Origin of the sequence: Lacicoccus qingdaonensis (assembly GCF_900101075.1) — a bacterium.
Classification (GTDB): Bacteria; Bacillota; Bacilli; order Staphylococcales; family Salinicoccaceae; genus Lacicoccus; species Lacicoccus qingdaonensis.
The window spans coordinates 11,181-68,851 of record NZ_FNFY01000008.1; the positions used below are offsets into that span (position 1 = coordinate 11,181).

Below are 57,671 nucleotides of genomic sequence, written 5' to 3' on the forward strand. Positions count from 1 at the left end.
TAACGGACCGTCCCGAGAGGCGGGATGAGCCGTTAGGATTCTAGAACACTCCCATCACGCGCCGCAAACTCAGGGATGCGCCCGCCCGTACACAAAAAAACCGGCAGCCGCTCGAAAACGAGTGCGCTGCCGGTCTTTATTTTCATATAAATAAGATTATGCTGTAATGTTTGCGCCGGAGTCACAGTGGATGATTTCGCCTGTGATGCCGGAAGCGAGGTCGCTGAGCAGGAATGCCACCGTGTTGCCGACTTCAAGCTGGTCGACGTTGCGCTTAAGCGGTGCGCGTTCTTCGATTTCTTTCAGGATCGACTTGAATTCGCCGACTGCTGATGAGCTCAGTGTACGGATCGGGCCTGCGGAAACTGCGTTCACGCGGTAGCCGTCTGCACCGAGATCGAGTGCCAGGTAACGCACGCTGGAGTCAAGTGCCGCTTTAGCCACACCCATGACGTTGTAGTTCGGCATTGCACGTTCGCCGCCGAGGTAAGTCATCGTGACCAGGCTCGCACCTTCGTTGAATGCAGTCTTCGCGTGTTTCGCAACGATTGCAAGCGAGTATGCACTGACATCCAGCGCAAGCGCGAAGCCTTCTCTTGAAGTCTCGCTGTAGCCGCCTTTAAGCTCGTCCTTGTTCGCATATGCGATCGCATGGAGGACACCGTCGATGCCGCCGGTCTTCTCTTTGATTTCAGTGAATGCACGCTCGACCTCTTCGTCTTTGGACACGTCACACTCAACGATCACATCATGGTCGCCTTCAAGGTCGACGAGAAGTTTATCCAGCTCTTTGCGGAAACGCTCGTTTAAAATCGTGAACACAAGGTTTGCACCCATCGCGTCCAGCGCACGCGCCGCGCCCCATGCGATACTGCGCTTGTTCGCCACGCCCATAATGACATAAGTCTTGCCTTTTAAATTCATGGTAAAATCTCCTTTATCCATATAAATGATTTTATCGTGTGTTATTAGTACCTACTACTAATTTACTAATAATGACCTCAAATTGCAACAAATAATACATTCAGTATGTCATAAAAATAAAACCATCATAATCGTGATGGTAATCTCCATTACGCAAGGAGCGATGCCATAAACATGTTCGCAAGCGCAAAATATATTAATAGGCTGATGATATCATTTGCGGTCGTGATGAACGGACCGCTGGCGATTGCCGGGTCGATGCCCACCTTATCCATTAAGAGCGGTACAATCGTACCGATCAGCGTGGCCACTGTCATTGAAGCGACAAGGCTCAGGCAGACGATGATGCCGAGGATCGGTTCCTGATACATCATCAAAATGACGACAAATATCGTGATGCCGCACGCAAGGCCAGTCAAAAAGCCTGAACCGATTTCGCGTCCGGCCAGTTTCATCTTGCTTGATTCTTTTATTTCTCCGGTGGAAATACCACGGACCGCAACGGCCAGTGACTGTGTGCCTGTGTTACCCGCCATTCCGGAAATGAGCGGTATGAAGGCGCTGAGCAGTACGACTTGTGCCAGAGTGTCTTCGAAAACTGACAGCATGGCGGCCGTGATCATTCCCATGAATGTCAAACCGATCAGCCACGGCAGTCTTTTTTTCGCCGTTTCAAGTGCTGTGTCCGTCGTCTTCTCGGTATCACTCATACCGGCAAGTCTTGAGTAGTCTTCGCCCGCCTCTTCATCGATGACGTCCATGATGTCATCGGCCGTGATGATACCGACGAGATGGTCCTGGTAGTCGAGTACCGGCAGCGCAAGGAAGTCGTAGTCCCGCATGATCTGTGCGACTTCTTCCTGGTCGTCGGAGACGAGGACCGATACGACACGTTCGTTCATGATGTCGCCGATGTATTCGTCATCATCCGCAATGATGAGTTCACGGAGGGACATGATGCCGGCGAGCTTTCTTTCCTCATCGACGATGAACACATAGTAGATCGTCTCGGACGTCGGTGCGACTTCTTTCAGATGGCGCATCGCTTCCCGGACGGTCATGAGGGATGTCAGGCTGACGAATTCCGTCGTCATGATACCGCCGGCCGTATCTTCCTCGTAGTTCAGAAGGCCGCGGATTTCTTTTGCATCCTGTTTGTCCATCAGTGCTAAAAATGTCGTGACTTTCGCTTTCGGCAGCTGGTTTAAAATATCGACCGAGTTATCGTACTGCATTTTCCCGATCATTTCTGCCGCATAGCGTGAATCCATCTGGTCGAACAATTCATCATAATCTTCTTCGTCAATTTCCAGGTTATCGAAGAATAATGATGCTTCTTCCGGCGACAGGACATGATACAAGAGATCTTTGTCCGCTTCACTTAAGCTCACATAAAATTCACTCTGCTCATAAGTATGGAGGGCGAGGAAGTCTTCCCTGAAGCCGTCAATATCATTTTCTCTCAGCTGGGTGAGCAATGCTTCATGTTCAATTTCCACTTCAGTTCTTTCTTCTATATCCGGCATTCTGCCCACCACCTAAATTTGTTAGTTTCTATCTGAAATAAAGGAATCATGGACCCTTTTCCAAAATGGAAACGGTCTGAACCTTGCGAATTTAACTTTCTCATCCGCCACTCTGAACTGGATCTGACGCACACCTTTATGTACAAGATTGATGTGGTCGACGGTCATCTTATAGATTTCGCTGTTCACCGGATTCACCTGTGTCGTATGGTGTTTCGGCAGCACAAGCGGTGAACCGACGGTTCTGAATACGCTGTTGTTGATTGACGCGATTTCCGTCAGCTGCAGCGCCTCGATGGACGGATGTATAATCGCGCCGCCGAGGGCTTTATTATAAGCGGTCGAACCGGACGGGGTCGACACACAGATGCCGTCACCGCGGAAGCGCTCGAAATGCTGGTTGCGGATATCGATATCGGACACGAGCGTCGTGCCGTCGTCCGTTCTTAAAGTGGATTCATTCAGTGCGAGATATCTCGACTCCGCGCCGAACTTCTCGTAAGTGATGATGATTTCAAGCAGCGGATATTCAATCAGCTGGTATTCATCGTTCTGGATCGAGATGATCAGCCGCTCCACTTCGTGCGGCAGCCAGTCTGCGTAGAACCCGAGGTGCCCGGTGTGGACACCGACAAACGAGGCAGCGTCCAACAGGTGCTGGTAGCGGTGAAATGCCTGCAGCAATGTACCGTCGCCGCCGACTGAAATCACCATTTCGGGCGCAGTTTCATCGTATTCCATCTTCATCTCCGCCATATAATTCACCATGCGGTCTTTCAATGCATTCGATTTAGTGTCACCTTTCGACACAATGACAAACTTCATGACATCCCACCTAATCTGCTCATTTATATATTGCGTTTTTTCGAATAGTATTTCTGCGCATCCTGTATTTCTTCTCTGATCTGGGACATTTCCTCGTCCAACAGGAATGCCGCTTCTGCAGCATTCTGCAGCCTTCTTCTGATTTCCGGCGGATATTCGCCCGAATATTTATAGTTTAATGTATGTTCGATCGTCGCCCAGAAATTCATTGCGAGCGTCCGGATCTGGATTTCAGCAAGTATGCTGACCGGGCCGTCGATCGATTCCACCGGATACTCGATGATCAGGTGATACGAACGGTAGCCGCTCTCTTTCGTGTTTTCCACATAATCACGCTCTTCGACGACTTTCATATCCGAACGCTTCCGGATATGATCGCAGATCAGTTCGATATCGTCGACGAACTGGCACATGATACGTATGCCTGCGATATCGTACATTTCTTCCCGCAGCCTGTCATACGGTATGTTGCGCGTACTTGCCTTTTCAATGATGCTCTGCACAGGTTTGACACGTGTCGTGACAAATTCCACCGGCGAGTATTTACGGTTCAGCTGATAATCTTTACGGATTCCCTTAAGTTTAATCTTCAGTTCTTCGACTGATTGTTGATAGGGCGCAAGAAATTCATCCCATCCATCCATCTAAACGCCTCCAGTTATATCTCTTTTAGTTCAAGTGGTGCCGTGTTCACACCTTTATGGTTATTCCTTCATTTTTTATTATTTCCCGGGTCATTCCTGCAGCGTTCTGAATCCCCTTCAGTATAACATTTCATGATGTTTTCTTCATGTGTTCCCCTGTAGCGGAGGTGTTTTTGCCCGCTGTTGACGCATTTTATTTTACCATAACACTGCTGCTTTGATAATCTCTTAAATCTGTTTACTTTACAGTCCATTTTAAATTTTAGATAATATGTATTAAGGAGTTGAGACAATGCCGGAGTTAGAAATTGAATTTAAAAATTTATTGACTGCAGATGAGCATCACACTTTATACCACACTTTCTTCAAGACTGAGGAAAAGCAGTCCCTGCTCAACTATTACATAGATACAGAAAATCTGGATCTCAGAAAAAATACGCTGCTTCTCAGAATCCGTGTGACAGCAGGTGAGCAGATGATGACTTTGAAAGCACCGACTGAAAAAGGGATTTTGGAATTCAATGCCGAGGTCGATTACGATTTGAGTACGGCCCGGAAAATGTCACACGATGACCTTCCTGAAATCATTACCCATGAACTGAAAACGAGAAACATCGATGTTGATGATTTAATCATATATGGCAGCCTGACGACCGAACGTTTTGAAACGGGTTATAAAGACGGTCTGCTCGTGCTCGACCAGAGCTCTTTTCTCGGTACACAGGATTTTGAAATCGAATATGAAGTCACAGACTACGATCAGGGTGAAACGCGATTTGACAACCTGCTCGAATCATATAAAATTGAACGCCGTCCGGAAATGACGAAGAGTGAACGCTTTTATCAGGTCTTAAGGAAAGAAAAGGATGAGTCTTAATGGTCAAGAAGAACCCGCTGTCAAACCCATATAAAGCCATCGGTACAGAGAAATTATTTGAAATGATCGACCGTTTCTACTACTATGTTGAACGTGATGACCGGATCAACTATTTGTTTCCGGGAGATTTTAAAGAGACAGCCTTCAAACAAAAGCTGTTTCAAGTCCAGTTTCTGGGCGGACCGAACTTGTATATCCAGGAATACGGCCACCCGATGATGAAGGCGCGCCATATGCCGTTCGTCATTACGCCGTATGCGAAAGAGGCATGGCTTGAGAATATGTACCAGGCGATGCTTGATGTGGATATTCCTGAAGAGCTGCGCGACTTTTTATTTCAAAGATATACGATGACAGCGAACCATATGGTGAATACACCGGACTAAATTACAGTCAAGTGTGATTATGAGTAAGGAGGAGCTTCGATGGACCGTATGACACAGGAATGGCCGACGGTGCAGCCGACCGATCAGAAGGTTGAGATATTCTATTTCTTCGACCCGTTTTCCGAACAGTGCCGTGAAATGGAACCGATCATCAACAAACTGATCATCGAATACCGCGGATATGTCACCATTCAAAAGATACTTGCCCCGTCTCTGACAGTTTTGACAAAATGTCAGGCACAGTCAACCTCAGACCATGATAATCTCGCACTTGCCTACAAAGCAGCGGAAGTACAGGGCCGTAACAAGGCACGTGCATTCATGCGATATATTTTAAACCGTATCATGCCGACAAAAAGCATCTGCACTTACGATCACATGTATAAAAGTGCAAAGCTTGCCGGTTTGGACGTACAAAGCTTTTTCGAAGAAATAAACTCCAGTACTGTTAAAAGCATGCTGAAACGGGATCTGGCGGTGTATCGTGAAATGGATATTGAGTCACTCCCGTCGATGGTGTTCTTCAGCGGCGATATACATTCTGAAGGCATCAAAGTGGAAGGTGTATACCCGTATCATATTTTCACATATATCATCAATGAGCTGCTCGAACTTGAGATAGAGAAACGACCGCTGCCGAGCATTTATGATTACATCGAATCATTTGAAGTCGTGAGCTTCCATGAGCTGAAAACCGTCTTCGAATGGCGTACGGGCCTGCTTTTGAATGAACTGAAGAAACTGAGGCTGCAGCGTCTGATCGAGGAAGTAACGACGGATGAAGCAACGTATTATCAAATACGCGGCGGCACCCGGGTGCTGAATAACGTGCAGTGAAAGGCGTGTGCGATGGACTCGGTCGTTGGATGATGTGAGCGCACCGCCGGTCGGTTTTTATTTTTTAAAAGATTTTTAAGTACTATATAATTTTTAAGCCTGCTGAGTGGCGTTTTGCCGCTTGGCGGGTTTTTTTGGTCATCAGTGTTAATATTAGGGTAAGGATTTTTTTAAAGGAGGAGAGAAGGTTGCTGGCAGAATATTTATCATCCATGAAGATATTTGAGGCTTTGACGGACTCGGAGATTGCGTCGCTTGCCGGTATTGCGCTCCACAGGAATGTTGAGAAGAATGCGCATTTGTTTCATATGAGCGAGGAGATGACGAGCTTTTTTTTCGTGGTCAAGGGGAATGTGAAGATTTACAGAATCGATGAGGAGGGCCGTGAGCAGATCATCAATTTTTTCGGTGAGCGGGAGATGTTTCCGCATCATGCGATTTTCAGGGCGGATCCTTATCCTGCGAGTGCGATGACGACGGAGCAGTCTGAAATCATTGTTATCGATAAGCGTGAGTTCGAGGATCTCGTCAGGCGCCAGCCGGATATTGCGGTGAAATTGTTCAAGTACATCGGTGAGATCATCATCGACCTACAGCACAGGCTGCAGGAGAAAATATTGAAGCCGACCGATGAGCAGGTGCTTTTGCTGATCCGCCGCCTCGCCCATGCCCACGGGCTCGTGCTTGGTGACGGGCGGCGTGAGATTACGCTGAAGCTGACGAAGCAGGAAATGGCCAGCATGATCGGGCTGACCCGCGAAACTGTGAGCCGCAATATTTCGATGTTCCGGAAAATCGGCATCATTGATATTGACGGTGCCGGCCGGATGATTGTGGATCTGGAAGAGCTGGAGACATACTTGTGATTGGGTTGGAGTTGGTTTGGCGTTTAACAGACCGGCCCGGGAAGCGGGATGAACCGTTAGGCGTTTAACAGACCGTCCCGGGAAGCGGGATGAACCGTTGGGCGTTTAACAGACCGTCCCGGGAAGCGGGATGAACCGTTGGGCGTTTATCGGACCGTCCCGGGAAGCGAGATGAACCGTTGGGCGTTTATCGGACCGTCCCGGGAAGCGGAATGAACCGTTAGGCTATTTAATATCGCGACTGACAAACTTTTAGTTAGTGTACTTAAATAAGCATTTTTTTGTTAATTGGTTCATATTTAAGTTAAAATTAATTTGAATCATTTCATATCTCTCCTAACAATGTTGGTCTGGTCACTGCATTGTACGACAGAGTATGATTTGACTCTTTTTTCTTTATTACATAATTATATGGACATAATCCTCCTATCGGCCAAACCACTCCTCACTTGGCCGGTAGAGGCGTCACCCACCATACATTTGAACATAAAGCACCCGCATATCTTCAAATAGATATGCGGGTTCAATTTTTATGCTTCCGAATCATCCCCGAAGTACTGGCTCTGATCGGTGAAGAGCACTAATAAAATGTACATCACGATACATAGTACAAAGAATGCGAATCCCCAGCCGACTGTTTGCTGGTCGATCATCAAGTAGTTGTTGCACAGTGTGCTCTCGGAAAATATATATAGATATGTCATGACCGAGAATATGACCATCAAAATCATGAACACGACAATTTCGAATGTCTGGGACATCTTCTTCCAGCTGTCCCTGAGGGGCACACCGGCGAGAAACGGCAGCGACACAAATTTCCAAAGCTCGACAAACCATATTTCGAGTGCTTCGTCCATCGTCCGCGGGAGCATCCAGTAGAGCAGGATGACCAGGAACAGAACGACGCCGGGCAGGCCGGTTTTATTATACTTATCAAATACGCCGCCGAAATGTTTTTGGAAGAACGGTGCCATCAGGAGTCCTGAAACGAACAGCAGCAGCATCTGCATATGCATATGGAATGCCATGACCGACTCGAGCAGATCTCTGACGGGCGGCAGGGCGAGGAATAACAATAATGCTAACCCGTACCAGAATTGTTTCACTGGCGAGCCACCTCCCCGTCCGAATCATCCGACTCAACCGCTTCAACAATCGTCTCCGCAGCATAATCGATTTCGCGGTAATCCAGCACTTCACCGAGACGGCCGTCCGGTTCGATCAGATAAAAGGATGTATTATGCTGGAAATCTGCATCGCCTTCGGGAATGACGGTGACTTCATACATGCTCAAAATCTCTTCCAGATCGTCGTCCTCCGGCACGCGGAGCATTCTCCAGCTCTCGCCGTCGGCATCGAAATATCCCGCATATCTATCGAGCACTTCAACGGTATCCCGCTCCGTATCGAATGACATACTGAGAAACACCAGATCGTCGCCGTATTTCTCCATGTCGATCATGTCATATACATATTTCATATTCGATGACATTTCCGGGCACGCGGTTGCGCATGAAGTGTAAATAAAGGTCATAAGCATGTGCCTGCCTTCGAATTCATCAAAATTGTATTCGCGGCCTTTATTATCCACGACTTCGATATTCGGGAATTCCGGCGGCTGGGCTTTTAGATCCTGCAGCCTCTGGGCCTCCATCGTGAATGCGGTGAACCCGCTTGTCGAGAAAAACAGCAGGAGGCCACCCAAGACTAAGATGACTCCGCTGATTATGAGTTCTTTTTTCATCTCCGGCAACCTCCTTCAAAATTATTTATCAAGTTAGAATGTACGGATCGGCGGTGATCCCGGCGGTGAGTTGCCAATCAGGTCGACGAGCGGTACAACGTAGCCCATGGAGATGATCAGTATTGCAACGATGACCCAAAGCCCCCAGTTTTCCGTCCATTTCGGTGTTTTGTGTGCATCTTCTTCCTGTTCTTCGACCATCATGAATTCCGTGTAGCCTTTCGGTGCAAGGAACATCAGATGGAAGACGATGTAGACGATGATGACGACACCCGCGAACAGCAATGTACCGCCCGCCCCGACGAATATCAAGTATGGATCCCATTCGAGTGCAGTGGCATTGCCGCCGTACGTCGTATATTCAGTACGACGCGGCGAGCCGAGCAGTCCGACGTATGACATTGACAGCGTCATGAACAGCATGCCGACCGTCCAGATCATCGTCTGCCATATGCCGAGGTTGTGAATCTTCTTAGTGAGCACCCTGCCCGACAGATGCGGAATCAGCCAGTAGACGAGTCCGAAAAATGTCAGTACAACTGCGACCCCGACGGTCACGTGGAAGTGTCCGACGACCCAAAGCGTATTATGGACCACCTGGTTCAGCTGGTTGTTTGTCTGGGCGATACCGCCCGCGCCACCGAAGATGAATGAAATCATCGCAAGCATGATGGTAAGGAATCTGACGTCATGCCATGGCAGTTTCCAAAACCAGCCGAGCAGCCCTTTGCCGCCGCGGCGGCGTCCGGTTCTCTCAAGCGTTGCGAACAATGCGAATGCTGTCAATAATGAAGGCACCGCGATCGCAAGGCTCATGAACAAGTGCATGAATTTCAAACCTTCAGTGAATCCCGGGTCCACAATCTGGTGGTGGAACCCGCCCGGTACGTTCAAGACGACGATCAGTATGACGACCGCACGTGCCAGAGAGTCACTGAACAGCTTACCGCCGATGACTTTCGGGACAACGAGGTACCATGCGGAAACCGCAACGAGGTACCAGACGTTGACGAGTGTGTGTCCGAATGCCCAGAATAAAGTTCTCGTTAACAATACGTTAATCGTATCAATCCAGCCGAGTGTCCACGGAATGATATAGAAGACTTCGGCTGCGACAAATGCTGTACCGAATGTAATCAGTACGTATACACCGACAGCGAAGAATGCGAACAATGGCAGGTGCTTGCCTTTATTTTGTTTCTTCCATCTGAATGCGCTGATGAATACACCGATTCCAGACATCCAGATGTTCAGTACGACAAATACGAGTCCGATATAGAACCATGGGTTTGCTGCCATCGGTGCGTAGAATGTGTAGAGCACCGTCGCTTCACCTGCGATGATCATGATCGCGACAAGTATCGCGCCAACCATGAAGATGGCGTACGCTGCCCAGCCCAGGGTCTTTATTCCTTTAGTAAGCCCGCCGAGGACGTAGTCCACTGCCGACCATAAGTAACCGTTCATGAATAATGTCGTAAAGGCCAGTATTAATAAAACGCCGTGCAGCGATAACATTTCGTAATAGTTCATGCCGCCGACGATTGTGAGGACGCCTGCTCTGTTCAGCCCTTGAAGCAGTCCGAAAAATCCGCCGACGAGGAGCAGAGCGAATGCTGTTGCCAAGTTCGTCAGTGCCAGTTTGTTTGCGGTCACAATTCTAAGTGGTTTCTTCATCGTCTCACTCCTCTACCGTAATGGTTGCAGACATCATCTGGTGGCCGGTACCGCAGTATTCGTTACATACCATAATGTACTCGCCCGCTTCATTGAACGTCTGTGTGATTTCCTGGATGTATCCGGGAATTACCATCGTATTCAAGTTTGTATGGGGTACGTTGACGCCGTGCACCACGTCTTTGGTCGCCATTCTGAATGTCACTTCAGCGCCTTCCGGCACCGAAATTTCACTCGGTTCAAACTGGAATGCCTGCAGCGTCATAATGACTTCATACTCATTATCGCCGGTTTCATAAACACCTGGTTCCGAGAATTCCGGATGTTCCTCTACTGTCTGCGGATCAATATGTTCCTTGTGTGACGGCGGCGACATGCCCATTGCGAATGCCTGGTATCCCGTAATACTCATCGCAATGACAATGATGACAATCGCCACGATCATCCATATTTCTTCCATCTTGTTCATTTTCATTGTATTAAGACTCCCTTCTCAACCTGTTTTTTAGAAACGTAATAGGAATAATACGAGCAGTACCCCGGTCCATAAAACGATTGAACCGCCGACGAAGAACAATGTTGAAAATAAAGTGCCCTTCAAAGTCAGATTTTCCGGCGCACTTCTTTCCACCGGCTTTTCTTCTTCTCTTAATTTCTCTGCCATGGATAACCCTCCTATTTGATTTGTTTTCGTTTTTTAACTTGTCTATATTGTATAAGTATTTCGAACCGGGTATTGTGATTTGAGTCACATCTTTGGGAAGTTTGTTCAAAAAGAGGAAGTCTTAATATTCTGATAAATCAAGGCATAAAAAAAGCAGCACACCTTCTATAGTGTGCTGCTTTAAACAAAGGGGATGGGAGAAATTTTTCACTGTTTAACAAAGGGGTATGTTTTTCAGTGATAAAATTTTCATGTATAAAATATAACATCCCCGTTGCCTTCAAGCAACATTATGAACAGCATTTCACAATTTGTTCACAATGTAAACGTATTCACATACTTACTTGTATTTAAAAACTGTACATGTTGACGTTTTTCAGCTTATTCCGCTTCTTCGAGCAGTCTTTCAAACTCATCCAGCTGACTTTCAAATACTCTCATCGCATGGTCAATCGGCTCTCTCGTTGTCATATCGACACCCGCATTTTTAAGAATTTCGATCGGGTAGTTTGAGGAACCTTTCTTTAAAAACTCATTGATATAACGGTCGCGCACTTCTTCTCCGCCGTCAAGCACTTGTTTCGACAGTGTCGCTGCTGCAGCATACCCTGTTGAATACTGGTATACATAATAGTTCATATAGAAGTGCGGGATGCGTGCCCACTCCACTTCGATGAATTCATCGTAGTCCACCGCATCGCCATAATATTTCTTATTGAGTCCGCCGTACACTTCGTCGAGCTTCGATGCCGTCAGCGGGACCCCTTCCTCTTTCAATCTGTGAATTTCATGCTCGAATTCGGCAAACATCGTCTGACGGAACACCGTCCCTCTGAACCCTTCCAGCTGCTGGTTTAGCAGATACAGCTTCTTCTTCGTATCATCCAGATTTTCATACATGTAATCTGCAAGGAGCGCCTCGTTGAACGTACTCGCCACTTCGGCTAAGAAAATCGAATAGCCCGCCTGGTTAGACGTCTGGTTTTTACGGCTGTAGTAGCTGTGCACCGAATGGCCGAACTCGTGCGCCAATGTAAACAGATTATCGACGTTATCCTGCCAGTTCATTAAAATAAAGGGATTGGTGCCGTAGGTGCCGGACGAATACGCGCCGCTTCGTTTCCCTTTATTTTCATAAATATCGACCCAGCGGTTGTCGAGCCCTTCTTTTAAGATGCTTAAATAGTCGTCCCCCATCGGTGACAGACCTTTTTTAAGCCAGTCTTTCGCTTCATCGTAAGTGACTTCAAAATCGACGTCCTCGATGAGCGGTGTATAAATGTCATACATTTTGAGCTTGTCGAGTTTCAGAACTTTTTTACGCAATTCCATATAACGGTGCATCAGATGCAGATTGTCGTTGACCGTGTCGATCAGCTGATCGTACACACTTTGTGGAATATGGTTGTTCTGCATTGCCTGATGGCGGCTCGATTCGTAGCCGCGGACATTTGCGCTGAAGACGTGCGTATTTACGACGCCGGAAAGCGTCTGGCTGAGCGTATTTTTGAACGCGCCGTACTTGCTGTATAAATTTTCATATGCGGATTTGCGCAGTGTTCTGTCCGGTGATTTCAGGAGATCGATATACGTGCCTTGTGTAAGCTCGTGCACGTTGCCTTCTGAATCGACCGCCGGTTCGAACTCGAGATCTGCGTTGTTGAACATGCCGTAGACGGAGGTCGGTGTCGACATCACTTCGCCGGCCTGTGCGAGCAGCTTTTCTTCTTTGTCGCTCAATATATGCGGACGTTCATTGTTTAAAATTTCAAGGTCGAATTTGAATTCTTTCAGACGGTCATCCTGAATGAATGTTTTCAATGTGTCCTCGTCCAGCTTTAAAATTTCCGGTGTCAGGAAACTCCACGCCGAATTGAATTTGACCGCAAGTGACCTTGCACGTGATTCCAGTGCACTGTAAGTATCATTCGATGTATCCTGGTCGTGCTTCAAATGGGCATAGACGAATAACCTGCCCAGTCTGTCACCGAGTTCACGCTCCGTTTCAAGCGCTTCGGCCAAAGCTTCAACTGAATCTATTTTACCTTTGAATTGTTCTTCATCCCCGAGATGGGATTCCAGTTTTTCATATTCTTTGTCAAAAGCTTCATCACTTTCGAAAATCGTCGTCAAATCCCACGTATTCTCCAGTTTCTGCTCATCTCTCGTTATGACTTTCGCCATATTAACCCCTCCATTGTCTGTGATGTTCTAATTTTCTCAATTCTCGAAAGAAATTTCAAGTTCCGGACGTTATTGTGAACTGTATAACATAATGTATTCTTTGATCAGCATGGCCGAAAGTGTCTGTATGTCCGGGCAGCCAAACATCGTTCTCGGCTTTAACATCTGTTCAAATTCTGTTTTGTTAAACGTGCCCTGTTCAAGGTGGAAATAGATGAAGAGTTTCCACTCGAGCGGTGAGTTCATCAAATACCGGTCATTCGGTGTGCTGTACGTCAAATACTCAGGCAGTGTATCTATCGACAGGCCCGTCTGATATAAAAAAGTCAGCGTCTTGTTCTGGACCGTCCGCTGACTTTTCTCCCGCCGGATGATCGTTTCCACTTCATGGCGGGAAAGTTTTTGATTGGTGATGGGTAGTTGCTCCTGACCGTCTGTGATGAGGCCTTCCGGAGTGACCTTCTCTTTTTTGTACTTGAAGCGGCCGCAGCCCATGTGGTTGCCGATATGAAATACAGTGATGCCATGACGCTTTAAATCCATCGTGTAGATTTTATGATCGCACTGCGTCGACAGCTGAAAATGCGTCGGATACATATAATGGGCGTCGTATTTGAGGGCTGCGGTATCGAGGAGCCAGATTGTATCAATGCCGAGTGACGCATACCCTTTCGTCCGCCGGACAATCAGCGCCGGCGAGATTTGAGAAAGTTGAATCTCGAGCGCACGGTTTTTATTGACCAGAAGGTCTGCGATCTGTTCAATTTCCTGTAAATAAAATTCCATGGCCGTCTGATGGTGCGGTGTGAGCGCGTGATACAGCACGCTTTTTAATTCCAGATGTTCGGCCGACTCGCGTTTGTACAAATACTTGATACAGTCGATAATGTGGAGATGTGAAAAGTGCGGCGCCTTGATGCTGCCCCGCTTCAGCGTGAGCCGTGCGCTGCAGACGGGACAGAAGTATTCTTTCCCTTTTACGGCGTTTTCTGCAGTGATGTGCGTCCCCTGATGATCCATTGCGATTATCAAAATAAAAACCCCCTTTTATATATATGCCGAAAAAGGGGGTTTTTGATTTATTTTATTGTTAAATAAATTATTTTTCTTGGAAAAATCTTCTTACTTGACGACGGACGTTGTGGCTCATGATAATTTGACCATACTCCTCAATCAATGCCGGTGCGACGTCTGACGGACTGCTATACTCGGTTAAAGAAGCCTCTATGCCTTCAATTTCGACTTTTGACAGACGATTGTCGAAAATAACCTGGTAATAGTATTCATCATTGTAGACATGCAACAGGTCCTCATATACCGTTTCATCCTGATCGACCTGGTGGGCATATTCAATCAGAGTTTCAAAATCATCAAATTTGACCAATGCAAACTGCTCCGCAACCTTTGATTTCCTGTTGCTGTCAGATTCATCGATGGCATTGTCCAGGAATGACTCTATATCATTGTTATTGACGTTCATATTTGATTGATCCATTGAATAATCTTCCTCACCATTTTGAGATTTAGAAACGACGACCTCGATACCGCGGTCATATGCATGCACCTGAATCCATAATGGACCTTCCATGCCAAAGCCTTCACCGTGTTCCACATTGACTTCATCCATGACCGACCAGAAGAATTCTTCACCGCGTTTTCTGTTCATCCACAGCTCATCTCTGTCAAAGCCGCGCTTTTCAATATCCGCATAAGTCATAAAGAATTTTATCGTGGACTCATTAACACGTTCTATCCTCATTGATTTCACTTCCTCTCACAAGAGAATTCTTACTTATAGTATACCTTCATTTACAATAATAAAACAAATACATTGATTTTGTTTTATAAAGTATACTGAAAAAGCCTGTAGATTTCAACAAATCTACAGGCTTTTCATTTAGTATATATCAGTTTATATAAGGGGGGGGGATAAAACTGAATCTTATTTTTTAGCGGATGATTTACATTTCAGCAAGTCTTTTAGCTTCCAGAAGGTGGAAGTTTCTAACTTTACGAGGTAAGAAACGACGGATCTCATCTTCGTTGTAGCCGACCTGTAAACGTTTTTCATCCATGATTATCGGTCTTCTCAAAAGACCTGGATTTTCCATGATTAATGTGTATAATTTTTTCATAGGTAATGAATCAATATCCACATTCAACTTTTGGAAAGTTTTTGAACGCGTTGAAATTATTTCATCTGTACCATCTTCTGTCATTCTTAAAATAGCTTTAACTTCTTCTAATGTTAATGGTTCAGAGAATATATTTCTTTCAGTATACGGAATTTCATTTTCTTGTAACCACGCTTTAGCTTTTCGGCAAGACGTGCAACTTGGAGAAGTAAACAATGTTACCATATAAATCACACTCCAATACTCAATTAGATTTGTAATATTAGTATACCCCATGTGGGACAAAATGTAACCATCCTTAAGAATGATTATGTTCTCTAACTAACTTACAATTCATATTATAACGGTCCAACATTAAAATAAAATGAGAAAACGTTAATAAAACACAAAAATTTTGAAATATTATATTTCTGTCACATTTGGTTTTATTCTAATTTAAAGCCGGCTGTATTGCAGTTATGCGCGAATTTTATTATCATTATATTATTAAGACTAAAATCGACAGTCAAAAGGGAAGGTAACTAAAATGAAGACATTATTTTCAGGTGTACAGCCAAGCGGTATCCCGACAATCGGAAATTACCTGGGCGCATATAAGCAATTCACTGAACTTCAGGAGCAGTATGACTCTTATTTCTGCATCGTCGACCAGCATGCAATCACAGTGCCTCAGGACAGATTGAAATTGAGGGACAACACGAAAACTCTGGCAGCCATCTACCTCGCGTCCGGACTCGATCCGGATAAGATCACTTTATTCGTCCAGAGTGAAGTTGCCGCACATGCAAAGGCAAGCTGGATGCTGCAGTGCGTGAGCTATATCGGGGAGCTCGAGCGTATGACGCAGTATAAGGATAAGGCGCAAAAGCAGAGTTCAAAGGACGGCATCAACGTCGGACTGCTTACATACCCCACTTTAATGGCAGCGGATATTCTATTGTACGGTGCAAGCGTTGTGCCGGTCGGTGACGACCAGGATCAGCACCTGGAACTGACACGCAATATTGCGGAGCGGTTCAACAACAGATATAACGATATATTCACAGTGCCGGAAGTGAAACATCCTGAAGTCGGCGGGCGCATCATGAGCCTGAACGAACCGAACCGAAAGATGAGTAAGAGTGATGATAATACAAAGTCATACATCTCACTGCTTGATCATCCGAAAACGGCTGCGAAGAAAATCCGCAGTGCGGTGACGGACTCAGGTTCCGAGATTGTATTTGATAAGGAGAATAAGCCGGGCATTTCAAATCTGCTGACGATTTACAGCGGACTGACAGATCAGAGCATCAAAGATCTCGAGGCTGAATATGCAGGCAGGAGCTACGGTGAATTCAAAGTTGCGCTCGGTGAAGTCGTTGAATCATTCCTGGTAGAATTCCAGGGGCGTGTGAATGAATACGTCGAGAGCGGACGTATCGATGATATTCTCGATGAAGGCCAAAAGCGCGCGAGCCGTAAAGCTGATAAGATGGTCGAAAAAATGGAGCGCGCGATGGGACTCGGCCGTAAGAGAAAATAATAGCGGCTGATGCGTCTCTACTATAGTATGTATATATATGTGAATAAAGAGCCGTACACTTTGAGTGGTGTGCGGTTCTTTTTTGTTGGTTGGGGAATTTTGTGGTTATCGCGTCGTCCCGGGGAGTGGGATGAACCAATAGACGTGTAGCGGACCGTCCCGACGAGCGGGATGGACCAATAGACGTGTAACAGACCGTCCCGACGAGCGGGATGAACCAATAGACGGTTAACGGACCGTCCCGACAAGCGGGATGGACCAATAGACGGTTAACAGACCGTCCCGACGAGCGGGATGAGCCAATAGACGGTTAACGGACCGTCCCGGGAAGCGGGATGAGCCAATAGACGGTTAACGGACTGTCCCGGGAAGCGGGATGAACTATTAGAATCAGATTCAGTCACTACCGGCTGAACCGACTCCCCGCCTAGCCGATACGATGGACGAGTTCAATTCGTGACAACTTCACACCGGCTACAAGCTCTTTATTCCATAAGACGGTTTGTCAATTTAAGTGCAACAGTTCTTCCTGAAACGCTTCGTGTGTTGTTTTCCACCCCAAACATTTTCTGGGTCTCTGATTAATCAGGAAAAGGGCTTGGCGGACGGCTTCACCTGATATCAATGCAAGGTCTGTGCGCTTGGGAAAGAATTCCCGGAGCAGTCCATTGGCATTTTCATTACTGCCCCGTTGCCACGATGCATAGGGGTCAGCAAAATATACCGAAATTCCCAGTGTCTGTTCCAGTGTTTGATAACATGCGAATTCCTTTCCCCGGTCGACGGTCGCCGTCCGGAATGCCCCGGCCGGCAATTGGCGATGGAGCGCACTTACCGCCTGTTCCATAGAGGCGGCGGAACGGTCTTTCATTTTCAGAGCGACATACCACCGTGTTTTCCGTTCGACGAAAGTGGCGAGACACCCTTTACTTTTGCCCCGGCTGGAAACGACCGTATCCAGTTCCCAATGACCAAACGTTTTCCGTTTTTTGACGCCTTTCGGGCGCTTACGAATGGAGGTGCCGATATTGAATCGGCCCCGTGTCTCTTTGGGTTTCTGACGTTTGCCTTTGTGTCGCAGACACCGGGTGTCTGTTTCAGGTAACAGCCCCTGGTAGAGCCACCGGTAGATGGTCTTGAAACTAAGCTTACCTTCAAAGCGCCGGCCAATGATCTGTTCCGGCGACCAGGTGGACGCCAGTTTTTCGGACAGGATCATCGCCAATTCCGGCGACCATTTGCCGATACGACCGCAGTGTGTTCTGCGTTTCTGATAGGCGGTTTCCGCTTTTTCAGCTTCGTATTGATGCGCAGTGGCATTCCGTTTGATTTCGCGGGAGACCGTGGATACGTTTCGGTGGATATGCCGGGCGATGGCCCGCATGGACAGGCCAGCAGACCAGAGCGTTTCTATGCGTGCCCGTTCGAATGTGGTAAGATGTTGATAGCTCATGACAGTACCTCCGTGTAGGTGTTAGGTGTGGTTATCTACATTCTACACGAAACTGTCATGGGTGTTTTTTTATCCTTTTATTTCAGGTGTTGCACTTAATATTACAATTCGTCATAAAAAAACCTCTTCCCGGAATTCGGGAAGAGGTTCGAATTAATTATTGTTCATATTTCTTAAATAACAGTGATGCGTTGTGTCCGCCGAAGCCGAGGCTGTTGCTCATTGCGTATTTGGTGTCGGTTTCGACCATGCCGTCCGGGACGTAGTTGAGATCACATTCCGGATCCGGGTTTGTCAGATTGATTGTCGGATGGACTTTACCATTCTGCAGGCTCAGGGAAGCGATGATCGCTTCGACTGCGCCGGTTGCTCCGAGCAGGTGGCCTGTCATGGATTTAGTCGAGTTTACGAGCAGGTTCGGTGCGTGTGTTCCGAACACGGTCTTCAGTGCCAATGTTTCATACAGGTCATTATAACCGGTACTCGTACCGTGTGCGTTGATGTAGCCGACTTCTTCCGGCTTAACTTCCGCATCTTTCAATGCTTCGGCCATTGCGCGTGCACCGCCTTCGCCGTTTTCAGCCGGAGCCGTAATGTGGTAGGCATCGCCTGTCATGCCGTAGCCGACGATTTCTGCATAGATGTGTGCACCGCGTGCCACAGCGTGCTCCAATTCTTCGACGACAACAATGCCTGCGCCTTCTCCCATGACGAACCCGTTACGGTCTTTTGAATAAGGTACAGATGCATAGTCTGGATCCTCCGAAGTGGAAAGTGCTCTGTTCGCCTGAAATCCTGCAACACCCATTTCCGTAATCGGCGCTTCGGTACCGCCCGCGATCATTGCGTCCGCCTGGCCGCGTTCAATAATTTTAAATGCGTCACCGATTGAGTTTGTACCTGTCGCACATGCTGTGACCGTCGCGCCGTTCGGTCCTTTGGCACCGTGGCGGATGGACACCTGTCCTGCTGCCATATCAGGAATCATCATCGGTACGAAAAACGGGCTCACACGGCGTGGTCCTTTTTCATACAATACTTTGAAGCCGTTCTGAAGCGCCTGGATACCGCCGATTCCTGAACCGATCCACACGCCTACACGTGTGTCATTATTTTCATCGATTACAAGCCCGGAGTCTTTAACCGCCTCATCAGAAGCAACGACCGCATACTGTGTGAAGCGGTCCATTCTTCTTGATTCTTTTTTTTCTAAATAATCTTCAACATTGAAGTTTTTCAATTCACCAGCAACATGGATATTGAACTCACTGTTATCGAATCTTGAGATCTTATCAATACCGTTTACACCTTCCAGTGCATTTTCCCATGTTTCTTTTGCTGTATTTCCGATTGGTGTCAGCGCACCAATCCCCGTAATTACGACTCTTCGCTTAGTCATGTTTCTCCTCCTTATTCTTACCCCAAGTTAAGCAAATTGCCCCCCAAGTCAGGCCGCCGCCAAAGCCGACCAACACAAGGTTATCTCCTGCCTTTATCTTACCATTTTTCAGCTCGTGATGAATACTGAGAGGTATGGAGGCAGCAGAAGTATTGCCATATTTATCTATTGTACAGCTCATTTTGTCTTTTGGCATGTTCATCCGCTCGCGTGCCGCATCCATGATGCGGATGTTTGCCTGATGCGGTACGAGCATATCGATATCATCTGCTTCGAAACCTGCTTTTTCAGTGACGTTCACACTGGATTCGCCCATCTGGCGTACTGCGAACTTGAATACTTCACGGCCGTTCATTTGAAGCTTACCGGTTTCCGCATCGTCGTATAGATGGGGCGCACCGCTGCCTTTACTGCCGAGCTCAAACGACTTGATGCCGAAGCCCTCGTCCACTTCACCGATGACAGCAGCACCCGCGCCGTCCCCGAATAGGACTGCAGTCGAGCGGTCTGTAAAATCAGTAATTTTGGACAGCTTGTCCACACCGACAATCAGCACATTTTTATAAGTGCCTGCCTCGATGAACTGGCTTGCTGTAACCATACTGTAAATAAAACCGGTACATGCTGCGAGCTGGTCCATTGATGGTACGTTTCTGAGGCCGAGTCTATCCTGTACAAGATTGGCAACGGAAGGGAAACGGTGATCGCCTGTGGAAGTCGCCACGATGACCAGATCTATATCTTCTTTTGCAACGCCTGAGTTTTCGATTGCCTCGCTTGCTGCAAGCACCGCCATATCAGAAGTGTCCATATCGTCTTCAGCGAACCGACGTTCTTTTATTCCTGTCATTTCTGTAATCCATTCATCTGATGTATCCAGTATTTTTTCGAAATCAAAATTAGTGAATACTTTATCGGGCACATAAATACCTAAGCCCAATACGCCTACATTTTTCATTTGACCACACCTTATAATCTCATATTATAACTTGGTACTAATTTAACATAGAATACATCTTTCCACAAATAAAAAAGCACCCACATCAGTGGGTGCCGTAATTTGATATTACTCAGAGAAACCAACCTGGTAAAGTTGTGCTTCTTCATTAAATCCGTATTCTTCGCTCCAGTTTACAACATTTTCATTTACCGGTGTTACATATGCACGGTAAAGAGTCGGTGCAACCGGAATATCTTCGACCATCAGTTCCTGCCACTCGTGATAGATTTCTGTACGAGTATCAGTATCAAGTGCTTCCTCAGAGTTACCTCTTTGAATCAGCTCAGTGCTTTCTTCCGTTTCATAACGCGGGTAGTTGAATGGTGCCGAAGGACCGTATAGTCCACCCGGGTCAACATCCGTACCTACACCCCAGGCACCCTGATAGATGTCGATGCTCTCGTCGTCGTTTTCAACCATATCATAGAATGTGTTGAATTCGATCAGACGGCCGTCTGTTTTAACAACGTTAAGACCGACTTCTCTCCATGACTGGATGTAGTAGTTTGTAAGCGGCTCAGCAACATCGCCGCCGCTCATTGAAGCCATTTGGATTTCAAGCGGCTCGCCGTCCGGTGTTTCACGGAATCCGTCGCCGTCTGTATCTTCATATCCTGCTTCGTCAAGAATACTTTCTGCCTGTTCAGGATCATACTCCGGAACTTCTAAATCATCTTTGTGGAATGCTGCGTGGTAAGGTGTAATCAATGATGTCGCATTCCAGCGAAGTCCGTTGTAGAACTGTTCGCCTACTGCATCGTTGTCCATTGCATGCCACATGGCACGACGTAATTCAACGTCACCCATTTTCATTTCGTCAGGTGTGTAGTTTACCGCACCAGCACCATCGTTTGCTTCTGCATCCCAGTTACCCAGCTTAAAGCCGATGTAAGTGTAAGCTGCATCAAGCTGCGCAAGCCATTCGACGCCTTCCATATCCGCAACATCCGGATACTGGTCAGTCGGGAAACTCATCGCTACATCAATGTTGCCTGATTCCATTGCGTTCGCAATTGATGAAGTCGGTGTGACTTCAACAGTGATGCCGTCAAGCTGTGGTTCGCCTCTCCAGTAATCTTCATATTTAGTCAGAACAATCGCCTCACCCGGTGTAATTGATTCTACCTGGTATGGCCCGATTCCGATCGGATTTTCACGCGTTTGTTCTGCAGTTGTCATATCTGCAACTTCGACACCTTCATAGTGATGTTCCGGAAATGCATAGAACCAGAAACCACCGTTAGTCAGTGAAGGTGCAAGTTCTGTATAAGTAAATACTGCTGTCTGCTCATCGATAATTTCGATACCTGAGATTTCATCCGCTTCACCGGCCTGATATTCACTGTAACCTTCGATTAAAGTGAATCCGTCCGTCGTACCGCGGACGCCGTCGTAGTCAGGATGTCCGATCACTTCATAGGATGCGACATAGTCGGAAATCTTGAGCGGCTCACCGTCATGCCATGTCACGCCATCCTGTACAGTAAATGTAACAGTATTGTCTTCCTCGTTCATTTCATATGTGATTGCACCATCATTCGTTGCAATCTGGTTTTCGTCGAATGTGAACACTGATTCACCAAAGAAGCTCATCATGTCAGCATCCGGAGCACCCTGGTAGAATGCCCAGTTCAAAGTACCTTCAAAAGGTGTATCTGAACCGTAACCTACTGTCAGTTCGCCTTCCCCTGTCGGTTCTGCATCATTGGAAACTATTTGTGGAAAGTCTTCATAGTTGTATACTTCGCCGCCGTCAGCAGCATCATCACCAGATTCAGCATCTCCGCCGTCTCCGGAACCTTCTTCTGTTTCTCCATCCGAGCCTTCTTCAGATGATCCCTCTTCTGAAGAGTCGCCGTTACCGCAGGCAGCAAGTGCCAATACGAAAATCAGCATGGTAAAAAACATCAATCTTGACCACGAAAATTTCGTCATCATTTTTCCTCCCCTATTATAGAAAAATAAACTGTATATATACTAAAGTTCAGTCCCCTGAAACTCAGTACCAAAAATTGGATAAGTATTTCATTTTATTAAAAATATAATGAAACCCCTTTAAAATAATATTATCACAATTATCTGAAAAGACAATGTGTAATTCATTATTTTTATCATATATGGAAATTTATACTATTATGTATAGTGTCATGTATGTTAATTATAGACACATGAAAATTAATCAGCATCCTGATTTTTCGTATAATTTTATATTTGTAATTTAATTCTGATACTTTCAGACTCCTTGAACATTTAGTGAATGCAGTTTGTCCTTCTATTATAAATTGTTAGATTTTGTATGTAAAGCGCTTTCACGATATTTAACAAATTTATTGTAAAAATTCCACAATTCCTGGATTCTTCAGCATTTTCACGTTTGTTCATAAAAAAACAGCAGCCGTTGAAGCCGCTGTTTATAAATGATATTAAGCCTGTCTTTGTCTTGCGTCACCTGCACGTCTCAGTGCTTCACCGATATTACGTACACATAACATCAATACAAGAATCATCAGTGCAGCAGGCAGCCATACCCACCATCTGTTCTGAAGGGTCTGTGTCTGTGTCGCATATGAAAGCAGTGTCCCAAGGGACGGATAGTCCTCCGGGAAGCCGAAACCGAGGAAGGACAGCCCTGATTCTATACCGATGTTGGCAGCGAGTGACAATGTACCGTTTACAATAATGATCCCGACAAGGTTCGGCATCAATTGTGAAAATATGACCTTCAAGTTTGAAGTCCCCAATGTTTTTGATGCATTAATGTAATCAAGCTCTGTTTCCTGCAATGCAAGCGAACGTATCAATCTTGCCGTACCCATCCACAGGAACGCCGCCATGATCGCACTGAATGTCCAAATATCATAAGATGGCACAATCGTAACGAAAACAATAACAATCATCAGGAATGGCAGTACAAGGAAGAAGTCGACAACACGCATTAACGCGTTATCAATCTGTCCGCCGAAGTAGCCTGAAATCAAACCGTAAACGATACCGAAGCCGACACTCATCAATGTAACCAGAAAGCCGATTGCGAGTGAGTTACGAGTACCGATGATCAGCTGCCCGAATATATCACGTCCGCCGTAGTCCGTACCCAGACGGAATTCTTCATTCGGCGGTTCGTGGATTGCAAACAGATCAACGAATACAATCTCTGCCTGATCGAGGAACATCGTCAGACCAAATACGTAAGCTGTAATCGATGCAAATATGATCAATGAGAATAAAGCCAGCTTATCCGCTATCAGTTCCTGCACAAGCACTTTCCAGCCCGGTGTACTTTTCGGCAGATTTTTATAATCCAGTCCGCCATGGTCACCTGCACCCGGCGGCATGTCGGAATTCATGTGTGTCGACATTTCAGATGAGCCGTGAAGCCTTTCATCTCCTCTGTTTCCGTAAGGATCCCGACCGTCCGAATCGCGGGAAGTACTCTGTTCGTCACTTGCCCTCCGATTCTGACTTTCGATTTCTTCTCGAGATGCATCAGTCGTCTCTTCATTTGTTTCATTGTTAATATCTTTATCTTTCTGACTCATTTTACATCCCTCCCTTACTTGATTCGAATCCTTGGATCCACGATACTCAGAATAATGTCAGATAACAGCGCACCGACAATAGTCAGAAATCCGTAGAATAATATTAATACGTTGGCTACACTGAAGTCTCTTGTCTGTATGGACTCAAGGAACAGTGCGCCCATGCCCGGATACGCATACACCCACTCGATGAATATGGAACCCCCGAGAAGGCCGACCAGTTCATATCCGAAGAAAGCAGCAATCGGTATGATCGCATTTCTGAATATATGTTTAAGGTAAAGTGAGACCTGCTTGACCCCTTTGGCACGTGCAAGCATGACGTAGTCTTTCTGCTGCGCTTCGATGACACCGCTTCTCAAATACTGTACGGTGCCGACCAGCCCGATGAGTGCGATTGAGAAACTCGGCAGTATCAGGTGGTTTATTTTACTTAAAATATAATCGACCGATCCCGGTTCCAGTCCGGCACCGACACTTCCATTCGTCGGGAAAACACCGAAGTGATAACCGAAAATCCATAACACTACAAGGCCGAACACGAATGTCGGTGTCGCAAAGCCCAGGTAAGTATAGCCTGTAATCACTGAATCAAGCAGTGAATCTTTATAACGGCCGGAAATCAAACCTAAAGGAATACCAATGACATAGATGATTATAACTGAGAATACTGACAGCCAGATTGTGTTCATCAACCGGCTTCCAATAACATCCATTACCGGTCTCTGGTGGAATATCGACTGACCGAAGTCCCCCTGGAACATGGCAACGACCCAGTCTCTGTACTGTATGTACCATGGATTGTTAAGTCCTAATGCTTCACGTCTTGCTTCTATCGCTTCAGCTGGTATCGATGGATCAATCAGTCCGGACAATGCATCCCCCGGCATTAGAGACCCCATAAAAAATACCAGCACACTGAGCAGCACGAGCTGCGGAAAAGTAATAAGTAACCTTCTTATCGTAAATTTAATCATCGATCATCAACCTTTCACCGGTAGCGCAACTTTATGCGTATCGGAAATTGCCTGGAGCGGAAAAGCCCGGCCTTCGTCGTCCAAGTACTCTGCAAAATGCTGGTCGTACTCTTCTTTGATCTGTTGACGCAGCTTCAGATTACTTTCCACTTTTTCAACATTCGTATCCGGTATCGCCGCAATCAGCCGCTTCGTATATATATGCTGCGGATTGTTGAATATTTCTTCGGCAGTGCCTTCTTCAACCAGACGTCCGTGATACATGATGCCGATATGCTTGCACATATGGCGCACAACCCCAAGGTCGTGTGCGATGAACAGCATCGTCAGATCCATGTCCTGCTGGATTTCCTGCATGAAGTTCAATACCTGCGCCTGAACGGATACATCCAGTGCGGAAACCGGCTCATCTGCGATGATCAGCTTCGGATTCAGTGCGATTGCGCGAGCGACCCCTATACGCTGGCGCTGACCGCCTGAGAATTCGTGCGGGAACTTATATAATGAACCCGGCGGCAAACCGACTCTTTCAAGTAATTTGAGCACTTCTTCTATCAGTTCGTTTTTTGAATGACTCTCATAATTTTTCAATGGTTCCGCAACGATGTCAAATACTCGTTTACGTACGTTCAATGAAGAATACGGGTCCTGGAATATCATCTGGATATCCCGGTTGACGCCCACTTTCTTCCCTTTACCACTCAGTTTTTCCCCTCGGAAAAAAATCTCTCCCTCAGTGATGTCATTCAGCCCCATCACTGCTTTTCCGGTTGTCGTCTTGCCGGAGCCGGACTCCCCTACAAGTCCGTATGTCGTGCCTTTCGGAATTGAAATATTCACTCCGTCAACCGCCTTAACATGGTCTTTCACCGTATTAAAGAAGCCCCCTTTGATCGGAAAATGAATTTTCAAATCCTTGATTTCTAAAAATTCGTTACTCATTGCTCACCGACGCCCCCTTCTTACCATCCATCTGTCCCGCTTCAACTCGCCTCTCCATATCTTTCTGATCAATGGAATTATCCAGATAAAAGTTTTTATAACACGTACACCTCACCTGGTGTCCCGGTGCAATTTCCCGGAGTTCAGGCTTATGCTCATGCGCTTCCGGCCCGATCCATGGGATTCTGGGTGCGAATCTGCAGCCGTCCCGGTCCATCTTATTGAGTGCCGGTACGACGCCTTGTATGACGTGCAGTTTTCCGCCAAGCAGCTCCTCTGACGGCAGCGAGTTTAATAATGACCGTGTATACGGGTGCTGTGGATTGGTAAACAGTTCCTTTACAGGCGCCATTTCCACAATCTGCCCCGCATACATCACCGCCACCCTGTCGGCCATCTCGGCCACAACGCCCAGGTCATGTGTAATCAATAAAACCCCGGAACCGAGGTCATCCTGCAACTCACGGATCAGATCGAGTATTTGTGCCTGAATCGTCACGTCAAGTGCCGTTGTCGGCTCATCGGCGATGAGCAGCTTCGGCCGGTTTGCGATGGCGATTGCAATTACCACACGCTGGCGCATCCCTCCGGACAATTCATGCGGATAGGCATTGGCCACACGTTCAGGACGCGGAATGCCTACTCTGTCAAGCAGTTCTATAGTATATGCTTCACGCTCGCTTTTTCTTTTTGTATTATGGATTGTCAGTGTTTCCAAAATCTGGTGCTTGATTTTCATCAACGGGTTGAGTGCCGTCATCGGATCCTGGAATATCATCGCGATGTTTCCGCCTCTGATTTTATTCATCTTGCGTTCATTATTTTTAAGCAGGTCCTGTTCCTGGAATAAAACTTCTCCGGATACTCTTGCGTGGCTATGTAACCCCATCAGTGAAAATGCCGTCGCACTTTTACCCGAACCGGATTCCCCGACCAGTGCAAGCACTTCATTTTCCCGGATTCGCATATTTACATCATCAACAGCTGGAAAATATTCACCATCAATTTTGAATGAAGTCGTTAAATTATTGACCTCCAAAAGATGTTTAGCCATTAACCATCACCCATCTCTCCTTCAATTATTATTAAGCCCCTGTTATATTTAAAGTGTCGAAACATTCTAACAATTATACCACTTTTTAAAAAATGTCTTTAAACTATTCTTCATATGCTTTTTGTTTTTCACAATCTCTCATTATCTTTGTGATTTTAGAATTGAGAGACTTTTTAAATAATATCACATCTTAGTCACATTGTAATTATTCAATCTTGAATTTTCAATAGTAACTTCAACATTTTGGCATAATACGGGTTAACGGATTTAAATATACACCATTGAATATTTATTTTCAATGACATATTTGTAATGAATGCTTGTTATATGAAAGCGATTACATAGGAACCCTTTACTGGTAATGGTTTCACAAAGACTTTGTGAAAAAAATATTTAATGAATACTTTTATTGCCATGTACCTATACTTTTTATCTTATTTGTATTATTATATAGAGTAGTTAAATATGTTTAGGAGTTGTCGCTGCCATGAAATATATCGTTACATTCGTTTGGGCATTAATGCTGTCGCAAATGGTCAACTTTATATTGAACAGTCTTGCCGGCGGTGGACCGTACAGTTTTATGAGCGGTATACTGCTCGCAGTATTGATCACCCTGACTGTTTTCGTTTTGGATATCATGATGAAAGATCCTGACGAAGCTGCCGAATAAAAAGCAGCAAACGTTCTCCCCACTGCTGAATTTCAGCGGATGGGGTTTTTATTTATCATTAAAAGATAATCGAGGTTAAACATGACAAATATTTTACCTGCAATACGTTCATTGAAAGATTTTGAAAAATTGATTGGGAGTCCTTATAAGAAGGTTGTTTTATTGGATATCCACATCGGCAACCTTGCGAGTCATATGAAAGAGATGCGTGACCATGGTTTCCAGGTGTATATCCATCTGGATCTGATCAAGGGGCTTGCCATTAATAATGAAGCGCTTGAATATATTCATCAGAAGTTCAAGCCGTACGGCATTATTACGACCCGTGGGAAGTTGATCAACAAAGCAAAGTCGATGAAACTTAAAACGATTCTTCGTGTCTTTCTGATTGATTCGTCGTCTGTAGAGAAGAGTATAGATATGATCAATCAGACCAGTCCCGACTACATTGAGTTACTGCCGGGAATCGTGCCGAAGATGATTCATTTTTATACACATACCCAAAATGTTGATGTCATTGCAGGCGGACTGATTGAAACGCAACAGGAAGTCAATCAGGCGATCGAGGCAGGTGCCAATTTCGTCACCACATCAAAAAAAGATTTATGGTTCGATTGAATTAAAATTTGACTTTTCAAAAACGAGAGGTTATATTTTAAACAAGTTAATAGCGATGGAGAATCAGAGTCCGCATTTATAGTATTCCTACTATAACTGTGGACTTTTTTAATACCTATTAACAAAATTACAAAGGGGGAAATAAGTTATGAATGCTTATATTGCAGAATTCGTAGGTACCGCCATACTCATACTGTTTGGTACCGGCGTTGTCGCAAACGTCAATTTGAAGGGGTCGCTTGCCCAGGGGGCCGGCTGGGTCGTCATCGCTTTCGGCTGGGGGTTCGCTGTAACATTCGGCGTCTACGCCGTCGGCCAGTTTTCAGACGCCCACATCAATCCGGCAGTGACACTCGGCTTTGCATTTGCCGGAGAATTTCCATGGGTTGATGTTGTTCCGTACATCATCGCACAGGTTTTAGGTGCCATGGTCGGTGCGTTACTCGTGTGGCTGCACTTCATGCCGCACTTTAAAGCGGAGGAAGATGCAGGCACCAAGCTCGGTGTTTATGCAACGGGCGCTGTCTATCCGAACTATGTCGCCAACTTCGCGAGTGAGATGATCGGTACGTTCATACTGGTAATGGGACTTTTATTTATCGGAGCAAATGAATTTACTGAAGGTCTTAATCCATTGATTGTCGGCTTCCTGATTACCGCGATCGGCCTGTCACTCGGCGGAACGACCGGCTATGCGATCAATCCGGCGCGTGACTTCGGCCCGAGACTCGCGCACTTTTTGATGCCGATTCCCGGCAAGGGCGGTTCGAACTGGAAATACTCACCTGTACCTATTTTAGGGCCGCTTTCAGGGGGCGCTCTGGGTGCTGCAGTCTACAACACCGTCTTCTTGAGTGCACCGGATGTCTACCTGGTTGCAGCGATCATCTTCGTGATTGCCGTGCTCGTTTTCGGGGTATTCTTAAACAAGGCGATTTTAAAAGAAGAAACATCCAAATTAATGTAATCCAAGGGGGATTTGAAAATGGAAAAGTATATTATGTCAATTGATCAGGGTACGACAAGTTCAAGAGCGATTCTTTTCAATAAACAATCAGAAGTGGTAGCAACAAGTCAAAAGGAATTCAAACAGTACTTCCCGCAGTCCGGCTGGGTCGAGCACAATGCGAATGAAATCTGGAGCTCGGTCCTCGCATGCGTTGCCGGAGTATTGTCCGAAAATAATATCAAGGCTTCACAGGTGGAAGCGATCGGTATTACGAATCAGAGGGAAACGGCGGTTGTCTGGGATAAAAATACCGGTAAACCGGTTTATAACGCGATTGTCTGGCAGTCACGCCAAACGGCAGAAATATGCGAGGAACTGAAAAGCCAGGATCTGGAACCGAAATTCAAAGAACGTACAGGACTTCTGCTCGATCCTTATTTTTCAGGAACAAAAGTAAAATGGATTCTTGATAATGTGGAAGGGGCGCGTGAAAAAGCGGAAAACGGCGATCTTTTATTCGGTACAATAGATACATGGCTGATCTGGCGCTTTACAGAGGGCAATGTCCATGTAACGGATTATACGAACGCGAGCCGTACGTTAATGTACAACATCCATGATCTGGAGTGGGATTCTGAACTGCTGGAACATCTGACAGTGCCAGAATCCATGCTGCCTGAAGTCAAATCTTCAAGTGAAGTTTACGGCGAAACGACAAAAGCGCACTTCTTCGGTATCAACGTACCGATCGCAGGCATCGCGGGTGACCAGCAGGCGGCCCTTTTCGGCCAGCTGTGCCTTGATAAAGGGGATACGAAAAATACTTACGGTACTGGTTGTTTCCTGTTGATGAACACGGGTACAGAAGCGATGAAGAGTGAAAATGGACTGCTGACAACGATTGCATACGGCCTCGACGGGAAAGTGCACTATGCACTGGAAGGTTCGATTTTCGTTGCCGGAAGTGCCATCCAGTGGCTGAGAGACGGCTTGAGAATGTTCAGCGACTCCTCACAGACAGAAGAGTATGCCAAACGTGTGGATGATACAGAAGGTGTGTACGTCGTGCCTGCGTTTACCGGTCTCGGTGCCCCTTACTGGGATTCAGAAGCACGCGGTGCGGTATTCGGACTGTCACGCGGTACTGAAAAAGAACACTTTGTCCGTGCAACACTCGAGTCCCTCGCCTACCAGACGAAAGATGTTCTGGATGCGATGCAGAAGGATGCGGGTACAAATCTTGATATGCTGAGAGTGGACGGCGGCGCTGCAGAAAATGATTTTCTGATGCAGTTCCAGTCCGATCTATTGAGAACGCGCGTTGAACGTCCGGAAGTGCTTGAAACGACGGCACTCGGTTCAGCCTATCTTGCAGGTCTCGCTTCAGGTTTCTGGTCTTCTGTCGATGAGATCGAACAGGTTACTGACACAGATTCCGTGTTTGAGCCTGAAATGGAGCAGGAGAAAATTGATGAGTTATATGAAGGCTGGCAGTCTGCAGTCAGTGCGACACAGTCCTTCAAGCCGAAGCATGTCAAAGAAGAAGAATAAGTTTATTCATATAGAAATACCAATCATTTAGGAGGATTTGCAACATGTTAAATATGTTAACCAGAAAAGATCAACTTGAGCATATGGAAAAAGTCGATTATGATGTCGTGGTGATTGGTGGTGGGATAACCGGTGCAGGTGTTGCACTGGACGCAGCAAAACGGGGTATGAAAGTCGCTTTGGTGGAGATGCAGGACTTTGCAGCAGGTACATCGAGCCGCAGTACGAAACTTGTTCACGGCGGTCTGCGCTATTTGAAGCAGATGCAGATCGGTGTGGTCAGATCCACGGGTATCGAACGTGCAGTCGTTTACGAAAACGGACCGCATGTCACGACACCTGAATGGATGCTGCTGCCTTTTCATAAAGGCGGTTCGTACGGCGAGACGATGACGAGCATCGGGCTGAAAGTCTATGATGCACTCGCAAGAGTCAAAAAAGGTGAACGCCGTCAGATGCTTTCTGTCGACGACGTTATAAATAAAGAACCTCTCGTCAAGCAGGATGGCCTGCTCGGCGGCGGTTACTACGTCGAGTACAAAACAGATGATGCAAGGCTCACGATCGAAGTGATGAAAAAAGCCGTTGAATTTGGTGCAGACCCCGTCAATTACATGAAATCAACTGGTTTCGTATATGACAAAGGGCAAGTCGTCGGCATTCGTGCACAGGATGAACTCGGTGGCCGTGAATATCAAATTTTAGGCCGCCGGGTAATAAACGCCGCCGGCCCATGGGTCGACGAAGTGCGGGAAGAAGACCCTGCTTCTAAAGATATCAAGAAGCATATCGTCTTATCAAAAGGCGTTCATATCGTCTTCGATAAGAGTGATTTCCCACTCGGGCAGGCCATTTATTTCGATACGAAAGATGATGGCAGAATGATGTTCGCCATTCCTAGAAACGGTAAAACATATGTCGGGACAACGGATACATTTTATGATGAAAATATCGCAAAACCGATTGCAACGCAGGAAGACCGGGATTATCTGCTGAAGAATGTGAACTATATGTTCCCTGATTTGAATTTAGCTGATGGTGATATCGAATCCAGCTGGGCAGGCATCCGTCCATTGATTCAGCAGCCGGGCAAAGGCCCTTCTGAATTATCCAGAAAAGATGAAATCTGGGTGGCTGACAGCAAGCTGATCAATATTGCGGGCGGTAAACTCACAGGGTACCGTCATATGGCTGAAGATATCGTGAACCGTGTGGCGAAAGAACTGAAGAAGGAATACGGTCTGAAGTTCAAAGATTGTGATACGGAAAACCAGGTCATTTCCGGCGGCGATGTCGGCGGCAGTAATCACTTCGAGGCATTCATCGAAGCAGAAGCTTCGAAAGCGGAGTCTTTCGGACTGACGAAAGAAGAAGGCCGTACGGTTGCCGGCAAGTACGGCAGCAACGCAGATGAGATATTTAAGCTCGCCAGTGCAGTTGATTCGGATAATGAATACAACCTGCCGCCTGTCGAGTATGCCAAAGTGATCTACAGCATCCAGAATGAAATGACCGCCAAGCCGACAGACTACTTCGTCCGCCGTACAGGCGATCTTTATTTCGACGTCAGTCTGGTTGAGAAATATCAGGACGGCGTCGTCGCTCTCATGCAGAACACACTCGGCTGGAGCGATGAAACCAAATATCAGATGGTGGAAGAACTGGAGCTTGCGCTCAAGAATGCGCTCGGCGAATTTGTAAAATAGATTTTTAGGTTGGATCCCCTGTCAGGTGATGGCAGGGGATTTTTTTATGGTTGGTTTGAGGGGAGTTACGGAGCTCAAGAACGTGTGTTAAATGGATTTTAACAGGTACTCGTCACGCCCGCGAGTGCCTGCAGAACTTTTAACAGGTACTCGTCACACCCGCGAATGCCTGCAAAACCCCAAAAACATAAAGATGCCCCGGAAGTTGAGGTCAGCCTCTCGTTCCGGGGCATGGTTTTTATTTTCCACTGAATTATTTTTTTTCGAATTTAAGTTCGCCGTCAGCATAGTCGACTTTGAAGTTCAGGCCTTCGACCAGGTCGCTTTCGATCATCTTGCGGGCGAGTGGTGTCTCAATGTGTCTGGTGATGAAGCGTTTCAGCGGGCGGGCGCCGAATTGGGGTTCGTATGCTTCATCTGTAATCCAGCTTTTCGCGGCGTCTGAAACTTCGACGCTCATGTGCTGGGAATCGAGTCTGCGGTTCAGATCGACGATCAGTTTGTCGACAATCATGCCCATGTTGTCTTTCGATAATGGGCTGAACATGACGATGTCGTCCATGCGGTTGATGATTTCCGGCTTGAAGTACATGTGGACTTCGTTCATCACGGTATCTTTGACTTCGTCCGTCAGCACGCCGTCATTTTCAACCGCATCGAGCAGATGTCCGGAGCCGATGTTTGAAGTCATGATGATGATTGTGTTTCTGAAATCGACTGAACGTCCTTTCGAGTCTGTCAGACGTCCTTCGTCCAGCAGCTGAAGCAGGATGTTGAATACATCATTGTGCGCCTTCTCCACTTCATCGAGCAGGATGACGGAGTACGGCTGCCGGCGGATGGCTTCAGTCAGCTGACCGCCCTCTTCGTGGCCGACATAGCCCGGCGGTGCGCCGATGAGTCTTGAAACGGCGTGTTTTTCCATATATTCACTCATATCGATCCGGATCATGTGCTTCTCGGAGTCGAACATCGTCGACGCAAGTGTTTTGGCAAGTTCTGTCTTGCCGACACCGGTCGGTCCTAAAAATAAAAAGCTCCCGATCGGACGGTCCGGGTCCTTGATGCCGGCTCTTGCACGGATGACAGCATCCGCAACCAGATCGACGGCCTCATCCTGGCCGACGACGCGTTCATGCAGAATATCCGACAGCTTGAGCAGCTTGTCCTTTTCGGTTTCAACGAGTTTCGAAACCGGGATGCCGGTCCACGTGCTGACGATATAGCCGATCTCCTCTTCGGTCACGACTTCGCGGATGATCCGGTTTTCACCGGCACTCGCTTCCTGCAGGTTGTCCTCATACTCGGCCAGTTCCTTTTCAAGCTGAGGCAGCCTGCCGTGTCTGAGTTCTGCGGCACGCTCCAGTTCATAATTGTTTTCCGCTTCTTCAAGTTCCTGCCTTGCCTTGTCGACTTCGGCACGCTTTTCGTTCACGCGCCCGATCTGTTCCTTCTCTTTTTCGACACGCTGGGACAGGCTCGCCTGTGCTTCGCGCGCTTCCGACAATTCCTTCTGCAGTTCATCGAGGCGCAGTCTTGATACGGAATCATCTTCATTTTTAAGTGCCTGCTCCTCGATTTCAAGCTGCATGACGCGTCGGTTGATCTGATCCAGCTCGGTCGGATTCGAACCCATTTCCGTACGGATCGTGGCGCTCGCCTGGTCCATCAGGTCGATCGCCTTGTCCGGCAGAAATCTGTCCGTAATGTAACGGTCGGATAATTCCGCAGCCGCAACAAGGGCGCGGTCAGTAATTCTGACACCGTGGTGGACTTCATAACGCTCTTTCAGTCCGCGCAGAATGGAGATTGTATCTTCGACATCCGGCTCCGGTACCTGCACTTTCTGAAAACGGCGTTCCAATGCGGAATCCTTTTCGATATATTCGCGGTACTCATTCAGCGTCGTCGCACCGATACAGTGCAGTTCGCCCCTCGCGAGCATCGGCTTCAGCATATTTCCCGCATCCATGGCACCTTCAGTTTTACCGGCACCGACAAGCATGTGGATTTCATCTATGAATAAAATGATCCGGCCTTCGGATTCTTTTATTTCCTTCAGGACGGCTTTCAGACGCTCTTCGAATTCACCGCGGTATTTCGCACCGGCGACGAGTGCTGAAAGATCCAGTTCGAAAATGGTCTTATCCATCAGACTGTCCGGCACGTCGCGTCTGACGATCCGCTGTGCCAGCCCTTCGACGATTGCCGTCTTACCGACACCCGGCTCCCCGATCAGTACCGGGTTGTTTTTTCTTTTACGGCTTAAAATGCGCACGGTACTTCTCACTTCTTCATCACGGCCGATGACGGGGTCGACGTTTCCCTGCCTGACCTCTTCGACCAGGTCACGGCCGTATTTTTCCAGCACTTCATATTGTACTTCAGGATTTTGTGATGTCACATGATTCCCTCCTCTGATTTTCTCTATGACTTCCTTGACAATTTCATCTTTGTTTCCGACAGTTTCTTTCATTATATTGTCATTCTGGATCGCAGCAAGCAGCATATGTTCCTGGGATATGAATGTATCTCCCATTTCAGCCATATATTTCTCCGCCCGGTTCACAATCGCTGTAAATCCGTTTGACATGTACTGGCCGTACTGGACATTCTCGCCGGTGACCACATTATATTTCTGCAGTTTTTCGTCATATTTTTCAATGAGTGCATCCACATCGATATTGACGCGTTCCAATATATCTCTCGACATGCTTTCATCGATGGCAAGCATCGCTTTTACCACCGCTTCAGATTCTATCGCCTGCAGTTTCAAATCCACCGATATGCTCTGCGCACGTTCGATGATCGACTGCACTTGATAGGTCATTTTATTTATATCCATAAATGTCACCTCACATGAATTTTAAGGGTTTGACCTTTTTTGACCTTAATTTAATTATACTACTTTTTACCCTCTTTTCAAGTTATTTATCGCTTTTAAATGAAATTTATTTTATACTATAGTTTAGATTTTTAGGAGGCGTATCAATGGAATTTTGGGAACTGATCAAATACATATTTTTAGGGCTGCTCCAGGGAGTCACCGAACCGATTCCGGTATCATCGAGCGGACACCTGGTAATCGCGAGGGAACTTTTCGGCATCGAGGCAACCGGCCTGTCCTTTGAAATATTTTTGAATACCGCATCACTGTTCGCTGTTTTATTCATTTACAGAAACGATATCATTAAAATCATTAAAAATTTACTGAGATTTTTATTTCAGGGAGCGAGGGACGACCAGGCCGTCAAGGATGCAAAGTACACGATGTATCTGATCATCGCGACGATTCCTGTCGGCATCATGGGGCTTCTTTTAAATGACGTCATCGGCGACAACATCTCGATCGGTTTCGTCGGCCTGATGCTTCTCATCACGGGCATCGCCCTGTGGTTCATTAAAAATAAGCGCGGTCAGAAGCGTGACGGCGAACTCACGGTCAAAGACTCCGTCATCGTCGGTCTCTCACAGGTCGTCGCACTGACGCCGGGCGTCAGCCGGAGCGGCGCGACACTGGTCGGGGCGATGGCCGTCGGACTGAATCAGAAAAACGCGCTCAGATTCGTCTTCCTGCTCTACATCCCCGTGTCACTCGGGACAGCACTGATCGGCATCCCGGACATCATAGGCGACCCGAACATCGACACACTGTGGCTCGCATACGTGCTTGCATTCGTGGCATCACTCATTGCGACCTACTACGCACTCAGATGGCTGCAAGGCGTCATGGAACGCGGCAACCTGATCATATTCAGCTACTACTGTTTTGCACTTGGAACATTTTCAATACTTTACCAGCTCGTATTTTAAGGATGTGTTTTGATGAAAATTCTGGTTACGGGATTCGACCCGTTCGGCGAAGACGATATCAACCCTTCTTATGAAGCCGTGAAGAAACTGCCGGATAAGATCGGCCGGTTTGAAATCGCGAAGGCGGAGATTCCGACCGTCTTCCGTAAATCAAAAGATGTTTTACGGGAACTCATGGTCAGCGATGATTTCAACTTTGTCCTTGCGGTCGGTCTCGCCGGCGGCAGAAGTGAAATGTGCGTCGAGCGCGTCGCCATCAACATGGATGACGCGAGAATTCCGGATAATGAGAACAACCAGCCGATCGATGAGATGATCGAGCAGGAAGGCCCGCCGGCGTACTTTTCCAATATGCCCGTGAAAAAGATGGTCCAGGCGATGGATGAGGCAGGCGTGCCCTCACGCCTGTCGAACACCGCCGGCACGTTCGTCTGCAACCACGTCCTCTACCAGCTCGGCAGCCTCGCGGACACGGAATTCCCCGCTGTGAAGTTCGGGTTCATCCATGTCCCGTATGCCAAAGAGCATGCTGAAAATAAAAACCGTATGCCCGCGATGCCGCTCGATGATATCGTCAGAGGGCTGCACGCGGCAATCGAAGCGATGGTGGACGAGGGCGACGACCTCAGGCGCCCGTTTGGAGAGTTACATTAATATGATTGAATTTGAAGATCAGACGGCTGCGGCCGTCTTTTTATTTTCTAAAAAGCAAAAGACCGCCACAATGTGACGGTCTTTCGTTATATAGTCATCTATTAGCTGACGCCGAGCGCAATCTTGGCATAGCGGCTCATCTTGTCCTTGTCCCAAGGCGGGTTCCAGACGATGTTCACTTCTGTATCCTGTACTTCAGGCAGTTCTGCGAGTGCCTGTTTGACACCGTCTACAATCTGCGGTCCCATCGGACAGCCCATCGATGTCAATGTCATTTCAACACCTGCATTGCCGTCTTCGTCAAGGTTCACGCCGTAAACGAGTCCAAGGTTGACGATATCTATACCAAGTTCAGGGTCGATTACATTTTCAAGTGCTCCGAACATGCTTTCTTCCATTTCCTTTTCCATCCATCTCACTCCTTATGAGAAATACTTGTCTTTATGATAACAAATTATTAACAAGGTTTAAATATAAATGCTATCATGGAATTGTGAACTTTAATAGAGGAGCTAAGCTATGGAGAAGTATTTAATCTGTCTGGATCTGGACGGAACATTATTAACGGATGATAAAACGATCAGTCCGTACACAAAAAAGGTTTTGAATGAACTGAAAACAAAAGGACATGAAATAATGATCTCCACGGGGAGACCTTACCGTGCGAGTCAGCCTTACTATACAGAACTTGGTATGACGACGCCCGTTGTCAACTTCAACGGTGCTTTCGTCCACCACCCGCACGACTTCAATTTCAAGACGGTCCATGAAGAACTGGATCTTGATGTGGCCATCGAGATTGCACGCAGGGTTCCGGACCTCAACATACAAAATATCGTTGCGGAAATAAAAGACACCGTCTACCTGCATTATCACGACGAAGTTTTATTTGATGCATTCAGCATGGGTGAGCCCGTCGTCAAAGTCGGCGAACTGACGCAGACGATGGAGGAGGGACCGACAACGATCCTGATCCAGGCCGAAGAAAAAGAGATTCCGGGAATCAGACAGGAACTGGATGACCTGTTCGCAGAGGCGATCGAGCACAGACGCTGGGGTGCACCGTACCCGGTTCTTGAAGTCATCAAAAAAGGGATCAACAAAGCCGTCGGTGTGGACTATGTCCGCGGCTATCTCGGCATCGATCAAAAAAACACCATCGCATTCGGCGATGAGGACAATGACACCGAAATGCTTGAGTACGTCCAGCATGGCGTCGCGATGCAGAATGCCATCGATGACATCAAATCCGTTGCGGACCATGTTACGGATTCGAACAATGAAGACGGTGTCGGTAAATTTTTAGCAGATTACTTTAATTTAAAATTATAAAACATGAAAGGGGTATAATATGATTTTATTTGCAGACAGCTGTGCGGATATACCATTGGAAGACAGTAAAAGACGGGGGATAGAAATTTTGCCCCTGACAATCAATATTGGTGATAATAACTACAAAGATCAGATTGATATTTCAAGTGAAGAGGTCCTTCAGGCAATCACCGACGGTGAACGTCCGAAAACTTCCCAGATTAACCCTGAAAATTTTGTTGAAAGTTTCAAACCTTTCCTTGAAAAAGGCGAATCCATTTTATACATCGCATTTTCAAGTGAACTGTCAGGAACTTATCAAAGTGCGTTGATTGCACGTGATACCCTTCTCGACGATTATCCAGAAGCGGATATCACAATCATCGACACGCATGCTGCAAGCTACGGTCTCGGCATGATTGTTGAGAGTGCAAGTGATGATATGAAAAACGGTTTATCCGATGAAGAAGTGATTAAAAACGCTGAAAAAAACGTTAAAAACATCCGTCACTTCTTTACGGTGAATGACCTGGATTATTTGGCAAAAGGCGGGAGATTATCCAAGGGTAGTGCATTTCTCGGCGGACTTCTGAACATCAAACCGCTTCTCCATGTTGAAGACGGCAAACTCGTTCCGCTTGAAAAACACCGAGGTATCAAAAAGGTGTTCAAAAGCATGATCAAGCATATCAATGACGATCAGATCACAGGCAAAATCCATATCACGCAGTCGAATGCGCTGGATTCCGCCGAACTGTTAAAAAAGAAGATTCTTGAGGAAACTGAAGTCAAAGTCGTCAATATCAGCATGATCGGCCCGACAATTTCAAGCCACACAGGCAACGGTACAATCGCGATGTTCTACTTCAACGAAGGAGTGTAACCGATGGCAAAAGTCATAGTAGTCGGCGGCGTCGCAGGCGGCGCCACAGCAGCGTCCCAGCTCAGGCGCCTCAATCAGGAAATCGACATCACCATTTACGAAAAAGACCGCGATATCAGTTTTGCGAACTGCGGCCTGCCCTATCATATCGGCGGCGAGGTCGACGAGCGCCGCAAACTGATTGCTGCGACACCCGAATCATTCAATGAAAAAGACGTGTCCGTATTCACTTACCATGAAGTGGTCGGTGTGAATACCGACAAGCAGTTTGTCACTGTCAAGAACATGACAACCGGCGAAGAATTCAACGATACTTACGATTACTTGATACTTTCACCGGGCGGCAGGGCAAGAGTCGTCCCCGGCCTTGAAAATGTCGAAGAAGCATTTGCGCTTCATAACATAGAAGATATGGACAGAATCATGGAGTACATTGATGAAAATAAAATCCAGGAGGCCGTTGTCGTCGGCACCGGCTTCATCGGTATGGAGATGGCCGAGAATTTGAGATTGCGTGATATCGGTGTGACCGTCGTCCATAGAAATGAAAATATTTACGGACATATCGAAGCCGATGTCGTCGCTGTGCTCCATCAGGAAATGGAGAAACACGGCATCGATTTGAAACTCAATGCAGAAGTCGAACGCTATCGGGACGGGTATGTTTATTTGACGAATAATGAAAAGGTCAAAGCGCCCCTCGTCATTCAGGGTATCGGGCTCAATCCGAATACTGAATTTCTGAAGGATTCCGGCATCAAGATGACCGGGCGAGGTCTGATACCCGTTAACGAGTACGGCCAGACGAATGTGAAGAATGTCTACTCGCTCGGCGACGTCATGGAAACCAGATATCTACATGTCCCTGAACAGCCGGCAAACATCAAACTCGCCTGGCCCGCCCACCGTATCGCCTATGTGATCGCGAACCATATTCACGGTGAATACAATGTGAAGTTCGAAGGGCTTCTCGGCACGAACATCATGAGATTCTTTGATTATGAAGTCGGTTCCGTCGGCATTCCTCAGGAAACCGTCAGAAATTACGAACATTTCGTCATCGACCATCAGCAGAATTTCAAGGCAGGCTACATGGAAGGTGCGTCGAAGATTAAAATCAAGATTTATGTCGCACATGACGGCACGATCTTAAGAGCTTCCGTCATTTCCAAGAGCGGCGTCGATAAACGGCTCGACACACTGGCTGCACATATCCGGATGGGCGGAAAAGCCCAGGATCTCGTCAATGTCGAAGTCGCCTATTCCCCGCCGTTCTCAAGCCCGAAAAGCTTTTTGAACATGGTCGGATACAAAACAATCGAAGAAATGAAAAAGCGCGGACTGATGTAAACTTTTTAAACCACAACCCACCTTTTTTTAGGCGGGTTGTGGTTTTTATTTTCTGTGGAGCTGTGAGTCGACAGAAGTCCACGTGATTTTGATAAATGATGTCTGATGCCTGTGACACGACACCTGATCGTGCAGCAGCTTCGTGCCATTCTGATTTGAAAAATGGCACCAAACTCCATTTTTCTATAGTTTCATGCCATATCCTGCTGTGAAATGACACCAAAGCCGAATCCCGGATCAATTGATGCCATTTAAGCTGATAAAATGGCACCAAATCACATTTGCCACATACTTCATGCCACAAGTATGATATTTAACGCCCCACACTCCCACCAAAAAAACCACCGTAAAACCTCGCAGGGTTTACGGTGGCCTCAACTTTCACAGTTATGATTTTTTCTTATGTTTTCTGCCGTTCCATGCTGCAAAGAAGATGAATACTGCAAATCCGCCGAAGATGATGATGCTTGCTATGATGTAGCCGTTGTTGAAGCCCTGTTCTTCGATGATTGCGTACAGTTCTGTCTCTTCACGGTCGAGGACTGCGATGTATTCCCCCGGTGATGTCGCTCTGATCATATCACCGATCAGCATACCGCTCAGCACCTGGTTTTCATCGACATCGTCGAGTGCCAGGTTGACGCCGTTTGTCGCGCTAGTATCATTGACATTTAAAATAAAGTCCACTTCGTTGGTGTGATAGCGTGTGATGTAGTGCCCGTCGTTGTTGTGCAGTGTTTCAAGTTCGCCGGTCAGGGCATTCTTATGGTCGCTGTACACCTCGTTGATATGCTCTAAATAATCCACGACTTCCTGATCGGTCCACAGATCCATCTGCGGATGGATGCCCGGCATTTCTTCACCGTTGAAGGCGACTTCCGTTCCGTAAAGCATGCTGACCGGACCTGGGTGGCTGTACATATAAGTCATGACCTGCTTGACGCGCGTACCCGGGAACATGTTCTCGGCAACGGCATGGGAAGTGAATCGTTCACTGAACCAGTGGTCGACGAGCAGCATGTTTTCAGACTCCGGAATTTCCGGAATTTCACGGTCGACGGTCGCAAATGATTCCGCGAGTCCGGTTCTCATCGACTCTGTCGCCATATAATTAAAACCGCCTGCGACCGCATCTTCCGATGTCAAAAAGCCATAGGTCTTTATTCCTCCGGGAAGGATTTCTGACGCGTCGACATCATCCTGTGCGACCATCATCGACACGCCGTCGATGTTATACTCATCGACAAAATTCTGCACCATATCCTGATATTCGCTCTGGACGGATCCATCGGTCAAGTCCAGTATATCGATGTCCTTCTCTTCCAGATAGCCGCCGTAAATGTCATTGACGTTTACGTCATCCGCCGTATTTTCACCGTCGACAGACACTGCCGGAAGGTCGACGAATACTTCAAGGTCCATATCGTGCGCAGCCTCGACCAGGCTGTTCAGCCCTTCCTCACCGCCGAGTCCGGCATCGATCTCGTCATAACTTTCAACGTCGTAACCCAGATAATCATCATCTGAAAATTGGAAAACCGGTGACAGATGGATGGCCGTAAAGCCCATTTTTTTTATGTATTCGAGATTGTCCTCGATCCCCTGGAAATCGCCGCCGAAGCGCATTTCCGGGTTTTCATCCACGGTCACATTCTGATCACTATCCTCATCCGCATTCAAAAAGCGGTCGACGACGATGCTGTAGATCCTGTCCGCTTCTGTATCCGCCAATTCATCTGCAGATGTGTATGTATATGGTGTCAGCACTGCCGTGCCGGTTAAAAACATTATCATCATCAACTTAAATATCTTCATTATCTATGCCTGCCTTTAGTTTCATTCATACCAGTATACTAGATTTGTATATTTTCCGGTCGGTTTTAATGAAAAGTTCATAAAATCTATATAAAAAAACTGCAGACCGTAATGGCCTGCAGCATGCTGCCTCGATTAAAACATAGAGCTCAGAGGACCAAGCGGTAAATAAATACCCAGTCCGACAGTGATGACCAATACTATGATCGCTATGATTTTCAAAGTATTTGCAGAACCTGAGCCTTTCTGAGTCTTGATCAGGCTCATTTCCATAAGTGCAACGACCGCCAGGCCGAACAACACTTTAAGTCCGTACATCATGTGGCCGCCGGAAGCTCCGATGCCTTCCATGTTCTGAATGTAGACAATCAGACCGCTGAATATCAGGAAGATATAGTCTGCACGTAAAATCATATGAGACATTTTACCTGCATTGCCCTCGCCGCCTTTCTGATAGAAAACGAGCGCGATGACATACAAAATAACAGCAAGTACAATCGTAGTTAAGTGTAAATGTATCATTATACTTTCCTTTCTCCATTCGTTTATAAAGATTTCTAATCCATTATAGCACCGAATTCAACACATTTTCAGCCCTTTATTTTTCAATATGTGTCGTTAATGTGCCGATTCCGTTGATCGAGATGCGTATTTCATCCCCCGGCGCAAGATACTGCGGCGGATTCATGCCCGCACCGACACCGCTCGGTGTGCCCGTTGCGATGACGTCGCCCGGCTCGAGAGTGATGTACTTCGAAATTTCAGCAATCAGATCCGCGATTTTAAGGACCATGTCGTCCGTTGAACCATCCTGCCTGATTTCGTCGTTCACTTTGGTGACGATCGATGTCTGTTCAGGATTCGGAAGCTCATCTTTTGTGACGATGAACGGACCCATCGGTGAAGATCCTTTCAGGTTTTTCGACAGAAATGCCTGCGCGTGTTCCCTCTGGACGTCTCGTGCCGTAATATCATTGATGATCGTATAGCCGTAGATATAGTCGAGCGCCATGCTGCTGTCGATTTTCCATGCCTGTTTGCCGATGACGACCGCAAGCTCGCCTTCATAGTCCAGCTCCTTCGTAATATCCTGATGATTCGGAATGACCGCTTCGTCCCCCGCGAGGCTCGATGCCGCCTTCGTGAACACATAAAGGCTGTCCGCCTTGTTGTTCATCTCTTCAGCATGCTTTTTATAGTTGCGCCCCAGAGCGATGACGTTGTTCGGCGGCGTCACCGGCGCCAAAAATTTAATATCATTGAAAGGAGCTTTATAACGTTCAGGATTTTCCGTGTCGTTCGCCTTTTCCACCAGTTTTCTGACGATTTCCTGGAAATCCAATGTATGATAAGTTGAGATTCCTTCGAGTAAAGTCTTTGGATAATTATCCTCTTCTCCAAAATCCGCGAATAACTTTGGTAAAATCCATGCACTTTCTTCCCGTTTCACTTTTACCCCATAATAAGTAGCATCTTCATATTCAAAAGTTAAAAATTTCATGGAATTCTCTCCTTAAATTTTAGTTACATACATTATAACAAACATAGTCATTTAATGTTTTCTTTTCTCACTGCCACTGCACTTAATTCCTCAAGAGATTTTATGCCGTAACGCCTCAAAACGTTCATAATAACAAGCAGCAATGCATAAATAATTATGATAATAAAGGTCATATTGCCGATTGAAACTTCACCGTACAAAGAGAATCCGATGCCGTATGATGCGACCGCCATGATGACATTCGACAATATATAGACGGTCAGCCCCTTTTCGCCTGCAGCACCGAATACGCCCGACAGTTTTTCAGGCAGCATATTAAAAATAAGAAACAGCAGCATGAAGTAGCCTGTCCCGAGCAGCGGGCCGCCGAAACGTTCAGCAAATTCCGCTGCGGTAAACGAGTCGAGCGAGATGACTTCGATCATCTTGATGATGATGCCGCCGACGAGGAGCGCTGCGGTAATCGATATCATCAGCAGGCCGTTATTTCTGAACAGCTCTGCCAAATTGAACTTATGCAGCACGATGCCGAGCAGCGTCCACGGCAGGATGCCGAAAATCCACATGAACCATTCACTCAGCTGGTAAGTGAAAAACACTTCCAGATTCAGCCCGACGATGGCAAAATAATCGCTGCTCCTGAATGTGCTTGAAAATCTGTTCACTTCCTGGATGCTCGAGTAGATGATATCCCCCGGCGAATTGAGTCCGCTTAAGATGACCATCAGACCGTTGACGATGATGTGCAAAAGAAGAAGCAGTACAAATGCGCCGAGAACGATCCTCTTGTCCGTACGGATGAATAATGCAGCCAGGATGAGCATCAGGAAGATCGCCGGCAGCGGATCGAATCCGAACAGGAACACTACCGATATCAACGCAATAAAGAACATTACAACAAGCGTCAAAATGATGTTCACAAGCGCATGGTCTCTGAATGTCATCAGCATGTAGCCGCCCGAGAGGGCTGCGAGCGGCACCGCAGCGCCGCCTAAAAATATATTCATGATCTGGAAATGGGTCCGCTCGGTGCCGTAAAAGTACTCGTACGGATTGATCACATCGAGCGGTATCGTAAACCGCATGCCGTTTGACAGGGCAAGGATGAGAACCGCGATGGCCATTATGAAAAATATGCGTCGTTTATTGTCAGTCTTCAACTTTGATCGCTCCATAAGAAAAGAAATACAGATATACCGTCACTTCCGTGCCCAGCGCTTTTTCGGCCGAACGGCGGTAAATATCCATCTGTGTCCTGTACCGGTCCGCGAGGTCCTGTTCTGTGAACATCGGCGGAATCCAGTCGGTTTTATAGTCAATAATAGTATAATGGCCGTCGATTTCCAATAAGCAGTCCATAATTCCCTGGACGATCTGCGATTCATATTCCGAGTAGCCGATCGCGTGCTGGTTCATGATGAATGGAATTTCCGTATGGATCTGCTTCTGCTTTTCGAGCAGCCCCATCATCGTTTCGTCGCTGATAAAACGGATGACGTTTTCATGGATTTTCCTGACATGTGCGTCCGTCAGAAATGTTTCGCTGTCCTCGGTGTTTTCGATCAGCCGGCCGATGTATTCTTCCCTGTCCGCTTCTTCAAGAACGCTGAAAGCATCCCAGTCATTCAAAAGATGCATCATCACTTCGTGCATGATCGTCCCGAATATCGGTGCCTCGACACGGTCGCGTTTAAAATTCGGCTCTTTTAAATTGACCTGTCTTGAGTGCCGGATCACTTTCGCGTCATCCGGCGGCATATCATTTTTACGCTTGATCTCGGTCACCGATTCCTTATGCACGACACGGGTCTTTTTCGGACTGTGATACTGGTAGTTGAACCGCTCTGATAAAGACTCCGACCGCCCTGCATCCACCTCTTCCAGCATATCGAGCGTCAGATGATGCTGCGTCTTTTCTTCCTCATCCTCTTCGATGACGACATTGTCCATCGTCAGAAATTCAAATCCTTCGTCATTCAAATATTTCAAAATCGGATAGAGGAGATCCTGGACACTCGTGATATTCAGACGGTGATCGGCGAGCACCATGCCGCCGCTGTATAAATATTTCTGCTTTTCTTCCTTTTTGAAGACGACCGGAATGATCAGCTGTTCGACCGCACGTGTCATCGCCACATAGATCAGCCGCATCTCTTCCGATATCGTTTCTTTTTTAATGTATTCCTGCATAACGGTCGAATGGATGCTCGGTAAAATCGTATCACTCTCCGGTCTGAACTGTCTGAAGCCGATGCCGTAGTCCGCATGGACGATGACCCTCGACTTGAGATCCCTGAAGTTCAGATTTCTGTGGATGCCCGCATAGATGACATATTCGAACTCAAGGCCCTTCGAAGCATGGATCGTCATGACACGTAAAATATCATCATCCGGCGAGACCGTATTCTCCTCGCCGAAGTCCTGGCCGTCCTCAATCATGCGGCTGATTGTTGTGATGAACTGGTACAGAGAGATATGCGACATCTCTTCAAACTCCATCGCCTTTTCAATCAGGCCGTTCAAGTTTGCCCGCCTGTTCTGGCCGCCGGGGAGGCCTGAGAAATATTCAGGCAGATTGAACTGATAATAAATTTCATCGATGAGCTCGGGTACGCTCAAGTACCGCGCCTGCATGCGCAGCTCATCGAGAACGATGAAAAATTCATGGATTTTATTTTTCAGATCATCGTTTCCGCTGTACTCCCGGCATGCGGAATAAAAGTAATCCGCATTCGAAAGTGAACGGATTCTCGCGATATCCTCTTCGCTGAAATCAAACTGCGGCAGGCGCATCGTGCCGACGAAATGATCATCCTGCAGAGGATTGTCGATGATGGACAGTATACTGAGCAGTGTACGCACTTCGAGCGTATCCAGATACCCTGTACGGTTGTTGACGTAGACGGGCAGCTCCGCTTCACTCAGCATTTTGCGGTAATCCTCGTTGTCCCGGGTGTTGCGCGTCAAAATGACGATATCTTTATATCTGGCCCCGCCGCGCACCTTTTCTTTGACGACATCGATGATATGCCTGACCTCCGCATTGCCGTCAATGTTGTCCGTCTCTTCCAGCACATGCACTTCCTGCCTGGTGTCCGGGGCATCCAGATAGTTCCCCTGGACGAGCTTCTGTGCGTCGTCGTAATCGATCTCCCCGACGGTCTCATCCATGATCCGCTCAAATACATGGTTCGTCAGATCGAGCACCTCACCTTTTGAACGGAAGTTGTGGTTCAGATGGATGATCCTGCCGCTGTCAGGCCCTGAAAATCTGTCCGCTTTTTCTATGAACAGTGACGGGTCCGCCTGTCTGAATTTATAAATCGACTGTTTGACGTCGCCGACCATGAACAGGTTGCCGTCCTTTTCATCCCCACTTTTAATGAGGGAGATGATGGCCTCCTGCACACGGTTGATATCCTGATACTCGTCGATCATGATTTCCTTGAACTGTTCACGGTAGATTTTCGCGACTTCATTGTCATTCGCGTTCAAAATTGCGAGCGCATAATGCTCATAGTCCGAAAAGTCCATATCGTTTCTGCTCTGTTTTTTCTCTTTGAAAAGTTCCAGTACATCGATCGTAATCTGAATCAGTATATTGTTCATGTCATTCATCGGCGACAGTTCGCTTTCCACCTCTTCGTACGTATAGGCGTGGAGCGCACGCAGCTCATTATAAGCGTCTTTCACTTTATTCTGCGTGGCCGTCAGCTCTTTTTTGTCATCCGGGTCAGCGATCTTTTTGAAAAATGAAGTCCGTCCGTCTTTCAGCTGATACGGCGGCAGAGAAATCGCCCTGCCATGAAGATTGTCCTCACGGGCGAACGCCACCGTCCGGATCATATCCGTCAGGGCATCGAACGCATCCCTTCTGGCGGTATCTTTCAGCTCCTCGTGATGGACCGCCAGATAATCTTTGTGCAGTTCTGAAAGGGAAGCTTCAAGCGCGATCAGCTTATGTCTGATGATGTCATTGTAGTCATCCAGTATGTTTTCCATATGACTGTTGTTTTCATACTGGTCGAACTGAGAAGTCAGGTAAGCAAGCGGCTCCGGGCTCGCAACGGCGGTATGGTACATGCTTTTGATGATATCCTTCAGACCGCTATTGTTCTTATCCGATGCCGTCATCAGATTCAGTTCGGTGAATGCTTCGGAACTCTCTTCGTAGTAGTTTTCCAGCACCTGGCCGATGGCGTTTTCCAGGCGGATCTGTCCTTCGATATCGGACAGCGTACGCATATCCGGCGAGATGCCGATGACGTTGTAATGCATCTTGATCAAGTAGAGACAGAAGCTGTGCAGTGTGGATATATGGGCTTCGTTCAGCTTCAGTATCTCTTCGTTCAGACGCGGGTCGCCTGTCTCGATATACTTCTTTCTGAGCGCCTTTTCAATTTTCTCTTTCATGTCTTTTGCGCTCATATTCGTAAATGTCGAGACGAGCAGTTCATCGACGGAATATCTGCCGCCGACGATATTCTGGATGATGCGTTCGACAAGCACCGTCGTCTTACCGCTTCCTGCAGCGGCCGAAATCAATATATCCGAGCCGCTGAAATGAATCGCTTCATACTGTTCATCCGTCCATGTCACCATCACCGGTCACCTCACTTTCAAATTGCTCGATTTCTGTGTCATCCATCTTGTTTTCTCGGATATCGCGGGCGTTCAGTAAATAATCCACACGGCACGCAAACTTGAAATCGCAGAAACTGCATGGCAGTACATCATTCGTCGCCATCGGATTCACTTTATTCGCACCGCTGTATATGTCATCGGTCACTTTCCTATACAGTTCCATCACATAGTCCGCGTAATGGCGGAACAGTGCCGGGCTGAAGTAGCGCCCTTTCGTCCGTGCGTTAATCCTGCCTTTTTGTGATACCGTGATCGGATAATATTCCCCGTACTCCGTATAGTCATCAAGGTTTGACAACAGTCCGCTCAAACCGACCGAAGTCTCGTCCAGATATTCATTGAAGGACGGATGTTCATTGATGAACGCACCGTCGGGCTTGAGCTGTTTATTCTGTTCTTTGATGATGTCTTCAGGATCCTTTTCCTCCTTCAGGCTGAGGACCGGGTCCCTGACCGGGAAAAACAGCATGCTGTTGGGTTTTATTTCCCCGTCGAATAAAGTACTGCCCTTTTCGGTCAGGACATGCATGTATGTGATCATCTGCAGCTCGAGGCCGTTCAGTATGCCGGTCCTTGAAATGCTTCTTGTGCTCGATTTGTAGTCGATCAGATTGACGTATGAATGCCCGCCGGCATCATATGCATCGATTCGGTCGACCTTGCCCCGGAGAGCGATCTCACGGCCTTCGTTGCTCGTAAGGCGTACTTCTCCGAGGTCATCCTGCTCTTTGCCGAATGACATTTCGACGCGGGAAATCTTATATTCCCCGAGACGCTCGATATCGCGCATGAAGTGGATCAGACGTTCGAGCGCGTCTTTTGCCCGCCTTTTCAGCGAGGCATTATAAAACGACTCATTGAAAATGCCGTGCTGTATCGCGGCCGCTTCTTCGTCAATCGCCGTTTCAATGATGCTGGCGATATGGTCGTCCTCATGCTGGAAGGTAAAATCGAGCTTTCTCGTCACATGCTCCAGCACATGGTGGTACAGGTTGCCGAGGTCGAGCGGCGCCACTTTGAACGGCTGTCTGACATTCAGCTTGAGCCCGTAATTTGAAAAATGCTGGAACTCACAGCGGTTGAATGATTCGAATCTGGACACACTCGCCATCATCGATTCGCCGTATAACGCTTCTGCCGTGTCATGAGAGATCGGTTCCGAGCGGTTGTCGTCAGTAAGACTCGCCCTGATTCTCGAGTACATGCCGGTCGTATCATAGCGTCTGATCATCTGGAACAGGCGGATCCATGTATTGAACTCGGGGTACCTGGCGATTTCCTGGACCGCCGCATTATTTATATTGAGCAGCTCCCGCATCTTCAGATGGATGAGTGACTCCATGCTTCTTGCCGACGACACCAGTTTTTCCGGTTCGAAGTTCTCATAAAGGGACGTCCGGCTGTAGACGAGATCTTTCTGGTAATCATTTTCAGGGATGATCTCTTCTGCGAACGGGCTGATCTTCGTCGTCTCGCCGCCCTGGAGCGTATTTGAAAAGCTGATGAAAAGGCCGTCGGTCGCCCGGGTGATGCCGTGGTAAAAGACGAAACGCTCATCCTGGGCGAGCACTCTGGCGCTCGGCGACAAAATGATGCCGTGTGCTTCGAACAGTTCTTTTTCCTCTTCCCTGATGATCGCGTTCGTCCGCGTTTCCCTCGGCATGACGTTCCGGTTCATGCCGATCAGGAAGACGTACTTCTTGTTCTCGACTTTCGCGAGGTCGAGATTGCCGACGATGACCTGATCGATCGTCGAAGGCAGCAGATTGAATTCCGCATTCAGCAGACCATCTTTGAACGTTTCATAAAAGATGTCGAATGCGACTGCTTCCTCCCTGAAGACGACATACGCGTCATCCATCAGCCGGATCAGCTGATTATAGGCCTGTTCGGTCTCATCCCGTTTGATGATGGCATCCATCTCTTCCAGATGTCCTATTTCCGCTTCTATCCGCCGATCGATGCCGTTTTCCGTGATGAAGTTGTGGATGATCGTGATATACTCTTTCACCGTCGATGCCTCATCAAACCGGTTGAAAAGATCCGACAGCCGGCCGAGCACTTTATTTTTAAAGTCCAGAAGGTCCTGCACTTCTCCGGTCACATCTTTGTCGATGATCTGACCGTCGGCACTGCGGACTTTCTTGACCGTGAATAATTCATCCTTGAACAGGGCGCTCCGCGTCAGTCCGCGCTCCAGCGCAAAGTTTTCAAACTGGAAAATAAAATCCCGTTCTGAGTCATCGGTCAAATATTCGGTTTTCAGAACATCCATGAGCGCAGTGAAATCGAATTTCCGCATGTAGCACTCGAGCACGGCAATGATGAACTGGATGAAAGGATGGGAATACATCGGAACCTTTCTGTCGACGTGATATGAAATATCGAAGCGTCTGAAAATCGAATGGATATGCTGGATGTAGCTCTGGTCGCGGTAGAGGATGCCGATATCGTTATAGTTCACGTCACCGTCCGCGGTCAGCCTTTCGATTTCACGTGCGACGTTTGTGACTTCATCGATGATGTTCGGCGACTCGATAATTTTGATGCCGTCATATAAAGTCATCGGGCGGTTGTCCGAGAAATATTCCTCAAGCTGGATCAGGCCCATCTTGTCTGAACGTCTGAACTGATCGTCGAAGTGGTCGATTTTCACCGCGCTGCCGAGCAGCTCCTGCAGCCTTTCGATCGTCGCATTCGTCTTTCTGAAGAGAGTTTTATTCTCCCCTTTATGGGTCAGAAGGACGTTGATCGTCTTCACTCTTTTCGACAGTCTTGCGATGAGCTGGAATTCACTTTCCGTGAAGTTATGGAAACCGTCGATGTAAATGACGGCATCCTTCAACGATTTTACATCGGGATGGGTGTCCAGCACATTCATGAACGTATTGATGATGTTCAGATCTTCGATATTATGACGCCTGGTCTGCTCCAGCCAGTGTTTGTATATATGCGTCAGGTCGTACAGCTTGTCCTGATAGCGCTCCTTTTCAGAGGTGACGAGCCCGATATCATCCGCCGTCACCTGGTACGTCCTGAATTCCTTCAGCATATCGAGCACCTTTTTTGAAAATTTTATGTACTGGCCCGAATCCTGGTAATATTTGAAGCCCGGTTTCATATCGTTCATTATTTTATGCAGCAGCATCACCTGGCCGCTTTCGCTCAAAGTCTCGCGGCTGCCGTGGCCGATCTCATTGAAGATATGCCAGATGAAACGCTGGAAGCTGAACACACCCGCCCTCAGACTGCCGACGATATTTTCGTTCGTCCGGGCGGTGATGATGCGTTCATACTGTAGTGTGTTCTGTGTCGGTGTGATGATATAAATATTCGATCCCAGCGGTTCTTCCATCGTCATCGCTTCTATCTCCCTGAACATCCGGTCGGTCTTACCCGTCCCGCTGACCCCGGTCCATATATTGACACCCATCGTCCCACTCCTTTTTGTTTATAAGTAAATAAAAGACACCGCGCCGGTGTCTTTTCATCAATCAAAATTAAATGCTATTTCATTAAGCGGCCAGAATCTCAAACTCACTTCTCCGACAATGCTGTCTTCATGAATCAGGCCGAAATCACGGCCGTCCCTTGAAATCGGCCGGTTGTCACCAAGCACCAGATAATGGTCTTCAGGGATGACGTCACCTTCGACGCCCAGATCTTCGAGTGTGAAGTTGTCCATGTACGAATCTTCGGTATGTACGACATAATCCTCTTCGAGCGCCTCCCCGTTCAGATACACCTGCTTATCTTCCATTTCAACCGTATCCCCCGGCGCACCGATGACACGTTTGACGTATGCCGGTCCCATCTCCGAGTCGAAGACGATGACATCCTCATATTCGTAATCCTGGAAATTATCCATGATTTTATTTACCACTACACGGTCACCATCCTTGAACGTCGGATCCATGCTCAGACCGTCGACGGTATAGGACACGAAGAAAAATGTCCTGATGACCACTATTAAAATGACAGCAACCGCAATTGCTACAAGCCACTCCATAATTTCTTTTTTCACAGCGTTGCACCTCTATTTATTCATTTTCTTATTTAAATACCTTTGATACCATTTCGAGAACAGGTATAACACCACCAGCAGTACGATTGAAGTGACCAGGCGCGCCGGCGAACCGAAAAACCCGATAATATCATATCCTACAAGTGACATCGAGGCAATCATTATAAATTTTGCCACGACCAGTATGAGGAGATACACTCTCGCCCTCATATTGGACAGTGCGGCGATGACATTGACTACAGACGTCGGAGTAAAGGGCAGCGCAAGCATTATGAACGCGAATGTAAACCCCCGCTCATCAACAAAGTGGAGCAGACGCTCAAGCTTCTCCCTACTGTGGATATACCTCTGTGCCGTGTTCCTGAATAAAAACCTGACCACCATGAAGACAAGGAAACTCCCCGTCACCGAGGCTGTGTAGCTCGTCAGAAATCCGACAAGGATACCATAAGAGTTGATATTTAAGATCACAATGACAAATAGAGGCAGTATCGGAAGGAAGGCTTCCAATATGATCAGAAAAAATCCAGCCAATATCCCAAATTGTTCAAACTGTTCGAAGATGGTCCGTACGCCTTCTTCGGTAGTAAGTAATTCAATAATCCGCTCCAATAATAAAACCTCACCCGAAAAATTAAAGGCTATATTTCTGCAATATAGCCTATTATAACATTACTGCTTATTATATTATTTTTATCGGAGTCTGTCATTTAATTCCTTCTGAAGTTCTTCGAATCCAGGTTTGCCGAGAAGTGCAAACATATTCTTCTTATAAGCCTCCACACCGGGCTGATCGAACGGATTGACGCCGAGAAGGTAACCGCTCATCGCACAGGACAGTTCGAAAAAATACACAAGATAGCCATAAGTACGGGCACTCATATCCGGCACTTCCATCAAAATGTTCGGCACACCGCCGTCGACGTGTGCAAGCACCGTGCCTTCCGCGGCTTTTTTATTGACCGCATCGACCGACATGCCCGCCAAATAATTGAGGCCGTCCAGGTTTTCTTCATCTTCCTCGATCGTGATATCGCTCATCGGCGTGCGTGCCGTCACAACCGTTTCAAATAAACTTCTCCGGCCTTCCTGTATATACTGTCCAAGCGAGTGCAGGTCAGTCGTGAAGTTTGCACTGTGGGGCAGGATGCCTTTGTTGTCCTTCCCTTCACTTTCACCGAACAGCTGCTTCCACCACTCTGCGATATATTTGAACCGGTCGTCATAGTTTACGAACAGTTCAGTGCTGTAGCCCTTTTTATAAAGGACGTTTCTTGCGGCGGCATAACGGTAGGCCTGATTTTGTCCCACTTCATTACTGTCCAGTTCGTCTTTCGCCTGTTTCGCACCGGCCATGACGTCATCGATATTGATATCCGCCGCAGCCATCGGCAGCAGCCCGACAGCCGTCAGCACAGAGAAGCGGCCTCCGATGTCGTCAGGTACCGTGAACGTTTCGAAACCTTCCGTATCGGCGAGTTTTTTGAGCGCGCCCTTTTCACGGTCCGTCGTAACGAATATACGCTCTTTCACGTCATCATATTTTTCTTCAAGCAGCTGTTTGAATACGCGGAAAGCAATCGCCGGTTCCGTCGTCGTGCCTGATTTACTGATGACATTGATGGAAAAGTCCTTGTCCTTCAAATGGTTTTTCAGCTCATTCATATAATGGGCGGACAGATGATGCCCCGCAAAGATCACTTCGGTCCCTTTATTTTCAAAAGCCGGTTTGAGCATCTCGAGCGCCGCTTTCGCACCGAGGTAAGAGCCCCCGATCCCGATGACCACAAGAACATCCGAGTGGCCATTGATTTTTTCAGCCGCTTTTTTGACGCGGGAAAATTCCTCTTTATCGTAAGTTTCAGGAAGAGACGTCCATCCGAGAAACTCATTGCCGGCGCCGGTTTTATCGAATATGAGATCATGCGCCGCGTTTACGTATGGCTGCAGCAGTTCCAGTTCGTGATCGTTTATAAATGAGTTTGTATATTGTAAGTTTAAATCTATGTAGTTGTCAGACATCAAACCATCCTTTTGTATAGTTATTTGTATAGTTAATTGATAACTTCCATTGTAAAAATCTCCGGGCGATTTTTCAAATAAAATCTTCTTTTTGGTTGTGCGGCGGTGAGGATGTCGGGCAAACGGACTCCCACTTGGCCGATAGAACACGCACAAATGACCGGCTGAACTGACACACAGCCTGCCGGTCACAACATATATTATATTATTTGACTGCTGTGCTCTTTTCCGGGATGAGATCTTTTATTTTCCCGTCCTCTCCCTTGTGAAGGAGTTCGACAATTTTACTGCCGACGATGACTCCGTCTGAATAGCTGCCGAGCTGCTTTGCCATTTCAACGTTGGAGACCCCGAAACCGGCACATACGGGTACATCAGCGATGGATTTTATTTTCTCAAGATGACTGTAAGTGTCCTCGCCGAATGATTTTCTGCCGCCTGTCGTTCCTTTGATCGTCACGGCATACAGGAATCCTTCCGCGCCTTCGGACAGTTCCCGGATTCTGTCTTCATCACTTGTCAAAGTGACGAGTCTGATCAGCGCAATATCATGCTCTGACAAATGAACTTTGATATCTTCTTCCTCTTCAAGCGGGACGTCCGGCAGAATGATACCGGAAACGCCTGACTCTGCGGCATCTCTCGCAAATTCCGAATAGCCGATGTTCAAAATCGGATTGATATAAGTCATCAGCACAATCGGTGCAGTGATTTCATCTTTGATATTTTTCAGCTCGTCCAGAATATTCTGCAGTGAAATATTTTGTTCAAGTGCGCGGATTGCCGCCTGCTGGATGACGGGGCCGTCCGCGACGGGGTCTGAAAACGGAATGCCAAGTTCGATGATATCCACGCCAGACTCTTCAAGCGTCCTGATCTGGCCTTTCAATTTATCGAGTCCGCCGTCGCCGGCCATGATATAGGAAATAAACGCCTTATCACCGGTTGCTTTCAGTTTATTGAACACATCATCGATTTTAGTTTTGGTCATTGTCTTCACCTCTCATCAGACGTTTTACTTCGCTGACATCTTTGTCGCCGCGGCCGGACAGGCAGATGACGACGATTTCATCCTTCGTTTTCCCTTTGGCCGCTTCAATCGCTTCCGCTACTGCATGTGAACTTTCCAGTGCAGGAATGATGCCTTCCTTTTTACTGAGCAGCGTAAATGCGTCCAGCGCATCCGTATCGGTACGGGAAACGTAATTGACCCGCCCTGATTCATGAAGGTGGCTGTGTTCCGGACCGATGCCCGGGTAATCAAGGCCCGCAGAGACCGAATATGCCTCTTCAATCTGGCCGTTGTCATCCTGCAGGAGATGCATCTTCGCACCGTGCAGCACGCCGACACGCCCTTTTGAAATTGATGCCGCATATTCATCGGTGTCCAGACCTTTGCCGGATGCTTCCACCCCGATCAGTTCCACATCCGCGTCTTCGATGAACGGATAGAACATGCCCATCGCATTGCTGCCGCCGCCGATGCATGCAACGACGGTATCCGGCAGACGCCCTTCCTTGTCAATGATCTGCTCCCTGGTTTCACTGCCGATGACGCTCTGGAAGTCTCTGACGATCTGTGGGAACGGATGCGGTCCGAGGACGGAACCGAGGATGTAATGTGTATCATCCACATTCGCCACCCAGTGGCGGAGCGTCGCATTGACCGCATCCTTCAATGTGCCCCGCCCCGCATCGACACTGATGACTTCGGCGCCGAGCAATTCCATTCTGAAGACGTTCAGCTCCTGGCGTCTGACGTCTTCCTTACCCATGAAAATCATGCATTCAAGGCCGAGGTTCGCACAGATTGTCGCCGTTGCGACACCGTGCTGGCCTGCCCCCGTTTCAGCGATGATCTTCGTCTTTCCCATGCGCTTTGCAAGCAGTCCCTGCCCGACTGTGTTGTTGATCTTGTGGGCACCCGTATGATTCAGGTCTTCTCGTTTCAAATATATTTTCGCACCGCCGACATGCTCGGTTAAATGTTGTGCATAGTACAACGGTGTCGTCCGACCGACATAATCGGTCAGGTAGTCATCCAGTTCCTTTAAAAATTCCTCGTCCCGGATTGCTTTATTATATTCCGTCTCAAGCTCGTCGAGCGCCCCCATCAAAGTTTCAGGGACATATTTGCCGCCGAACACGCCGTACTTGCCCTTCTTGTCCGGAAATTCATATGACATCACCATCTATAGCACCTCTTTAACATTTTTTATGAATTCATCCACTTTTTTATAATCTTTCCTGCCGTCAGTCTCCACGCCGCTTGAAACATCCACGAGTGCTGGGTCGAATGTCGTGATTGCCTCTTTAATATTGTCCGGTTTCAATCCGCCGGCCAGCGCAAAACGGCTTTTATCAAGCCCATCCTGGTCGAACGACTCCCAGTCGAAAGTCGTGCCGGAACCGCCGTAATATTCTTTTCTCGGACTGTCTATCAGAATAAAGTTCCCCGGGTAGTTGAACTTTTCCCGGTTGGATAATTCCGAGTTGCTCGGGAATGCCTTGATGGCACGCGTTTTAAACTGTTCAACAAAGGCTTCCGGTTCATCTCCATGGAACTGTATATAATCAAGGCCGGTATCTTCCAGTGCCTTTTTTGCTTCTTCCGCGGTCGGATTGACAAACACGCCGACGGTCTTCGTATGCCCGGTGTCCAGTTTTTTTATGATGTCTGCCGCCTGTTCGGATGTGACCTGCCTTTTGCTCGGTGCAAAGACAAAGCCGATGAAATCGGCGCCTGCTTCTATTGCGTATTCGGCATCTTCCAATGTCTGCATGCCGCAAATTTTCACTTTGGTCATTTCTTCACCCTCAGTTCCCTGATCATTTCAGCCGGATGGTCCGCCTTCATCAGCGTTTCGCCGACGAGCAGGCACTCCGCTTTTCCTTCAGCCATCTGTGTTGCATCTTCCGCTGTCTCTATACCACTTTCTGCGATGAACAGAATGTTGTCATCATAATATTTATCGATCA

At 47.2% G+C, this 57,671-nt stretch carries 51 protein-coding genes (1 of these 51 only partly in view); 15 read left to right on the forward strand and 36 right to left on the reverse strand.

All coding sequences use genetic code 11. The features are described from left to right. Positions 1–156 precede the first annotated feature (156 nt). The 4 genes from fabI to BLR15_RS06200 form a co-directional block, all read right to left on the reverse strand. Positions 157–924 carry an enoyl-ACP reductase FabI gene (gene fabI, locus BLR15_RS06185; RefSeq protein WP_082238478.1) on the reverse strand — a complete coding sequence of 256 codons (768 nt, stop codon included), beginning with the start codon at positions 922–924 and terminating at the stop codon, positions 157–159. Positions 925–1,073: 149 nt separating this feature from the next. Beyond that, positions 1,074–2,450, reverse strand: a complete 1,377-nt coding sequence (gene mgtE, locus BLR15_RS06190; protein WP_052256916.1) for a magnesium transporter — start codon at positions 2,448–2,450, stop codon at positions 1,074–1,076. Positions 2,451–2,471: 21 nt separating this feature from the next. After that, entirely contained in the window at positions 2,472–3,275 is an 804-nt protein-coding gene (locus BLR15_RS06195) for an NAD kinase (RefSeq protein WP_052256917.1), read from the reverse strand. A gap of 23 nt (positions 3,276–3,298) precedes the next feature. After that, complete coding sequence (locus BLR15_RS06200) at positions 3,299–3,919, reverse strand: GTP diphosphokinase (RefSeq protein ID WP_052256918.1); 621 nt, start codon at positions 3,917–3,919, stop codon at positions 3,299–3,301. Between the two features lie 292 nt (positions 3,920–4,211). On the opposite strand from BLR15_RS06200, the gene BLR15_RS06205 reads away from it, so the two are divergent. From BLR15_RS06205 to BLR15_RS06220, 4 genes are all read left to right on the forward strand, one after another. Beyond that, complete coding sequence (locus BLR15_RS06205; RefSeq protein WP_052256919.1) at positions 4,212–4,796, forward strand: CYTH domain-containing protein; 585 nt, start codon at positions 4,212–4,214, stop codon at positions 4,794–4,796. Continuing rightward, positions 4,796–5,182 carry a globin domain-containing protein gene (locus tag BLR15_RS06210; protein ID WP_052256920.1) on the forward strand — a complete coding sequence of 129 codons (387 nt, stop codon included), beginning with the start codon at positions 4,796–4,798 and terminating at the stop codon, positions 5,180–5,182. The genes BLR15_RS06205 and BLR15_RS06210 overlap by 1 nt, the downstream gene beginning before the upstream one ends. 39 nt (positions 5,183–5,221) lie before the next feature. Further along, positions 5,222–6,019, forward strand: coding sequence for a DsbA family protein (locus BLR15_RS06215; protein WP_092985753.1), 798 nt, complete (start codon positions 5,222–5,224; stop codon positions 6,017–6,019). Between the two features lie 212 nt (positions 6,020–6,231). Further along, positions 6,232–6,885 carry a Crp/Fnr family transcriptional regulator gene (locus tag BLR15_RS06220; RefSeq protein ID WP_143003936.1) on the forward strand — a complete coding sequence of 218 codons (654 nt, stop codon included), beginning with the start codon at positions 6,232–6,234 and terminating at the stop codon, positions 6,883–6,885. A gap of 530 nt (positions 6,886–7,415) precedes the next feature. Here the strand turns inward: BLR15_RS06220 and BLR15_RS06225 are convergent. The 9 genes from BLR15_RS06225 to spxA all read right to left on the reverse strand — a co-directional run bounded on the left by BLR15_RS06225 (position 7,416) and on the right by spxA (position 15,514). Continuing rightward, positions 7,416–7,991, reverse strand: coding sequence for a hypothetical protein (locus tag BLR15_RS06225; protein ID WP_092985755.1), 576 nt, complete (start codon positions 7,989–7,991; stop codon positions 7,416–7,418). Further along, complete coding sequence (locus BLR15_RS06230) at positions 7,988–8,629, reverse strand: SCO family protein (protein WP_092985757.1); 642 nt, start codon at positions 8,627–8,629, stop codon at positions 7,988–7,990. Before BLR15_RS06230 ends, BLR15_RS06225 begins: the two co-directional genes overlap by 4 nt. Before the next feature lie 33 nt (positions 8,630–8,662). Continuing rightward, positions 8,663–10,306 (reverse strand): cbb3-type cytochrome c oxidase subunit I, encoded by a 1,644-nt coding sequence (locus BLR15_RS06235; RefSeq protein ID WP_092985759.1) that lies wholly within the window; start codon positions 10,304–10,306, stop codon positions 8,663–8,665. Between the two features lie 4 nt (positions 10,307–10,310). Further along, entirely contained in the window at positions 10,311–10,781 is a 471-nt protein-coding gene (locus BLR15_RS06240; protein ID WP_052256926.1) for a cytochrome c oxidase subunit II, read from the reverse strand. Positions 10,782–10,811: 30 nt separating this feature from the next. Next, on the reverse strand, positions 10,812–10,970 hold the full coding sequence (locus tag BLR15_RS13995; protein ID WP_156302683.1) for a hypothetical protein: 159 nt from the start codon (positions 10,968–10,970) through the stop codon (positions 10,812–10,814). Between the two features lie 381 nt (positions 10,971–11,351). After that, positions 11,352–13,154, reverse strand: coding sequence for an oligoendopeptidase F (pepF, locus tag BLR15_RS06245; RefSeq protein WP_092985761.1), 1,803 nt, complete (start codon positions 13,152–13,154; stop codon positions 11,352–11,354). Positions 13,155–13,223: 69 nt separating this feature from the next. Further along, on the reverse strand, positions 13,224–14,186 hold the full coding sequence (locus BLR15_RS06250; protein ID WP_092985763.1) for a competence protein CoiA: 963 nt from the start codon (positions 14,184–14,186) through the stop codon (positions 13,224–13,226). A gap of 67 nt (positions 14,187–14,253) precedes the next feature. Next, the gene (gene mecA / locus BLR15_RS06255; RefSeq protein ID WP_052256929.1) at positions 14,254–14,913 is read right to left on the reverse strand and encodes an adaptor protein MecA; all 660 of its coding nucleotides are present in this window, start codon (positions 14,911–14,913) and stop codon (positions 14,254–14,256) included. A gap of 202 nt (positions 14,914–15,115) precedes the next feature. Beyond that, complete coding sequence (gene spxA / locus BLR15_RS06260; RefSeq protein ID WP_092985765.1) at positions 15,116–15,514, reverse strand: transcriptional regulator SpxA; 399 nt, start codon at positions 15,512–15,514, stop codon at positions 15,116–15,118. Between the two features lie 301 nt (positions 15,515–15,815). Between spxA and trpS the strand changes: the two genes are divergently transcribed. Next, positions 15,816–16,814 carry a tryptophan--tRNA ligase gene (gene trpS / locus BLR15_RS06265; protein ID WP_052256931.1) on the forward strand — a complete coding sequence of 333 codons (999 nt, stop codon included), beginning with the start codon at positions 15,816–15,818 and terminating at the stop codon, positions 16,812–16,814. Between the two features lie 505 nt (positions 16,815–17,319). Here trpS and BLR15_RS06270 read toward each other — a convergent pair. From BLR15_RS06270 to BLR15_RS06305, 8 genes are all read right to left on the reverse strand, one after another. Further along, the gene (locus BLR15_RS06270) at positions 17,320–18,267 is read right to left on the reverse strand and encodes an IS30 family transposase (protein WP_092985767.1); all 948 of its coding nucleotides are present in this window, start codon (positions 18,265–18,267) and stop codon (positions 17,320–17,322) included. Between the two features lie 157 nt (positions 18,268–18,424). Continuing rightward, positions 18,425–19,666 carry a beta-ketoacyl-ACP synthase II gene (gene fabF / locus BLR15_RS06275; protein ID WP_092985769.1) on the reverse strand — a complete coding sequence of 414 codons (1,242 nt, stop codon included), beginning with the start codon at positions 19,664–19,666 and terminating at the stop codon, positions 18,425–18,427. Next, positions 19,659–20,624, reverse strand: coding sequence for a beta-ketoacyl-ACP synthase III (locus BLR15_RS06280; protein WP_092985771.1), 966 nt, complete (start codon positions 20,622–20,624; stop codon positions 19,659–19,661). The genes fabF and BLR15_RS06280 overlap by 8 nt, the downstream gene beginning before the upstream one ends. Before the next feature lie 108 nt (positions 20,625–20,732). After that, entirely contained in the window at positions 20,733–22,601 is a 1,869-nt protein-coding gene (locus BLR15_RS06285; protein ID WP_092985773.1) for an oligopeptide ABC transporter substrate-binding protein, read from the reverse strand. A 488-nt stretch (positions 22,602–23,089) separates the two neighbouring features. Continuing rightward, the gene (locus tag BLR15_RS06290) at positions 23,090–24,001 is read right to left on the reverse strand and encodes an ABC transporter permease (protein ID WP_052257080.1); all 912 of its coding nucleotides are present in this window, start codon (positions 23,999–24,001) and stop codon (positions 23,090–23,092) included. Positions 24,002–24,219: 218 nt separating this feature from the next. Further along, the gene (locus tag BLR15_RS06295; protein WP_092985775.1) at positions 24,220–25,182 is read right to left on the reverse strand and encodes an ABC transporter permease; all 963 of its coding nucleotides are present in this window, start codon (positions 25,180–25,182) and stop codon (positions 24,220–24,222) included. A gap of 6 nt (positions 25,183–25,188) precedes the next feature. Continuing rightward, the gene (locus BLR15_RS06300) at positions 25,189–26,124 is read right to left on the reverse strand and encodes an ATP-binding cassette domain-containing protein (protein WP_092985777.1); all 936 of its coding nucleotides are present in this window, start codon (positions 26,122–26,124) and stop codon (positions 25,189–25,191) included. Continuing rightward, entirely contained in the window at positions 26,117–27,178 is a 1,062-nt protein-coding gene (locus BLR15_RS06305) for an ABC transporter ATP-binding protein (protein ID WP_092985779.1), read from the reverse strand. Before BLR15_RS06305 ends, BLR15_RS06300 begins: the two co-directional genes overlap by 8 nt. A gap of 487 nt (positions 27,179–27,665) precedes the next feature. On the opposite strand from BLR15_RS06305, the gene BLR15_RS06310 reads away from it, so the two are divergent. From BLR15_RS06310 to BLR15_RS06330, 5 genes are all read left to right on the forward strand, one after another. Continuing rightward, entirely contained in the window at positions 27,666–27,851 is a 186-nt protein-coding gene (locus BLR15_RS06310) for a DUF2929 family protein (RefSeq protein ID WP_052256938.1), read from the forward strand. Between the two features lie 81 nt (positions 27,852–27,932). Then, positions 27,933–28,469 carry a glycerol-3-phosphate responsive antiterminator gene (locus tag BLR15_RS06315; RefSeq protein WP_092985782.1) on the forward strand — a complete coding sequence of 179 codons (537 nt, stop codon included), beginning with the start codon at positions 27,933–27,935 and terminating at the stop codon, positions 28,467–28,469. 148 nt (positions 28,470–28,617) lie between these two features. After that, positions 28,618–29,436, forward strand: coding sequence for an MIP/aquaporin family protein (locus BLR15_RS06320; protein WP_092985784.1), 819 nt, complete (start codon positions 28,618–28,620; stop codon positions 29,434–29,436). 18 nt (positions 29,437–29,454) lie between these two features. After that, positions 29,455–30,969, forward strand: coding sequence for a glycerol kinase GlpK (gene glpK / locus BLR15_RS06325; protein WP_052256941.1), 1,515 nt, complete (start codon positions 29,455–29,457; stop codon positions 30,967–30,969). Between the two features lie 44 nt (positions 30,970–31,013). Further along, positions 31,014–32,675 carry a glycerol-3-phosphate dehydrogenase/oxidase gene (locus tag BLR15_RS06330; RefSeq protein WP_092985786.1) on the forward strand — a complete coding sequence of 554 codons (1,662 nt, stop codon included), beginning with the start codon at positions 31,014–31,016 and terminating at the stop codon, positions 32,673–32,675. A gap of 253 nt (positions 32,676–32,928) precedes the next feature. Here the strand turns inward: BLR15_RS06330 and clpB are convergent, their stop codons facing one another. Continuing rightward, a complete protein-coding gene (gene clpB, locus BLR15_RS06335; protein WP_092985788.1) occupies positions 32,929–35,520 on the reverse strand; it encodes an ATP-dependent chaperone ClpB in 2,592 nt (863 codons plus the stop codon). Between the two features lie 146 nt (positions 35,521–35,666). Between clpB and BLR15_RS06340 the strand changes: the two genes are divergently transcribed. Together BLR15_RS06340 and pcp are read left to right on the forward strand one after the other, a co-directional pair. Then, a complete protein-coding gene (locus BLR15_RS06340) occupies positions 35,667–36,488 on the forward strand; it encodes an undecaprenyl-diphosphate phosphatase (protein ID WP_092985790.1) in 822 nt (273 codons plus the stop codon). A 12-nt stretch (positions 36,489–36,500) separates the two neighbouring features. Beyond that, positions 36,501–37,142 carry a pyroglutamyl-peptidase I gene (gene pcp, locus BLR15_RS06345; protein ID WP_092985792.1) on the forward strand — a complete coding sequence of 214 codons (642 nt, stop codon included), beginning with the start codon at positions 36,501–36,503 and terminating at the stop codon, positions 37,140–37,142. Positions 37,143–37,243: 101 nt separating this feature from the next. Here pcp and BLR15_RS06350 read toward each other — a convergent pair whose 3' ends face one another. Next, entirely contained in the window at positions 37,244–37,552 is a 309-nt protein-coding gene (locus tag BLR15_RS06350; protein WP_092985794.1) for a metal-sulfur cluster assembly factor, read from the reverse strand. 109 nt (positions 37,553–37,661) lie between these two features. On the opposite strand from BLR15_RS06350, the gene BLR15_RS06355 reads away from it, so the two are divergent. Genes BLR15_RS06355 through BLR15_RS06365 form a run of 3 tightly spaced genes read left to right on the forward strand, consistent with a single transcriptional unit; the run spans position 37,662 to position 40,686 of the window. Beyond that, the gene (locus BLR15_RS06355) at positions 37,662–38,474 is read left to right on the forward strand and encodes a Cof-type HAD-IIB family hydrolase (RefSeq protein WP_092985796.1); all 813 of its coding nucleotides are present in this window, start codon (positions 37,662–37,664) and stop codon (positions 38,472–38,474) included. Between the two features lie 19 nt (positions 38,475–38,493). After that, positions 38,494–39,336: a DegV family protein gene (locus BLR15_RS06360; RefSeq protein WP_092985798.1), complete on the forward strand. Its 843-nt coding sequence runs from the start codon at positions 38,494–38,496 to the stop codon at positions 39,334–39,336. 3 nt (positions 39,337–39,339) lie between these two features. Next, positions 39,340–40,686: a CoA-disulfide reductase gene (locus BLR15_RS06365; protein ID WP_092985800.1), complete on the forward strand. Its 1,347-nt coding sequence runs from the start codon at positions 39,340–39,342 to the stop codon at positions 40,684–40,686. Between the two features lie 387 nt (positions 40,687–41,073). Here BLR15_RS06365 and BLR15_RS06370 read toward each other — a convergent pair whose 3' ends face one another. From BLR15_RS06370 to trpC, 13 genes are all read right to left on the reverse strand, one after another. Continuing rightward, a complete protein-coding gene (locus BLR15_RS06370; protein ID WP_092985802.1) occupies positions 41,074–42,501 on the reverse strand; it encodes an alpha-amylase family glycosyl hydrolase in 1,428 nt (475 codons plus the stop codon). A 135-nt stretch (positions 42,502–42,636) separates the two neighbouring features. After that, entirely contained in the window at positions 42,637–43,023 is a 387-nt protein-coding gene (locus tag BLR15_RS06375) for a DUF1516 family protein (RefSeq protein ID WP_092985804.1), read from the reverse strand. 76 nt (positions 43,024–43,099) lie between these two features. Next, positions 43,100–44,002, reverse strand: a complete 903-nt coding sequence (locus BLR15_RS06380) for a fumarylacetoacetate hydrolase family protein (RefSeq protein ID WP_092985806.1) — start codon at positions 44,000–44,002, stop codon at positions 43,100–43,102. A 47-nt stretch (positions 44,003–44,049) separates the two neighbouring features. Further along, the gene (locus BLR15_RS06385) at positions 44,050–45,162 is read right to left on the reverse strand and encodes a DUF418 domain-containing protein (protein WP_176754074.1); all 1,113 of its coding nucleotides are present in this window, start codon (positions 45,160–45,162) and stop codon (positions 44,050–44,052) included. Further along, positions 45,152–48,604 carry a helicase-exonuclease AddAB subunit AddA gene (gene addA / locus BLR15_RS06390; protein ID WP_092985810.1) on the reverse strand — a complete coding sequence of 1,151 codons (3,453 nt, stop codon included), beginning with the start codon at positions 48,602–48,604 and terminating at the stop codon, positions 45,152–45,154. The genes BLR15_RS06385 and addA overlap by 11 nt, the downstream gene beginning before the upstream one ends. After that, entirely contained in the window at positions 48,585–52,079 is a 3,495-nt protein-coding gene (locus tag BLR15_RS06395) for a PD-(D/E)XK nuclease family protein (protein ID WP_092985812.1), read from the reverse strand. The genes addA and BLR15_RS06395 overlap by 20 nt, the downstream gene beginning before the upstream one ends. Before the next feature lie 57 nt (positions 52,080–52,136). Beyond that, a complete protein-coding gene (lepB, locus tag BLR15_RS06400) occupies positions 52,137–52,670 on the reverse strand; it encodes a signal peptidase I (protein WP_092985814.1) in 534 nt (177 codons plus the stop codon). A gap of 12 nt (positions 52,671–52,682) precedes the next feature. Beyond that, positions 52,683–53,282 carry a TVP38/TMEM64 family protein gene (locus BLR15_RS06405; RefSeq protein ID WP_092985816.1) on the reverse strand — a complete coding sequence of 200 codons (600 nt, stop codon included), beginning with the start codon at positions 53,280–53,282 and terminating at the stop codon, positions 52,683–52,685. 81 nt (positions 53,283–53,363) lie between these two features. Then, positions 53,364–54,692: a glucose-6-phosphate isomerase gene (locus tag BLR15_RS06410; protein WP_092985818.1), complete on the reverse strand. Its 1,329-nt coding sequence runs from the start codon at positions 54,690–54,692 to the stop codon at positions 53,364–53,366. A 205-nt stretch (positions 54,693–54,897) separates the two neighbouring features. Further along, positions 54,898–55,683 carry a tryptophan synthase subunit alpha gene (trpA, locus tag BLR15_RS06415; protein WP_092985820.1) on the reverse strand — a complete coding sequence of 262 codons (786 nt, stop codon included), beginning with the start codon at positions 55,681–55,683 and terminating at the stop codon, positions 54,898–54,900. After that, the gene (gene trpB, locus BLR15_RS06420) at positions 55,670–56,884 is read right to left on the reverse strand and encodes a tryptophan synthase subunit beta (protein ID WP_092985822.1); all 1,215 of its coding nucleotides are present in this window, start codon (positions 56,882–56,884) and stop codon (positions 55,670–55,672) included. Before trpB ends, trpA begins: the two co-directional genes overlap by 14 nt. Continuing rightward, positions 56,885–57,499, reverse strand: a complete 615-nt coding sequence (locus tag BLR15_RS06425; RefSeq protein WP_092985824.1) for a phosphoribosylanthranilate isomerase — start codon at positions 57,497–57,499, stop codon at positions 56,885–56,887. Then, on the reverse strand, positions 57,496–57,671 hold the final stretch of the coding sequence (gene trpC, locus BLR15_RS06430) for an indole-3-glycerol phosphate synthase TrpC (protein ID WP_245696642.1). 589 nt of this gene lie beyond the right edge of the window; the window shows 176 of its 765 coding nt (coding positions 590–765); its start codon lies off the right edge, out of view; it ends in the stop codon at positions 57,496–57,498. The genes BLR15_RS06425 and trpC overlap by 4 nt, the downstream gene beginning before the upstream one ends.

Excerpts from the sequence above, each read along its gene's own strand:
- BLR15_RS06270 (WP_092985767.1), bottom strand. The coding sequence starts at position 18,267 with ATGAGCTATCAACATCTTACCACATTCGAACGGGCACGCATAGAAACG.
- BLR15_RS06310 (WP_052256938.1), top strand. The coding sequence starts at position 27,666 with ATGAAATATATCGTTACATTCGTTTGGGCATTAATGCTGTCGCAAATG.
- clpB (WP_092985788.1), bottom strand. The coding sequence starts at position 35,520 with ATGGATATAAATAAAATGACCTATCAAGTGCAGTCGATCATCGAACGT.
- BLR15_RS06300 (WP_092985777.1), bottom strand. The coding sequence starts at position 26,124 with ATGAGTAACGAATTTTTAGAAATCAAGGATTTGAAAATTCATTTTCCG.
- BLR15_RS06290 (WP_052257080.1), bottom strand. The coding sequence starts at position 24,001 with ATGCCGCCGGGTGCAGGTGACCATGGCGGACTGGATTATAAAAATCTG.
- BLR15_RS06365 (WP_092985800.1), top strand. The coding sequence starts at position 39,340 with ATGGCAAAAGTCATAGTAGTCGGCGGCGTCGCAGGCGGCGCCACAGCA.
- trpS (WP_052256931.1), top strand. The coding sequence starts at position 15,816 with ATGAAGACATTATTTTCAGGTGTACAGCCAAGCGGTATCCCGACAATC.
- BLR15_RS06320 (WP_092985784.1), top strand. The coding sequence starts at position 28,618 with ATGAATGCTTATATTGCAGAATTCGTAGGTACCGCCATACTCATACTG.
- BLR15_RS06240 (WP_052256926.1), bottom strand. The coding sequence starts at position 10,781 with ATGAAAATGAACAAGATGGAAGAAATATGGATGATCGTGGCGATTGTC.
- BLR15_RS06205 (WP_052256919.1), top strand. The coding sequence starts at position 4,212 with ATGCCGGAGTTAGAAATTGAATTTAAAAATTTATTGACTGCAGATGAG.
- BLR15_RS06295 (WP_092985775.1), bottom strand. The coding sequence starts at position 25,182 with ATGATTAAATTTACGATAAGAAGGTTACTTATTACTTTTCCGCAGCTC.
- BLR15_RS06305 (WP_092985779.1), bottom strand. The coding sequence starts at position 27,178 with ATGGCTAAACATCTTTTGGAGGTCAATAATTTAACGACTTCATTCAAA.
- BLR15_RS06355 (WP_092985796.1), top strand. The coding sequence starts at position 37,662 with ATGGAGAAGTATTTAATCTGTCTGGATCTGGACGGAACATTATTAACG.
- BLR15_RS06195 (WP_052256917.1), bottom strand. The coding sequence starts at position 3,275 with ATGAAGTTTGTCATTGTGTCGAAAGGTGACACTAAATCGAATGCATTG.
- BLR15_RS06215 (WP_092985753.1), top strand. The coding sequence starts at position 5,222 with ATGGACCGTATGACACAGGAATGGCCGACGGTGCAGCCGACCGATCAG.
- BLR15_RS06370 (WP_092985802.1), bottom strand. The coding sequence starts at position 42,501 with ATGAAGATATTTAAGTTGATGATGATAATGTTTTTAACCGGCACGGCA.
- BLR15_RS06410 (WP_092985818.1), bottom strand. The coding sequence starts at position 54,692 with ATGTCTGACAACTACATAGATTTAAACTTACAATATACAAACTCATTT.
- BLR15_RS06230 (WP_092985757.1), bottom strand. The coding sequence starts at position 8,629 with ATGAAAAAAGAACTCATAATCAGCGGAGTCATCTTAGTCTTGGGTGGC.
- BLR15_RS13995 (WP_156302683.1), bottom strand. The coding sequence starts at position 10,970 with ATGGCAGAGAAATTAAGAGAAGAAGAAAAGCCGGTGGAAAGAAGTGCG.
- BLR15_RS06350 (WP_092985794.1), bottom strand. The coding sequence starts at position 37,552 with ATGGAAAAGGAAATGGAAGAAAGCATGTTCGGAGCACTTGAAAATGTA.
- BLR15_RS06285 (WP_092985773.1), bottom strand. The coding sequence starts at position 22,601 with ATGACGAAATTTTCGTGGTCAAGATTGATGTTTTTTACCATGCTGATT.
- BLR15_RS06280 (WP_092985771.1), bottom strand. The coding sequence starts at position 20,624 with ATGAAAAATGTAGGCGTATTGGGCTTAGGTATTTATGTGCCCGATAAA.
- BLR15_RS06375 (WP_092985804.1), bottom strand. The coding sequence starts at position 43,023 with ATGATACATTTACACTTAACTACGATTGTACTTGCTGTTATTTTGTAT.
- BLR15_RS06220 (WP_143003936.1), top strand. The coding sequence starts at position 6,232 with ATGAAGATATTTGAGGCTTTGACGGACTCGGAGATTGCGTCGCTTGCC.
- BLR15_RS06330 (WP_092985786.1), top strand. The coding sequence starts at position 31,014 with ATGTTAAATATGTTAACCAGAAAAGATCAACTTGAGCATATGGAAAAA.
- fabI (WP_082238478.1), bottom strand. The coding sequence starts at position 924 with ATGAATTTAAAAGGCAAGACTTATGTCATTATGGGCGTGGCGAACAAG.
- mgtE (WP_052256916.1), bottom strand. The coding sequence starts at position 2,450 with ATGCCGGATATAGAAGAAAGAACTGAAGTGGAAATTGAACATGAAGCA.
- BLR15_RS06360 (WP_092985798.1), top strand. The coding sequence starts at position 38,494 with ATGATTTTATTTGCAGACAGCTGTGCGGATATACCATTGGAAGACAGT.
- pcp (WP_092985792.1), top strand. The coding sequence starts at position 36,501 with ATGAAAATTCTGGTTACGGGATTCGACCCGTTCGGCGAAGACGATATC.
- BLR15_RS06315 (WP_092985782.1), top strand. The coding sequence starts at position 27,933 with ATGACAAATATTTTACCTGCAATACGTTCATTGAAAGATTTTGAAAAA.
- BLR15_RS06380 (WP_092985806.1), bottom strand. The coding sequence starts at position 44,002 with ATGAAATTTTTAACTTTTGAATATGAAGATGCTACTTATTATGGGGTA.
- fabF (WP_092985769.1), bottom strand. The coding sequence starts at position 19,666 with ATGACTAAGCGAAGAGTCGTAATTACGGGGATTGGTGCGCTGACACCA.
- BLR15_RS06235 (WP_092985759.1), bottom strand. The coding sequence starts at position 10,306 with ATGAAGAAACCACTTAGAATTGTGACCGCAAACAAACTGGCACTGACG.
- mecA (WP_052256929.1), bottom strand. The coding sequence starts at position 14,913 with ATGAGGATAGAACGTGTTAATGAGTCCACGATAAAATTCTTTATGACT.
- BLR15_RS06425 (WP_092985824.1), bottom strand. The coding sequence starts at position 57,499 with ATGACCAAAGTGAAAATTTGCGGCATGCAGACATTGGAAGATGCCGAA.
- trpB (WP_092985822.1), bottom strand. The coding sequence starts at position 56,884 with ATGGTGATGTCATATGAATTTCCGGACAAGAAGGGCAAGTACGGCGTG.
- BLR15_RS06395 (WP_092985812.1), bottom strand. The coding sequence starts at position 52,079 with ATGGGTGTCAATATATGGACCGGGGTCAGCGGGACGGGTAAGACCGAC.
- glpK (WP_052256941.1), top strand. The coding sequence starts at position 29,455 with ATGGAAAAGTATATTATGTCAATTGATCAGGGTACGACAAGTTCAAGA.
- addA (WP_092985810.1), bottom strand. The coding sequence starts at position 48,604 with ATGGTGACATGGACGGATGAACAGTATGAAGCGATTCATTTCAGCGGC.
- spxA (WP_092985765.1), bottom strand. The coding sequence starts at position 15,514 with ATGGTAACATTGTTTACTTCTCCAAGTTGCACGTCTTGCCGAAAAGCT.
- pepF (WP_092985761.1), bottom strand. The coding sequence starts at position 13,154 with ATGGCGAAAGTCATAACGAGAGATGAGCAGAAACTGGAGAATACGTGG.
- BLR15_RS06340 (WP_092985790.1), top strand. The coding sequence starts at position 35,667 with ATGGAATTTTGGGAACTGATCAAATACATATTTTTAGGGCTGCTCCAG.
- BLR15_RS06200 (WP_052256918.1), bottom strand. The coding sequence starts at position 3,919 with ATGGATGGATGGGATGAATTTCTTGCGCCCTATCAACAATCAGTCGAA.
- trpA (WP_092985820.1), bottom strand. The coding sequence starts at position 55,683 with ATGACCAAAACTAAAATCGATGATGTGTTCAATAAACTGAAAGCAACC.
- BLR15_RS06210 (WP_052256920.1), top strand. The coding sequence starts at position 4,796 with ATGGTCAAGAAGAACCCGCTGTCAAACCCATATAAAGCCATCGGTACA.